This window comes from Mesorhizobium sangaii, from assembly GCF_014207355.1.
Classification (GTDB): domain Bacteria; phylum Pseudomonadota; class Alphaproteobacteria; order Rhizobiales; family Rhizobiaceae; genus Mesorhizobium; species Mesorhizobium sangaii.
In genome coordinates this window covers 1-57,180 of sequence record NZ_JACHEF010000011.1, presented here as the reverse complement: position 1 = coordinate 57,180, position 57,180 = coordinate 1, and the positions used below count along the sequence as shown (strand labels likewise).

Sequence of the window (57,180 nt, the reverse complement as noted above, 5' to 3'; positions counted from 1 at the left end):
GCTCCTGCGTCCGCGCCGACACCGTCGCTGCCTGCTCCTCCACCTTTTGCTCGGCCTGCCAGAGTTCTAGGTCGGAAACCGCACCGGCGGCCATCTTGGTGCGCACGAGCGCCCGGGTCTGCTTGACGTCGGCAAGGCTGGCTTGCGCGGACGTGAGCAACTGATTAGCGTACGCGATCTTGAAATACGCATCAATGGTTCCGGCGATGGCGAGGTGGCGCTCGGCTTCGTATTCTTCCGATTTCGCGTAGGCCTTGAAATCCGCATTGTCCCTCTTTGCCGCCAGCTTGCGCCACAGATCAATCTCATAAGACACATCGATAGAAGCCGACGATTTGGCCGCCTCCTCGCCAAGAAGTTCGGTTCTACTGTTGAAGCTGGGCAACAAGGCGTGCGCAGCGATATCTGCCTCGAGTAGGGCGCCATATGCGCCATTGGCCGCGAGGTGGACTTTATTGTTTCGGCCGAGGACGTCCCCCACAAGCTTGTCGAGATTTGGGTCCCCGAACGCCTGCCACCAACAATCCGCGCTGGCCTGCACAGCACCTGCAGTCGTAGCGGTCGACCAGCGGGGCCCGGCGGGGAGTTCGGGGCGATGATATGTGCTCGACAGGCTGCAACCCACGAGTAAGACAAGGTAACCGGGTACCGTCAGTCTGATGAGCTTCATTTCAACCTTTTTGAGAGCGCGGTATCAGGCGCGAGGCGTAAGGACGGGAAAGCAGCCGAAGCTCATGCGGATGCCGAGCGCTAAACAGGGGCGTGATCAGCGCAAACAGCTGCGAGGCGGACCTCATCATTTTTGTGAATGGCCTCGCCGAGAAGCTCGAGATTGGGACCCCAACACCAGCCAGCGGTAGACTGCGCTGACTTCGATGGTACCCGCTGCCGCACTGGTCAACGGGCCCACGCTCCGGGCCAGGATATATCCTCGAGAGGCTGGTGCAACCCGCGAGCAAGACAATAGACGACGTAAGATCAGTCTGACGAGCGTCATTTCTCAATCTCTTGACAGGGCATCCACGGGATTCAGGCGAGAAGCATTTCGGGCGGGAAGGAAGCCGAAGGTCAGGCCGATCCAGAACGCGACTACGCAGGCAGCGACAATAGCCTTCACGGAGATGATCATCGGGAACTCGCTGCCCGCCAATGTGCCTGCTATGCCGAGTGCCAGTGCCACGCCTAAAATTGAACCGGCGATGCAGATTGTGACAGCCTCGATCAGGAACTGAAGCATGATGTCGCTGCGGCGCGCTCCGACGGCCATGCGCAAGCCGATCTCGCGAGTCCGTTCCGTGACGGAGACCAGCATGATGTTCATGACACCAATGCCCCCGACAACCAGCGAGATCACGGCGACGGAGGAGATCAGCAGCGACATTGCCTGAGATGTGCGCTCCATCGTCTTGCGCATCTGGTCGATGTTGTCGACGACGAAGTCCTTCGTGCCGTGCCGACGAGTCATCAGGCCGACGACGGCGCGCTCGGCGACGCGCGTGTCGACAGAATCGGCGACCCGTACCATCAGCGCGTCAAGGCTTGAATCGGCATCCTGTAGTCTGCCGTTCACGGCCGTATAAGGAAGCAAGACCTGCAGGCTGTCATTCGAAAAAATCGAGGGCCGCGCAAAAACGCCGACAATAACGACGGGAACTTGGTCGATCACGAAGATCCTGCCGAGCGGTGATTCGCCCTGAGGGAAGAGAGTTGCGGCCGTCTTGTCACTGATCACCGCTTCTTGGCGGCGCTTAGAGATGGTCTCGGCCGAAAAAAATGAGCCCTTCAGCAGCTTGAGCGCGTAGACCCGGAAATAGTCTTGGCTGACGCCGATAACGGTCGCCGCGACGGAGATGCGCCCCAAATGAATTTTTGCGGATCTCGAGACTTCCGGGGTCACGCTATCGACGTAGGATTGGGCAGCGAGCGCATCGGCATCCGAGACGACCAGCGTCGTGATGCTTGAAGCGCGCTCGTCACCCCAACCGCGCCCGGGAGAGATCCGCAGGGAGCTGGCTCCGAATCCGCCTATCTGGCCCAGAATCGTCTGACGGGTGCCCTCGCCGATACCGACGACCCCCACAACCGCCGCTATGCCGATAAGGATGCCAAGCATTGTGAGGAAGGTGCGTGCGCGATCCGCGGCCCTCGATCGTTTCGCCGTCGGAAAGGCTTCCACCAAGCGACGCCCGAAGGCCGAGAGCGCAACGACCCTGCCGTCGTGGGACGCCCCCGGCGCCTGCCCATCGGTCTTGTGGTCACGAGTCCGGCGGTCGGAGAGGATGAACCCGTCGCGGATTTCGATAATGCGGTCAGCGTGACCTGCGACCCCCATGTCGTGAGTCACGATTATGATCGTATGACCGTCGGCATAAAGTTCCTTCAGGACATCGAGAACGGTTTCACCGCTCTTGTTGTCGAGCGCCCCCGTCGGCTCGTCGGCGAGGATGATGCGACCGCCGTTCATCAATGCACGGGCGATCGAGACCCTCTGTTGCTGGCCGCCCGATAGCTGGTTCGGACGGTGGTCGAGACGATCACCGAGACCCAGCCTGCGCAGAAGAGATGTCGACCTCTCCCGGCGCGAGCCGGCCCCGACGCCGGCATAGACAGCGGGCATCGCCACGTTGTCGGCCGCGTTAAGCGTTCCGAGAAGATGATAGCGTTGGAAGATGAAGCCGAAATGTTCCCGTCTCAACGCCGCCAGGTCGTTCGCCGTCAAGCCGGCAACACTGCGGCCGCCGACGCGATAGTCACCAGAACTCGGCTGGTCCAAGCACCCCAGGATATTCATCAGCGTCGTCTTGCCTGAGCCGCTTGCGCCGACGATCGCCACCAGTTCGCCACTCGCGATGGAGAGGCTGACGCCGGCCAGCGCCATAATCGTCTCGTCTCCGGCCTGGTAAACCCGCGAAACGTTCTTGATCTCGAGCAGTGTGCTCATTCGGTTGCCTCTCCGTCGGAGGGTATGATGACTTCGTCACCGACAGAGAGACCCTCGATCACCTGCGCCTTGATCCTGTCAGTCAAACCTATTGTCACCAGGCGCTCCGCGAGTGCGTGGCTTGGCGTGCGAACCTGCACATGGTAGCGACCTTGCCCATCGCGTTCAGTCAGAGCCGACCATGCCACGAGCGGTACGTTTTCGGCCTGGCCGCAAATAATCGTAACGACGGCGTTCATCATGGGTCGGAGTCGCCCATCCGGGTTCGGTGTGGCAAAGAGGCCGTTGTAGTAGACTGCCGATGCCGTGGTTTGCGCATCTGACCCCATGCTTGGCTCATCGGCAATCGATGCAGGCGCGGGCTCGATCTGTTCCAGTACGCTTGCAGTAGGGGTTCGAGTGCCCCCCAGGATCGTGAACCGAACATTCTGACCTGGCTTTACGCGGCCGATGTCGGCTTCCGATATCTGCACGTTGACCCGCATGACGTCGAGCTGTGCAAGAACCACAATCGTCGGGACGGCCTGATTTGAGTTCAGCGTCTGACCCTCTTTACTCACGACAGCAACAACGACGCCGTCCATCGGCGCGGTGACCTTCGTGTAGGCGAGGGTTGCGAGAGCATCCTCAACCCCGATCGTTTTCTCGGCGATCTGCGCTTCAAGCTGCTCCACTTGCGCCTCCAGCGCCAAGAACTCCGCTTGCGCTTTCTCCAGGTCGGCGGCCGATACTACTTTGCTGCCACTCAGGGTCCTTTGCCTCCGGAAGGCCAGTTCGGCTTCTTTCAGCCGTATTTCGCGTTCCTTGCGCAGCGCCTTGACATTGGCGAGGCTGGCTTCAGCGGTGCGCAGTTTGTTCTGCTGTTGCGTAGCGTCAATTTCGGCGATCAAGTCGCCAAACTTGACCGGCTGACCGAGCTCGACATGCAGCGTCTTCAGTTGGCCCGATACCTGGGCACCAACTCTAACCGTACGGGCAGGCTCCAAAACGCCGTTCGCAAGAACGGTCTCCTCGACAGAACCGAGCACCACCGGTTCGGTGAGGACGGGATCGGGCGTTTTGCTGTCGAATGCGCCGGTCGCGGATGCGATGGCGAACACCACCGGGGCAATCCCCAGGACCCAAAGGAGCGCCCTTGTATTAGCCTTCAGCAACACTCACCTCCGCTCTGATAACACATTTTTGTTGCTGTCTCGGCTCATCCCCCGAGCTGAAACGAGATTGGCTCCGCATGTGCTTTCCTCTACTGAAAGGGGCCAACAAACACGGAAAACATGATCGCGAACGCGTCCGCGCGCAGATGAAGATGACGGTGAAGTACCGGGCGAGCATCATTGTCCCTCTCCGAGAGAGGTAGTAGCAGCAGCAAGCTCACGGCTAATGCGATGGGGCCGAAGAGAAGGCCGGCGCGAACGACGCTCCCAGTGCATCTGTGATTTTTGGGCGTTTGTTTTGGCCGCATTCCGGGGGCGGTTCCTGTCAAGCGGCGCCCGCTCGGGGGGCGCGGTTAAGTCCGAGCATGGCGCGAACGAGGCTCTGGATGTGATTGAAGCTCCCCGCGATCGTCGATAGAAAGCGCGACCAGACACGGAACGGATTAGCAGGCGCCTCATGCGCCCCTCGATCGATGCCCGAAAGGCGTCGGTGGTAGCGAGCTGTTGACGTTCACGAGTGTCATCAGGTCAGCAAACAATCACCATCCATGCTCCCAACGGGTTGTGGCCAAGATAGCGTGCTTCACGATTGAAGATCATGCCGCTTGCCCTAGTGCTTCTTTCGGATCGCAGATGGATTGCTGCCCTGCACAGTCAGCCAGTGATCGCTCCGGGGTGCGGCGGTAAGTCGATGCGCAGGTTTCGACGCGGAAGTGAACTGCTCCTCAGTTTGAAGCCGCTGCGTGCCCGCTCGCGCCGTGGGAGACGGAGGGTCGGCGGGCAGCGCTGAGCCGGTTGAGCACCGTCTATGTTTGGAAGCCCTTATTCGAGCCTCATCTTTTGGATTTGGGAGACCCCAGGCGAATTTTTTTCTGGCGAGGATCATGGCTTCTGCTGTCCCGTGACGCGTTTGCGGATGACCACGCATTTAGCGTGCCAGATCCAAAAGCGTTTTGGACAATGGATAAATCGAATTCTGCTTTGTTGCGTATCCGACATTTGTCAGACATCGGACACCTGAAGGAGGAGATAGGATGCGCTTCGCTGGCCGCCGGTTACAATGGACGGTGACCGTCGCCTCACATTTGCATCTCCCGCTCTTGCCAGGACGCTATCTGCATCGAAGCACCGAGAAAAGCGTCTTGCCCCTTAGGAAGATGTGACTGCTTCTCGCGCGCTCGGCGACCTTGCTCCGGATTCGCCGAAGACGAGCTGGTCGCCTCAATGCCCCCAGACACTCGATTGACTTTCCGTGCCAACAGCGCCGTTTGTCCTGGGATCTGCGATCGAGGTCGAGGTGTTGTCGCCGTTTCGGTAAGATGGGATAGGGCACCTCCGCTACCTTTCCGGTCAGCGACTTAAGGAAAGCAACCAGCAGGTCGATGTCTCCTTCCGTCAATTCTTCGCCGAGTTGGGTGGTCGTCACGATCGTGACGGCCTGTCTCAGGTCCCAAACCTTGCCCGAATGGAATGCGCAGCCACCCCAGAGCATGACTGGGCGAAACGCACGCCGTTCTCGACCGTCGCGGCCGTGCCGGAAGAACACCGACGGCATAATGGGATGCCATCATGCCGTAGCTGACGATTGATCTCGGGATCGTAGAAGCTGGCGCGGCTGACGCCCGACTTCAGATTGTCGGGGACGATCAGGCGGGGAACGCCAATCAAAGAAACGAAACATCCTGACGTCTGAACCAATCCAATCATGCAGTGTCTGGGTCCAGGTAGCTTCGGCATATGTGAAGTTGGACGCTCCCAATACCGCCACAAAGATCTCCGCCTCACGGATCTCGCCGGTGTCTCGATCAACGATCAGGATCTTCTTGCCGGAATAGTCGACGAAGACCTTGTCGCCGGCGGCGTGTTCCTGGCGCATCGTCGGGGAAAGCCGCTGTTCGAAGCTGCGAAAGAGCTCGCAGAACGGGCTGTAGCCATATCCGTCGGGATGACCTCCTCGATACTCCTCCCACAAAATGAGGAGTGTGACGCCCGGCTTCTTGAGCTCGACGGCAAGATGGGCCCAGTTCGGCTCTGTGCGACGCCGCGTGCCCCTTTGACGCCATGGCGAGCGAAGAGTTTGTTCTCAAGCGCGTCATCGGTCAGCTCGCTTGGCAGGGGCCAGCTCAACCCGATTTGCCGCTGCGGGCCGCAGATTATCCTGCACCGAACTGCGTGCTATGTCCCCTGCATCGAACGTGCCAGAAGGAAATTATGTCAAACCAACGGGCAGCAGGTTTGTGATCGGGCCGGGAGTCCCACCCGCCACGAGCGCGGATGAGATCGGTCGCGAATTCAAGCTGCTTGGGCCCTCCGCGACGCACGGCCGACAGGCAGAATTATCGAAGCAAGTTGCGTGTCGGGCATGGCGCCGATGATGCTGCACCACTTCTCCGTGCGCGCGGCCCGGCCCAGGTCACGCTTTCGTCGGGCTTTCGACATTCTCGTCCAGTCTCAGACACAACATGGTTTGCTTGTAGATATCTCACGGCGAAGCATCACCTCAGTCGCGCAAACGGAGCGACCTGCCCCGACCAACGCTGCGGCCACATCGAGCCAGAGCGGAAGCTGTCATCGCCCAACAGTACGCGACCGTTGTGCAACCTTCAGGGTGTGATTGGAAGCCCATCGCAAACTGCCTAGCTTGCGAGCGCTCTCGCGTATTTCCGAGCTTACCACATAGCCGATCGATACCACTTCGATCCAGGGAACGCTGATACGGTGACCTGGTCGAGCTCAGTACCTTTTGCTGAGGGGCGAGTAAGCGACTAAAGGCGCGCCCCGCTCCTGCTCGCGCCGAACGGTTACCTGCGAAGCAGTGAACCCCTGCTTCAAGTCAAATGGCATGGCGCTTGCGATGTAGTCCCTAGAACGCATCAAGCACATATGAAAGCCACGAACGAACCATGGCCTACACGCGAAGCTGCATGCAAGCGCCTGAGGAAACTATGCCCATTCCGGCTATACATCGGGGTATCATCCCTTCCAGACCTCCTTGCTCGGTAGCTGTCTTGCGCATGGCTGTTCTGGGACCGACGCGCCAATTCGTGGCGCTCCCCCAATTGCTGGACGGTCCTGATCAATGTGTGAGTGTCAAAGAACTCCCAAAAAGGGATGCCCAAGCTGACGTCGGCGCGTCACTGCCAACCACCTTCGGTACTCCGAAATCGGGGGTCTCTCGCAACGCAACAGTTGGCGCGTCACAGCCCTGTTTCGAAACTGACCCTTCCAATCACCACGCCTGTTTCCTCGATGACGAGCAGCGGGTCGTCGATGTCCCCTTCAGGCGATCGCCGCAAAAGGCTATCGGCGCCGCCCGATGCCACCAAGATCACCTATGTCGACATCGTTCGGGTGATGAAGACCAGAAGCCAAGATGCTCCCATCCCACGAGAATCAAAGCAGGTCGGGAACCGCAAGGCCTTATCTCGTGCCTTGGGCGCCGAGGCCGACATTTGTCGGCACGCCTAGAAGCCGTGCACAAGTTTTCTTCTAAAGGAGCAAGTTGATGACCGTCCACAAAAGGGTTCCCTTCGTCACCTTTCTCACGCGTGTGCGCGATGAGTCAGTTCAGGGGCCTAATCCATATCGCTGGGAAGAAAAGACATCCGACGACTACTTTGCCGGCAAGCGCGTCATCCTGTTCTCGCTACCTGGCGCCTTCACGCCGACCTGCTCGACCTACCAACTGCCCAAATTCGAAGACCTCTATGACGAGTTTGAGAAGGAGGGAATTGACGCCATCTACTGCCTTTCCGTGAACGATGCCTTCGTCATGAATGCGTGGGGGAAATCCTTGGGCCTGCAGAAGGTACGGCTCATCTCGGATGGATCAGGCGAGTTTACGCGCAAAATGGGCATGCTGGTTGCCAAGGACAATCTCGGCTTCGGTATGCGCTCTTGGCGCTACGCCGCCCTTATCAACAATGGCGTGGTGGAGCAGTGGTTTGAGGAGGATGGTTTCTCCGACAACTGCGAGGCCGACCCTTATGGCGTATCATCCCCGCAGAACGTTCTTGAAACCCTCAGGGCTGGCGCATGACCTAGCGGCGTCAAAGCCTCGCAGATCCCATTGGCCACCGCCAGAGCCACGCTCGACAGGAGTCGCGCTCACCATGCAATCCTCAGCAAGCCTGCTTCAGCGTCAGAAGCAATCTATGATTGCGTCGCCTCAACTGATTGAGTCGATCCGATTGCTGCAACTGGCGCATACCGAGCTGCATCAGTACGTGGGGCAGGAAATCGCAAAGAACCCGCTTTTGGAGCTGGCGCCAAGCGAGGAAGGGCCGTCTGGAGATGATTGGTCGATTCCGGGAGAGGATCCCGACATCGGCGTACGTGAAAAGGACTTTGACAAGCCGACCAGTGGCGAGGCCCCGGAAAGGTTCATGCAATCGAAATCGACCGGCAACACAGCCAACGCCCCGCCGGGCGCGGGCAATGCAGTCGACAATTTTTCCGTCTCCGCCGAAACATTGCACGACCACGTCGCGCGTCAGATCGCCCTCACTGCATTCACATCGCCGGAGAGGCTGATTGCTGGCCAGCTTGCCGCTCACCTGGAAGACACTGGCTATCTTAACGTAAGCCTTGTGGAACTGGCCAGCAGCCTAAACGTCCGGGCAGACGATGTGGAACGGGTGCTCGGAATCTTGCAGCACTTTGATCCACCGGGACTTTTTGCGCAAACGCTCAGCGAATGCCTTGAGATCCAGTTGCGCCAGCGAGACCGGTTCGACCCGGCAATGGCAGCGTTGGTTGGCAACCTTGAGATGCTTGCGCGACGCGATTTTCAGGCGTTGAAGCAGCATTGCGGCGTCGATGAAGAAGACCTTCTCGACATGTTGCATGAAATCCGTGCTCTCGACCCCAAGCCTGGAAATCAGTTCCACACCGGACGGCCAGAATGCGTCATGCCCGATGTCTGGGTCATGCCCTCGCCCGGCGGTGGGTGGCAAATCGAGCTTGATCCGAACACGCTACCCAAGCTGCTGATCAACCATACCTACTTCGCCGAAGTCTCGCGCGCGGCCGTCCAAAATTCGAAAGATCAAGCATTTCTCAACGAATGCTTGCAAAACGCGAACTGGTTAATCCGCAGCCTCGATCAGCGCGCCAACACGATTCTTAAGGTTGCGACTGAAATCGTGCGCCAGCAGGAGGCCTTTTTGGAACATGGCGTCTCCCACCTGAAGCCTCTCAATCTCAGGACCGTCGCTGACGCGATCAACGTGCACGAGTCGACTGTAAGCCGGGTGACATCCAACAAGTACATGCTTACCCCACGCGGTGTGTTCGAGCTGAAGTACTTTTTCACTGTCGCGATCGCCTCCTGCGAAGGCGGCGACGCGCACTCCGCCGAAGCTGTGCGTCATCGGATCAAAGCGATAATCGCCGGAGAATCGCTTGCTGACGTGCTTTCCGACGATGACATCGCTGTCCGGCTCAAGGAAACCGGCATCGATGTTGCACGCCGCACCGTCACAAAATATCGCGAAGCGATGAACATCCCCTCCTCTGTGCAACGGCGACGGGAAAAGCGCTTATGGCTAGATGGCGATCAAGGCTCCGCGGCCTAGCACCGCCGACGAAAGCGGCGCTTAATCCAAAGCGATCCCGTTCTTGATGTGTGCGAGGCGGCTTTCGCCTTCCTCGGGGCCGAAGCAGCTTTCGACATCATTGCATTCCCGGCAACTGGGCGCGGTGCATAGCGAAAAACCTTCGGCCTCGCAGAGCTTGCGGTAGAAGTACTTCTTCCATTTCATGTTTTGGGTGTTGCCGGCTGCCAAGGTCGGAAAATGCGTGGCAAGCAAGCGGCTGAGCTCGGCCCGATTGAGAAGGCCAAGATCCTGCCAGAGATGGTTGTTGCGCGTGGCACGCCGAGCGACGATCTTAGCCAAGCAGGCGCTCACCGGGTCGCCCGGCCGGGCATGCGCCAGCAGCAGGCTGTGCAGAAGTTCTTCTTCCATTTCCGGCTTGGGGTCGCATAGCTCGTCCAAGGCGAAGGCGTTTATCGCGGTAGCGGGGAAACTGTGGGTCAGCACGTCGCGCAGCTCTGCGCGCGAAAGGCCGGTCGACTCCGTCGCCGTCGCCTCGCCGGCCTCGACCTCCTCGAGCGCACACGAAAGCACACAGGCAAGCACATGCTGATCGAACCCCCTCTCCAGCTCGATCCGCGGCCATTGGCGGGCGCAGAGCCAACCATAGTGATGAGCGAACATGGTGCCGTTCTCCTTGGTCGTCTGCCGCGACCTTGTCGGCCGCAAGATGCGTCTGGCAGTTCTTTGGGTAAACGCGGGCTCCGCAGCCAATACAGCGGCCGGCCTGGTCGACGAGCATGATCGTGCGGTTGAGCTCGGCGGCGAGGTGTTCGCCCTCGCCGGCGCCGAGGATTCACTCGCTGATCGACGCTATGGAGGTGCACCGCGCGCGCGAGCAGACCTTGAAGCAGCGGCCAAAGCCGATGCAGGTCGTGCCGTCGAGAGTGGTCAGATATATCGCGGCATCCATCTGGAGCCGTCGCGGGTGACGAAAGCGCTCATCGGGAGTTCCCCAATGCATGGAGCTTTCATGCAGCTGCTGAGCGCCCGGGGTACCGCGGGCATGCGGAAGCTGCATCCTCGCTATGCGAGCGGCATGGCGACGCCGCTTCCGGGCCGCAGACCGGAGCCACAGCGATGGATAGCCTGGCAAGGCACTGGTTTGACTGATCTTCGACATTGGTTACCCCAACCCCATCGCCACAAGCGACCTGGAGATTCCGTCCTACCTTGTCCGCGCGCTTCTGCCTTTCGAGACGACAAGCAGATGAGGTGGAAGCTCAAGCCGTTGCGGATTTCAAACCCTCGCCTGAGGGTGGGACTTGTTGACCGCCGGGATGATCTTGTCTCCCCAAAGCTCGATCTGGCGCAGCATTGTCTTTTGGTCGAAATCCCCCAATTGGGTCTGAATTGCGATCTGGTCCGGTTTCAGGATATCCATCTCTTCCAGTAGGCGATCAATCACGCGATTCACGCTGCCGATCGGCAGGTTCTCGCGCATAGTCTCCAATGACAGATCCTGCTGCGTCGGCGTTTCCTGCAGCAAATAGCCGTCCAGGCTCTGCTGGCGGCGCTGATGCAGTGCTTCAGACAGCCGGCGCTGGAAGCGGGCATTGTCGAGATAGCTGTTTATCTCTACCTGGTCGTCGCTGGCATAGCAGCAACGCAGCAGCGATATCTTGGCGTCCGTGACATTCTTACCTTCGGAAGCCGCCGCCTCCTCGATCGATTCGCGCAGCGTACTCAAAGTCTCTAAGCCGTTGTGGAGTGCTGTGACAAAGAAATTGTGTCCCTCGCGATAGGCCCGGATCATGCGCGGGGGCCCGCCGGCGATCCAGATCGGCGGGGTCGGCTTCTGGACGGTGGGAACCGAAATCGCCGTCGGGGGTATCTTCTCATACTGGCCATCGTGCTCGAAGATGTTTTGGTTTAGGCCCTTCAGAAGGATGTCCATATATTCCGAAAAGATGGCCGGCGCCTCATCGATGTTGACGCCGAAGCGTTCGAACTCGAATTGCTGGTATCCCACGCCAACTCCGAGCTCGAGACGGCCGTTCGCAACGACGTCGGCGAAGCCGATCTCGGAAAGCAGGCGCTGCGGGTGATAGAGCGGCAGCACGCAGACGGCAGTGCCGAGGCGAATGGTGCTTGTCAGGCCGGCGCAGTGCGCCACCATCATCAAGGGCGACGGAACAAGGCTGTAATTGTTGAAGTGGTGCTCTGCGAACCAGGCGGTGTTGAAGCCAGCCTGCTCCGAAAGAACGGCTTGTTCGATTGAGTTGCGGATGACGCTGTCGGAGGATTGATGATAGCCGCGCTGGGCGGCCAGGATGAAGGTTGCGAATTCCATGGTCTTTCATGTCTCCAGAGGGAATTGGTAGATCAGGGGATGCGATCGGCATGCGCACAGAAGGCTTTGGCCGCAGTGTGGATCCGATGCATGGCGGCGGCATCGTCTTGCGGCAGACCGCTCGCATTCTGCGGTTGCACGCGCGCCCGCGAGCGGTTGGAACTGCTTCGACCGCGATGCGGACGTGTTCGTCGCCGCCGAACATCTTCGATCGCAGACAGCGCTGCGGGCGCAGCGCGGGCGGAGCTTGAAGCCTTGGATGTCGTCGGCTTCGACGAGCCGCAGCCCGTTGCTTGGCGAATGGCGAATGGCCGATAATCAACCCGCGTCCTCCGCAAAATATTCGTCATAGAATTCGCTGGCGTTTCCCGCATCGCCGAACGAGGTCCAGCCGCCGTCCACATAGAGGATCCAGCCGTTGATGTATGAGGCGTCAGGCGAAGCGAGGAAAAACGCCGCGTCTGCGACGTCTTCCGGCCGTCCCATCATGCCCATCGGGTTTCGACGTGCAATCGCTGTTGGGTCGATGCGGTCGGCCTTCACCAACTGAGCAAGTGCAGGCGTGCGGATGTAACCGTGAGCGACGGTGGCTGTCCGAATGCCGACCGGCCCGAGTTCGGCCGCCATGCATCGGGTCAGCATGTCCATCCCCGCTTTCGAGGCGCCGTAGGCATGGCGCGGCGCGAACGGCAGAAAGCTGTTGATCGATCCGAGGTTGAGGATCACGCCGCCAGGGCGCATTGTCTTGATCGCCTCGCGCACGCAGGTGAAGGCGCCGGTAAGATTGACATCCATGACGCGTTCGATCTGTTCCGGTATTTGTTCGATCCCCGACAACAAAGTCTCGGCGACAGCAGCACCGTTGACGAGGACATCGATGCGCCCGAAGCGTCCCCGCAGCTCCTCGAACAGCGCCACAACCTCGCTCTCGACGGCCACGTCCACGGATTTGGCCGGGTTCTTGCCGTCGAGCAATCCAGCGAGCTCTGCTGCTGCAGCGCCATCTCTGTCAGCAATCACGACGGTATCGCCGCTCGCGGCAAAGCGGCGAACCACGGCCGCGCCTATGCCGTTCGCGCCACCCGTGACGAGCACGATTCGCGCGTCGGTGCGTTCGACCGGACAGGAAAGTTCGGCTCGGGGCGTCCCATCCACCGGCGGGTGCGCATTCCCCGGCTGGTTGAATGACATGCAGCCGCCGTCGACCGCCAGCACCGATCCGGTGATATAGCGCGCCTGCGTGCTGGCCAGAAAACGCACAGCGAGGGCGATCGCGTCGGGGCGCGCCAAGCGCCCCATCGGCACGCGGCGGCGCACCGCGGCGAGATCCATTTTGCCCGCGCGTTCCAGTTCAGCGACCATCGGCGTGCGCATGTAGCCCGGCGCTACCGCCGTCACGCGGATGCCGCGAGAAGCCCACTCGCATGCGAGCGACTTCGTCAATGAGATCAGGACCGCTTTCGATGCTGCGTAGGCATTGCGCTTGGGATTGCCGACCATGCCCGCCATGGAAGCGATGTTGACGATAGCATCGCCCGGCCTGAAGAGCCTCGCCGCTTCGCGAGCCATGACGAATGGCCCAATCAGGTTTACTGCCAAGCCAAGTCGGAAGGCGTCGACACAGGTGTCGACAGTTGCGGCCATGGTGGGTCCCATCGCCGCGTTGTTGATGAGGACGCCGATCTGCGCGAACTGTGCTTCGACCCGGCCATAAAGCGCGAGGATATCCTCCTCTCGGGAGACATCGCACTCGAGGCCGAGATGCGGGTAGCCGAGACCATGGGCCAGTTCAACGACGCCGCTGCCCGGAAGGTCCACCGCAATAACAGTGTCTCCATTCTTGGCAACAATATCGACTAGGGCACGGCCGATCCCGCCCGCGGCGCCGGTAATGAGGACGATGCGTCCGGCGGTCTCGTGACGACAGAGCTGATCACTGTCACGGCCACGTCGTCGCGGGGCAGAAAGGCGATTTATCTTCGCCGGGCAGGCTTTCGCCGGGTGGCTGTGGCATTGCAAAGTTGTCATAGTCTGTCGTTGCCACTGCCGATGCGGATCTCCCGTTCGAAATCACTGAAGGCATCATGGCGAGAAGGACGCTTGCCGAGCGCATAGACCGGATCATCCGGATGAGGTGCTCCAATCGGCTGCCGCGGGCCGAACCGTTCCGTCTCTACGACGGCAGGTGGGATCTGCTCCTCTAACCAATCGTAGACCACCGTCCGTTCGGCAACTCGCCACTCCCCTTCCCTCTTCTGAAACAGATCACAGTAGCGGCCGCAGAGGAGCGTCTGGCGTACTTCTCCGTCTTCGTTCGGTCCGCGTTGCAGCGCGGTGAAATAGCTCTCGACCGCGGCCTCTGCCGAGCTGATGAATTCGATTAGGATGTTCGTGATCTGATGGATGTTTCGCGGTCCGGTCTTAAAGACACCGAGCGCCAACCGGATGAAGCCCTCTGCCGGGCCCCCATAGGCTCCATGATTGTCATGCGCATCGGGCCAGTACGCGCTGCGCAGCGCCGCCTCGTCCGCACGGTCTACCCCGCGGCAATACCGATAGAGGCAGTCGCGGATCGCCTCACGGTCGAGTAATTCGGTAATTTTTGCCTGGTCCATCGTCTCTGTCGCAAATTGGGTGATTGGAAGAGATGCTTCGCGAACCCCGCCGGCGGATGCGCATCATGGCAGCAGCTCGATGCCGGGGATGCCTTTGCGCAGTTGGACGAGGACGGGTGGGCAAAGGCCACGTGCCGTTCTTCCAGTGTGCGGCTACATGGTCGATCCCCCATTCAAGCCCGCCAGATTCTCGGCTCAATGACGTCCGATTCAACCCCGCGCAGCGGGTGTACGGTCGAGTTCCAGCGCACGTTCGGGGCAGGATTGCGCGCCTCGTGACGCAAGCCGTTGCTCTCCCTCGGCAACCTCAATGTCGCCGGGCAGGATGTAGCCCTCGTCATCAAGCTTGAAGACGTCCGGCGCTTGCGCCGAGCATCGCGCGTGCCCCTGGCATTTGGCTTTCTGGACGATGATGCGCATAGTCTACCTCCATTGTCTGTGCCTTCGGTCGGCTCGGGGCTTACTCAGGACCAGTCCAGGATCAGATTTTCGATCCCGAACACATGGCCACCATAGTTGATAGGTGCTGTACCCTTCTTGATCCGGAACGCCGGTATGCGCGCCAGCCACTCCTCCAAGCCAATGACAATCTCCCGCCGGGCAAGGTGTGAGCCAAGGCAACGGTGGGGACCATAGCCAAAGGCGGCGTGGCGGTTGCCCTCTCGCGCCAGATCGACCGTGTTGGGGGATTCGAATTCCGCCGGGTCACGGTTTGCAATCATTGTGGCGCAGGAAACATAGTCCCCCTTACGGATCGGCGCGCCTTCGAAGTCGATATCTTTCGTCGCCACGCGGGTGATCTGCACGGTCGGATAGGCGCGCAGTAATTCTTCGGCTGCGAGCGCGATCCGGTCCGGCTCGCTCCGCAGCAGTTCCTGATCTTTGAGGTTGCGCGCAAGATAGGCCAAGTCAAAACCTATAGCTGCTGCGACCGTGTCGAGCCCCGCGACGAAGATAAGCACGCCGATGCCACGGACTTCCTCGTCCGTGAGCTGGCGGCCCTCGACCTGTGTCTGCACGATGAAGGTCATGAAATCGTCGACGGGCTCCTTGCAGCGCATGGCTGCAAGTTCGTCAATGAACGCCACAATCGTCCGCGCCGCCGCCGGCCGTCTCACATCATCGCCGTGGAGCAAATCTTTCGCCCAGCCGACAAATGTATCGAGTCGGTGGTCCGGCAGCCCTAGAAAACGAAGGAAGATGTTGACCGCGAAAGGAAAGGCGAAATCCTTCATCACGTCACAGCTTGTGCCCGAGGCGGCGATCCTCTTGATCAGCATGATCGCTCGCTCGCGGATCGCCGGTTCCAGTTCCGTTACCCGCTTTGGCGAAAGCAGCGGATTGAGTAGTGAGCGAAAGACGCCATGGGCCGGCGGATCGAGTTCAAGCGGGATCATCGGCCATTTTTCGCCCAGCGCGGATGCGAAGATGCTGCGATGGCTGGAAAAGCTTTCGGCGTCCTGCAGCACCCGGCGCTGGTCTGTGGCGCGAGTGATGACCCAGGTGCCCCGGCCATCGCGCGTGTTGCAGGGCGAATAAAAGATCGGCGGCCCGGCATGGACGCAAGCGACAGCTGCGTGCGGATCCCCGTTGGGCGTCGGCGCCATGCCAGGCGACGTGAACAGACTGAAGTCCCTCACCATTTCGGGCGGGACATGATCTGGAACCGGGTTGGCCGCCATTTGCTTTCTCCTGAACGTCAGGCGTTCTTTGCGCTCGCTCCATGAAGCACTGCGAACGCCACTCTGACAAAACTGTCGGAGCAAGTTGCGTGCCGAGCGCACCGTTTGCGTTGCACCCTTGCCCGGTACCCGTGGCCCGGCCTTGGCGGCCTTTTGGTCGGGCTTGCGGACATTCTTGTTCAGCTTCGGACACAGAAGGTTTGCGGATAGACGCCACGGAGGAGCAAATGAAAGGGACCAGAGGCATGCAAACGCCGTGACCCGAGCCGAACTCGATCCCACGGCGTCCGGAGCGGTGCGCGCTTGCTGAAGGGCTGGAAGATGTCAAAGACCTTCCTCGACAGGGAGGAGTAGCAACTGTGCGGCAATGCGTCGGCCGGCCTGTCCGGAATGGTTTCCCGAGCCTGTGCGAAAGTGCTGATTGCCCCGACCAGACAGCACACTTCTCGGTCCTGGTGCCCGAGGATTGTTCGGGGCGCTCGATCTCGGCGAAGACACGGTACTCCTGCTCAAGCCAAAAGGGTCTCTGCAAAAAAGTAGCCGATTGGGTGCCTTTAAGTGAAACGGCATGGCGCTTGCGCTCACCGTTAGAGCCCATCAAAGCGCCAAGAGCTCCAAACTATGGCTGAGACACGAAGCTCAATACAACCGGCCAAGGAGACCGTGCCCATTCCCGCGGAACGTCTGGACATCGTCTCCTCCTCCGACGATGACAGCATCGTCCGGCTCAAGCAAACGGCATCGATATTGCGCGCCGCATAGTCACAACATGTCGCGAAGCGATGAGCATCCCCTCTTCCGTGCAACGCCGCCGGGAAACGCGGCGCTTCTGGCTTTAATGCGGGTCGACGCAGCCAACCCCATGTTGCAGCGCATTCAAACTGAAGAGCTTATTCATGAACGAATCGGCGACAGGCCTCACGGACGTTGTTCTGCACGACCCAGAAAAGCCCGATCAACGGTCTAGTCCCGCTTGGGGCGCGGTTATTTCGCTTGCCTTGGGCACCTTCGGGCTGGTGACGGCAGAGTTTCTGCCTGCCAGCGTGCTGACGCCACTCGCGCATGATCTCGGCATCACCAAGGGGGCGGCCGGACAGGCGCTGACAGCGACCGCAATCGCCGGGGCGATCTCGGCGCCGACGATGGCCATCATTACAAGGCGTCTGGATCGCAATATCGTCCTGTGGGCGATGACGCTGCTGCAGATCCTGTCCAACGTTCTGGCGGAGGTAGCCTGGTCGCTGCCGGTTTTCCTGACGGCACGCGTCGTGCTCGGCATAGCGCTCGGAGGCTTCTGGTCGATTTCGGCAGCGCTGGCGATGCGGCTCGTTCCAAGTCACCTCCTGCCGCGCGCCATGTCGATCATCCTTACCGGCGTTTCCGTCGCTACCGTTTGCGCGGCTCCAATCGGCGTCTATGTCGGCGAGATCTGGGGATGGCGAGCCGCCTTCATGATCGCCACCGTTGTTAATGCCGTTACACTTCTGGTTCAACTCATAACCATTCCGACGCTGCCTCCGGTTGAAGTGGCTACATTCCGCAGTCTGCTGGATGTGGCCAAGAATCCGACGATCAGGGTCGCGTATTTGGTCGTCCTGCTGGTCGCTTCTGGGCACTTCGCCAGCTTCACCTACATCCGTGCGTTTCTCGAGAAGGTTCCCGCGCTCGATATCGAGACGATCTCGCTGGTGTTGCTCGCTTCTGGCATCGGCGGCTTCTTCGGCAATTTGGCCGGCGCATTCCTGGCCGAGCACAGCCTCAAGGCAGTCGCGGCCCTGCCGCCCCTGGTCATAGCGATAGCCGCTGTCTCGCTGCTGACGGTGGGAGCATCGGCCTTGGCCTCGGCGATTGCGGTTGCCGTATGGGGCTTTGCCTTCGGCGCGGCGCCGGTGGGGTTACAGACGTGGACGGTGCTGCGCGCCGCTTCCAAACAGGCCGAAAGCGCCGGTGTGCTGATGGCGGCAACGTTCCAAGTGGCCATCGCAGCCGGCGCGATTTTCGGCGGACTACTGGTGGATAATGCCGGCGTTGCCAGTGTCTTTGCCTACAGCGCGGTTGCCATGTTCCTCGCCGCCCTGACAGTGTTCCTGCTCGGCCCGAAGCAGCGCGAAACCTAGACTGCCTGACAGAAGAGGGCCCTCAGCGCAGCGCGGCGAGAGATGCAATCGCATCAGCCGCGCGGCGCGATCCTGCGCACGATTACTTTGGCGGTTGCAGGCTTCGGCTCGCCAAATCGTATAGCGCCTGGATCGCGGCTACTGCTCTTCCACGTAGTTCCGATCCGGCATGACCAGCGCCGGGGCCGACCTTCAGACCGAGGCCGGCACCATAGGGACCCGTCGAAGGAACCGCGGTATTCAACCAGCTTGCCGGGCCCCTCCTCGAACACGTTCCAGATCGTTCGTTCCGGTTGCTCGACGTTGACGATGCGCCTTGGCGTCGGCGAACCAATAGCGTTCGCGCTTGCCGATGGTGCCGCCGCAATTGTCGAAATGGACGGGGTGCTGTGCACGATCAAGGTGGGGTCTGAACCGCCCCTTGACCGGCTGGAAGACCGTGGGCGCAACGGCTGCTCGGAACCGATGCCTCGGCGCGCCGCCGTTAGTAAGCACCTGTCCAGCATTCCCAGGACAACGTCTGATAACCGACATTTACGGTTGCTTTGTCGAGTCCTCGACACGGGACCGTTCGGCCTCCTGCACCTTGTTAAGCCATTGAATAATATGGAGAATGCTCTTTTTTAGGCTCTTTCTGCGATGTGGGCATGATTTTTGAGGCTTCCTTGTCGCGAGGCGTCAGGAGTTGCCGAACCGATATTCTCGTCGTGGTGACAATTCGTCGCCTGGCCCACCGGATGAGTGACGCCCGTGCCGGACGCGGGGTGCCGGCGGGCTGATTGGAGCGGGTCTTGAGTCACGCTTGCCTGCCGGTTCCCTGGGCGGCTATAGCGGAGCATATGCGTGAAGCTTACGTGCGATATATTGGACACTCGCCTGAGTAAACCCGACGTCATCATCGATGCGACTCTAGATAGACTCCGAAATAAGTTCGTTGATAGGCGCAAAAAACACCTAGGATATCCGTATAATCTCGACTTTGACGCCGAACCAATCTCTCAGTTCGGCGAGTTTCTAATTAATAACTTGGGGGATCCATATGTCGGATCGCACTATGGGACTGAGGTCTCTTGCGTAGAGCGCGAGGTGGTCGACTGGATCATGCGGGCCTGGGAATGTGGCGATCCAGAAGAATACTGGGGAGCCGTAGGCGCAAGCGGTACTGAGGGCAATCTGTGGGCCATATATCTTGCGCGAGAGACTCTTGGTAATCCGGTTCTGGTACACTCCAAAGAGGCGCATTATTCGGTCCCAAAGGCGGCGAAAATCCTCCGGATCGAGGCTTTGACGTGCGAGGCCGACCATACCGGCGCCATCTGTCCAGATGCTCTGCGCGAAGTCATCCAGGCAAATCGCCATCGCTGCGTCATTCTCGCATTGACCTGTGGAACGACCATGAAAGGGGCGCACGATGATATCGCCTCCTGCATCAGCGTTCTGGACCAAGTCGGGATCGATCCGAGTCGGCGCTTCGTCCACGTCGATGGTGCCCTGAATGCAATGGTCCTTCCCTTCGTCGATGGCTTACCGAGTGGTATCCGTCCCTCCTTCCGGCACGGGATCGATAGTATATCAACCTCGGGCCACAAGATGATCGGCACGCCGATGCCCTGCGGCGTACTCGTAGTCCGACGCGAACATGTCCGTCGAGTGGCCTCCACCGTGAGCTACTTGCGCTCGCATGATACTACCTTGATGGGATCGCGAAACGGCCACGCCGTTCTCGCGATATGGAACCGGCTGACGCGCCTCGGTGTCGCCGGTTTCCGTCATTTTGCCCGAACCTGCATCGAGCGTGCGGATGGCTTTGCGGGAGCACTACGCTCAGCGAGTGTGCCGGTATTGCTCAATCCGTGCTCCTTGACGGTTGTGTTTCCGAAACCGTCCGAGAGACTCGTTAACGAATACCAGCTCGCATGTCATGGCAACTGCGCCCATGCGATTGTCATGCCAAACGTCAAAGCTGTCTCATTGACCGCTTCGTCGGCGACTTTATCGCCGAGTGGCCCTGCAATTCTCGGCAAAAGGTGTTTTCATGAACGCTCATGTACAGACCCAGTATCACGGCATCGAAGCACCAAAGCGCTACATTCACTACCGCTTCGATCGATCCATCACTCATGAGATCAAGGCACTTGAGACTGACAATTGGCATGGCCCTCTTTACATCATGAAGGACTATGCGGTGATCGCCGCCGTCGCGTGGCTGGTCATTGGAGTAAGCTGGTGGTTCTATCCCCTGACTGTGATAGTCATCGGAGCGCGTCAGCGAGGCATCTCGACCATTTTGCACGACTGTGCGCACGGCGTGCTGACAAAAAATCGTGTGCTGAACTTCTTGCTCGGCACGCTGCTGACGGCTTGGCCCCTGTTTCAACGCCACTTCGCCTACAAGGAGTCCCACGTCCACAGCCATCACCCCTACCTGGGGAGAGCCGATGCCGACCCTGACCTGGGGTTTTTCATCGCGGAAGGTGTCTTCACACCCCAAACGGATCGCTCCTTTGTTTGGAAGATCATCATCTTGCCCCTGCTTGGATCGAAAACCTACGCCTATCTGAAGTACCTGCTCCGCAACAGATACCAAATGATCCTAGACACCCTCTCTCGCAAGGAGAGTTCAACGCGGGTGAAGCGCGAAGAGACGTGGCGTTACCTGTTCGATTGCTGGGGCTTTTACGCGTTCTGGGCTTGTGTCGTAACGCTCGCTCTGGCCTACGGCTGCTTCCAGGAATTGGTCCTTCTCTGGGTTGTCCCCTACCTCACCGCGTTTCATATCATCGGCTGGGTCATCGAGATGTCTGAGCATTGCAGCTCCATTGACAGCCGAACCGTGGACCTGGAAATGACCCGGAATCGCCGCAGCCGTCATATCGAGAAGTGGCTGACCGCGATCAACGGCGACAACTATCATCTCGATCATCATCTCGATCCAGCGACCCCGCTCTGGCGCTTGCCCGAAGCACATTCCATCCGCATGAGGGACCCCGTCTATGCGGCGCACTGTTCCGAAACGGGCGGTATCTTCCAGTCTGGCCCAAATGGCGAGCCTTCGATCCTGAAGCTGATCCGCGACCAGAACCGGAAGCGCTTCGTCGCAAGCGCGGGATTGCGGGCCTGAACGCTACCCATCGAGAACAATGTATCTCCGGAGAACTCGAAGTTGACCAAACTCCAGAAAAATGGCCCTGCAACACGATTGGATCCGACGCCGGCCCTTCATGCCGAGACGACAGTCCTGCATGGGGGCTATCGCTGTGATCCGGCGACATTGGCGACGACCGTTCCGATCTATCTCTCGAACGCCTATGCGTTCGAATCCATTGATCACGCATCGGACGTCTTCGATCTACGCCGCGAGGGACGCACCTATTCGCGGTTGATGAACCCGACGACGGATATATTCGAGCAACGTGTCGCGGCTCTGGAGGGTGGCATAGCCGCCTTGGCAACGTCCTCAGGACAGGCCGCGATTATGCTTGCGATCCTGAACATCGCCGTTTGCGGGGACAATATCGTGAGCTCCGCGCACCTGTATGGCGGGACAATCAATCTGCTCTCCAGCACGTTTCAGCGGCTTGGGATCGAAACGCGCTTCGTCGATCCGAGCGATCCCGAGCGCTTCCGCGAAGCCTCGGACCATCGCACGCGCTGTTGGTTTGCGGAAGGGCTTCCCAATCCGAAGCTCAGCCCCTTCCCGATCGTCGAAGTGGGGGCGATCGCGCATGAAGTCGGAATTCCGCTGATCATCGACAACACGCTGACCCCCCTCATTTCACGCCCTCTTACGCTTGGCGCGCATGTAACCGTGCAGTCCACCTCCAAATATATTTGCGGCCACGGCACCACGATTGGCGGCATTATCGTCGACGGCGGCACCTTCGACTGGGCTGCTTATCCCGAGCGCTTTCCGTTGATGACGCGTCCTGATATCTCCCATGGCAACATACTCTGGCTGGATGCTGCGCGCGATTTGCCCGGCCCGTATGGGGCCAGCCCGTTTCTGCTCAAGATGCGCAACACGCTCATGCGTGACTTTGGACCCTGCCCGTCCCCGTTTGCATCTTTTCTCTGCATCCAAGGCTTGGAGACGCTCCCTTTGCGAATGCCACGACATTGCTCCAATGCCCGGCAGCTCGCCGACTATCTCAAGGCGCAGCCTGGTGTAGTCGACGTGACCTATCCGGTTTTTGGCGGAACCGTCGAACGGCAACGCGCCGTGCAGAACATGGGCGATCATGGCGGCCCCATGATCATGTTCGAGATCGCTGGAGGTATCGAGGCCGGTGGCCGCTTTATCGAGCGCTTGCGACTGGCCTACCACGTCTCAAATATTGGCGACGCTAGAACACTCGCCACGCATCCAGCCTCGACGACTCATGCTTCAGTTCACCGCGAGGCGCGCCTTGCTGCCGGGTTCGTGATGGCACAATCCGCATCTCCGTGGGACTGGAGCATATTGATGATATCATAGCCGATATCGGGCAAGCCCTTGGGGGGGCCTGATTTGAACGCGATCCCAGATAGAAGTCCGGCGATCGTCGGTGTCGTTTCTTACCGCCAGACAGTAGACAGCGTGGGCTATGAGACGGTGCGCATCCGTTATCTCGAAGCCCTGCGTTCGACCGCGCGTGTTTTACCGCTCGTAATCCCAGGCGGACTTGAGGAAGAGAGTTTGCAGGCCTGCTTTTCGGTCCTCAACGGGGTGCTGCTGACCGGGGCGGAGTCGAATATCTCGCCCTCACTTTATGGGGGGCCAGAAGCTTGTCCAGAGACGCTTGATCTCGACCGGGACCGGACAAGTATTGCTGCTATCAAGATTGCTCTGTCGTCCGGCATTCCGCTGCTCGGAATCTGCCGTGGGTTGCAGGAACTCAACGTCGCGCTTGGCGGTACCCTCTCAAGTGACCTTTCGGAAGGTGAAGGTCGGATCACCCATGTGGAAGACCTCACACTCCCGCGCGACCTCCAATACGCCCGCTCGCATGCAGTCCTAGCTGAAGGCCACGGTTACATCGCCCAGTGCATCCGTCGCTCGCAAAAGAAACCGGTCCTGGTCAACACCCTGCATCGGCAGGGGATCGCGCGTTTGGCGGATGGCCTTGAGGTCAATGCGCGATGCGTGGACGGCGTCATCGAAGCCGTATCCGTAAAGGACGCGGCAACGTTTGCCGCCGCCGTGCAATGGCATCCTGAATGGTTTCACGCAGAGGATCCACTCAGCGTCGAAATCTTCCGTGCATTCGGCGAAGCCTGCCGCTCACACATGATAGCAACGAAGTCACAGCCATGAAGAATGCTTATTTGTCGTCGATCCTTGGGGCCGGTTTCGCCCTTCTCGCAGCTCTATCCAATGGAACCGTGGGGGTGCTTTCCTGGTCCGCCTTTTATGAAGGGCTCGACCCCACAGCGGTTGCATTCTGGCGTTGCGGCATTGCGCTTTCGCTACTCTCGATCGTCATCCTTTTGAGGTCTGGGGGCTTGGCTCGACTCCTCGCCGCTTTCACGGGATCGTGGAAGATCGCCGTCTGCTCTACGCTTGGCATCTTCACGCTTTATCATTTCGAAACGGAAGCTTTCGCCCTCGCGCCGATCCCACTTGTTGCCATCCTTGTTTTTACCGGCGGCCTTGGTGCAATCACGCTCGACATCCTCATACTTAAGGAAAGGGTGACCACGCGAAAGGCGTTCGCCATGACCATGGTTTTCCTTGGAGGCTACTTCCTGATTGCCGGCGACGGCATGATGGCTGGAAGCATTGTCGGCATCAGCCTCGCCCTTATCGCAGGGCTAGGCTACGCCAGCTTTATTTTCGCTTGGAAGTTCTTCAAGCTTCGCTCGTCCCTAGAAACTTTCTGGTGGTTCCTGGCTTATGGCTTTGCCATGCTCGCCGTTCCCTATGTCTGGAGCGGCGCGCCAATCCCGTCAGTGAACACCTTTCCAGCTTTGTTAGCGCTCGGGATTATCCCCTCGTTTTGCGGTTTCTACTGCACAATCCTCGCTCTTCAGCATATCGAGGCTTACAAGACGCAGGTTATCGAATCGAGTGAGCCATTCTTTTCCGCCCTCTTCGCAGCCGTGTTCTTCGGCGAATGGCTGACGGGTCCAGGAATGCTCGCGGCATTGGCCATCATTGTCGGTGCGTTGATCACATCCGTGCCTGAGCGCGGTGTCATCTCCATTCAAGTACGCCCAATTGGCGAAGGGGAGTAGGGCACCGTTTCCATTATTTCCAAGGACCAATATGCCTATGGACCGCGGGCGTGCTATTACGTGGAAGGATGGTCAAGATCGAGGTCGAGGTCGACACGCTGGAACAACTGGACAGCGCCTTGGCAACCGGCGTTCGACGCGCTTCTCCTGGACAACCTGTCGATCGAAGAACCGGCCGGGGCGGCGATGGTCGGCGGCCGCGCGATAACCGAGGCGTCCGGCGTGTGACCCAAGACAGCGCCGGCGATTCACAAACTCTGGTCAGCTTCTTTCTGTTTTCGACCTGCGATACAAATCCTCGGACAATAGGTCCTTAGCTCTGAGCCGTCGTATCAATGCCCGACCCGCCGCCCAACGACAAATCGCTCACGCCCTCCCGACGGCGCGCGGGATCGCGCGTCTTGTAGAGCTGCGCGAGGCCGGCGTAACCGCCGCTACGATGAGCCGTATTCAGACCGTGGAATGCAGGGCCGACACAAGGCGAACAACGCCTTTGGGTACGCGCCTTGCGGCCTCAGCCCGGCTATGGTTGGCGTCGAGCGGCACGTCGGAGAGCTGGTAGAGAACCGTGCAAGCCGGAGCACCTCCCCATCCCGTTCCAATCAACTTCCGAAGCCGGTGTGGCTGGCGATAACTCGGAAAGACTGAGCTCCCAAAACCCGACGGCACGCCGATCCGTATCGTGCGTTTCACCGAAAGTCTGCTCAACGACAGCGTCGAAATCCATGTCATCGGGGTGTGCCCGTAAAGGTCTTTGGGGTCGTCAAGACAATCGCGGACTGTTTCCGATATCGCAACAAGATTGGCCTGTCGGTGGCGATTGAGGGTCTCCAGGAAGCACTCCGCCAGCGCAAGGCAATAGCCGGCGAAATTGCTAGGCAGGCCGAGCAAGGTGGGGTTGCCACGGTGATCCGACCCTATCTCGAGCTGCCAATGGCTAAGGAGATCAAGAACATCGGTGCCTCGGTGCGCGCACGCCTTCTGCAATTCGCGAAGGCAAGTGGCCAGAGCTTCGACATGGTTTTGACCCGCTTCGCCCTCGAGCGGCTGCTCTTCCGGATCAGCCAGTCACGGCATGTCGACCGCTCGGCCATTTACAGACCGGGACAGTTTGCCCGCCGCTGGTTGCCCTGTTTCGCGGATTTTCGACCTGATGCGGCACCGCTGATCGCATGAGCCTATACCGCTTCCGTTCCGCTGCCAGATTTAGAGGGTGAGATCCAAGGCATTACAGAAGCCGGGTCTTCCAGTATGCAGGCCCGCTTGGCGAAGCTGATGAACGCCTGACGGACCACGCTGACCGGCTTGTAGCCGTCGTGCGCGTCGTAGCATGCTTTGAGTGCAGTCTTGTGGATCAAATCTCGACGGCTTTCGGGCCATCGTTCGAGAAAATCAATGGCGCCATCGACGCTGACAACTTCTCGCACAATGCAATTCCCGTCCTTCACGAAAACGGGGCTGCTGAATGTGGTGGCGTTCATCAAATGCCTCGAATTCTTTGAAGGGCTTGATTTCGTGAAAAGGCCGCTTTCAGCAACCATCGCAGAACGTGATGTCATGCAGATGACGGTGGAGAGGACGCTCATGCTCTTCCTCTGCCTTCGCCGTCCACCTTCGCCTGGAACGAGCCAGGCTCATCACAAAGGGATGCCCGCTCCCACCATGACGCTTTTGCAGAACTTGACGCACACAACGAGACAAAGTTCCACGCGGTATGAGTGGCCGTACATCAGACGGCAGCGATGGGTTTCGGATACCCGGGAAGGCAGTGCGCAGCCTCGAATGTGAAAGCCTGTGTAATTTTCACAGAAATTCCGGCCGCTATCCGCGTGGATTATTGGCGCCATCTTCGTCTCGATGGAACTGAGCCGCTCGAAGTGGCTGATTACATCTCTGTCGCCCGGCGGCGGAGAAAAGATTTCCAAGCACACGTTGGCCGGGGGCGACCTTGGAGGTTTGTTCGAACGCTTCGACTTTCTGCGGGAAGGCCCAGGCGCGCATGAGGCGAAGCTATCCGGTCATCGTGATCCAAGAAGCAGGCCTGGACGGGTTCTGACCACCGGGTTTTGGAAGGCGGGGATCGAGAGCCACGTAGTGGATCCGGCCTCCATCGCTGTCTCCCGACGAGCGCGGCGAGCCAAGACCGACAATATCGATGGCGAAGCGCTGGTGCGGGCTCTTTTGGCCTACAAAGCGCGGCGCGCCGGGGGTCGGCTCGATGGTGCGGGCGCCGAGCCGGGAGGAGGAGGATTGACGGCGCGTCCTTCGCGAGCGGAAGGCGCTGACCGCCGAGAGGGTCAGGCAATCAACCGGATCAAGGGCCTTCTGTTCGCCCCGGGGTGTCTGGTTACGAGCCCATGCGCCGGGGCCGCCGCGCCCGTCTTAGACGCTTCGCACTGGCGATGGTCGCGAGTTGCCCGGTTGCTTCAAGGCACAGGTCCTGCTCGAGCTCGACCAGCTCGAGCTGCTACTCGATCAGATCAAGACCATCGAGGCTGAAAGGGACGTATTGCTAGTCCGAGATCGAGCGGCAGCACCGGCAGCGATGCTGATGAAGCTCAGCGACGTCGGTGCTGAGTTCGGAGCCAGCAGTGCCTGTTCCGGAGCTTCGACAACCGACGCCAGGTGGCCGCCTACGCGGGCCTTGCGCCCACGCCCTGGTAGAGCGGGCAGATCGACCGGGAACAGGGCGTCTCCAAGGCCGGCCATCCCCGCCTCAGGATCACCCTCATCCAGCTGAGCTGGCTCTGGCTGCGCCATCAACCCCAGTTGGCCTCCCCTCTGGTTCAAAGAGCGGGTCCGCGCAACGGCGGCAGACTGCGCAAGCCGACGATCGTCGCCATGGCACGCAAGCTGTGGTGCTTTGGAAGTATGTCACAGCCGGCGTGGTCATTGAGGGCGAGGTCTTCACCGCCGCCCGAGACAATCGCCCGACACTCCCTTCGCCAGGACCTGATCAGTCCCGGCGGATCCAGGCGACGGACCGCTAGCTAACCATGGCTTCACTCGCCGACAATTAGAAGGGTCCCGTCTCCTGAGCCGACCGCCGCAAGCGGGATTGTGGTGCAGCCGCCCCGAGCGGCGACCGTATGTGAGGTGGATAGGTCTGCACGCAGACCGCGTCACCCAAAGGGCTCCGACCATGGATCCGCTCCAAGCTGGAGATTACGATATGCGATGACTACCCTGTTGACTCACCTAACCCCCATGTGAGGTAGCAACTGCAATCAGGACTCGCGCGCCTGCTAAAACTACGCGACGAGCGGCAAGGCCCATGATGCATTTTTGCTTCTACCTAATGCCGGATCAGTCCCTATGTCAGCATGGCGTTGTCGACCCGACGGTTTCACAACAGGACGACGCCTGGCAAATCGGCAACAGCCGAAAAATCTTGACACCAAACTAATTGCCATTATAGATGCACTTAACTCCAATATATGGCGTTAAGTGCTACCATGTTCACATTCAATATGACATCGCCGATGGAAATCATTGAAGGTGTCGCGGCGCGGATGAAGCGGCGACGAATTGATGCCAATCTTACCCAACGAGAGCTGGCTTCCAAGGCTGGAGTTTCCTACGGCTCCCTTAGAGTTTTTGAGGAGACCGGCAAGGCATCCTTCGAAGCTGTCGTAAAGCTCGCATTCGCTTTGGAAGCAGAAGCTGAATTTGAACGCTTGTTTCCTCCACGGCCGCCGAAGACACTTGAAGAAGTCGTTGGGCATCCGGCTAGGAAGAGGGTCCGCAAGAAATGAAGTTCAGGCCAATCAGAAAAATGAAGGTGATCCTCGATCTCGAGTGCTTGCAACGAGATCTCGGAACGCTTGCTTGGAGTTCCGAAGAACGGCGGGCTTACTTTGAGTATGCAGCCGAATTCACAGCCGCACCACTGCTGATTTCGCCGTTTCATCTCGGCGTAAAGGCAGGTCTTCTTCCGGCTCAGAACGAACCGTTCAATGGCCTGCATGGGCTCTTCAACGACAGCCTTCCAGATGGATGGGGACGCCTATTGCTGGATCGCCGCCTTCAAAAAGCGGGGATAGACTACCGCACGCTTACGGCCATGGACCGCCTTTCTGCGGTAGGGACTTCAGGAATGGGAGCATTGGCCTTCGTTCCTGAACTCCCCGATGACAAGCGAGGTAGAGACGACTTGGACTGGTTCGTTGAGCAGGTTGAGCTTGTTCAGAAGGAGATGGATACCGCTGAGATCGACGCGTTGCAGGGAGCTCAAGGCGGCTCCGCAGGCGCGCGTCCTAAGATCATGATCGGCTTGAATCCGGATCAGAACATCTTCGTGATTGACTACGGCCATCAATTGAAGCCTGGGCTCGAACGCTGGATGGTCAAATCACGTAGCTCCGACGACCCGATAGACATCGGCGTCGAGGAGCAAGCTTATGCGCTCATGGCACGTGCCGCCGGATTGGACATGGCTGATACGCGGGTACTGCAGACAAAAAAAGGAAATCGTCTGTTCGCGACGAAGAGGTTTGACCGCACACCGCAGGGGCGGCTGCATATGCATACTGCGAGCGGTCTCCTCTATGCCGACCATCGACAAGCATCGCTTGACTACGGCTCACTTCACAAACTGACGCATATGATGACGAGAGACAGCGCGGAGGTCCTCCGCATGTTCGCTCACATGGTATTCAATGTGTACGCACGGAACCGAGACGACCATTCGAAGAACCATGCATTCCTGATGGGATCGAATGGGCAGTGGAGACTCTCTCCGGCGTATGATCTGACTTTCTCGGCAGGCCCTGGAGGACAGCACAGCGCATCGATTGCAGGGGAGGGATCGAATCCAGGACGACAGCATCTGCTCGCCGTCGCCAAAGGCGCTTCCATTTCCGACCAAGAAGCGTTGAACGTGATCGAACGCATCCGCTCTGCTGTTGATCGCTGGCCACGGTTCGCGGACGAAGCAGGCCTCTCCAGAGCACGAACAAATGAACTTGATCTTGTCCTGAATGGACGAAGGCCTCAGCCTGCACAGACGCTACGCCGTGATACATCCCTCGACAACCTTGCTGTTTCCGAGCCCCTGCCCACCCGAAAGAAAACGCGCACCAACGATGACGAGTACGATCCCGGTGGCCGTCGGCGCTGATGTCCTGAAGGCATAGTTAAAACGTCTTAAGTGTTTGGTGGCAGTTGCTATCAAATGCACATACATCTGCCCTCGACGGTATTCTTAGTCGTCGTAACTTTCACCAAAATGTCAGGAACTTAACCATTTTCTGGTGACGTTTGCTACCTAATGCCGGAAAGTGTGGGTTTGAAGAGCCAGCCGCCGGCGTGGGTGGGCAAGGCAATAGGCGACGGCGGCCGCGGTATTCGCCTCCGAGTTCAGGCCCGTCCATCGGCTATGGAGTAAAGATACTTAAATGCGAAGCCCTTCAAAAAGCTCGGACGCTCCATTTTTGTATTCCGGTTATCTGCTCGACAGTCGTGGAGGCAAATCGCAGCTTCGTGGCTCTAGGAAGGAAAGCAAGAACATCGCGAAGCAGCTCTGACGCGGTCCATGCACGAACCTGCAGTCGGAGGCACCTCAACGTCTGCGTCACGTATGTTTGGACAGGGTGGTATCGCGCATTTACATGGATCTGATCACGTCAATCAGTGGATCATGCGGAAGGGCGGTCGATTCTAATTGTGCGCGCGAGAGTCTTTCCGTGATGTGAGAGGCTCGCTCGCATTTCGCGATCTGTAATTGCCAGCTCTAAGACCGTATCGCTGGCGAAAGCCACTCTTGATCTAAGTCGATCCCGTTCTTGATCCGTGTGAGGCGCTTTTGCCTTCCTCCGGGCCGAAGCAGCTTTCGAAATCATTGCATTCCCGGCAACTGGGCGCGGTGCATAGCCAAAAAACCTTGAGCCCCGCAGAGCTTGCGGTACTTCTTCCATTCCACGTTTTGGGTGTTGCCGCCGCCAGCGTGGGAACATGCGTGGCAAGCAGGCGGCTGAGCCAAGATCTTGGCAGCTATGGCCAGCCGCCGTCCCATGCTGATCAGCTTGCTGGTTATGCCCGCAGGGGGTGGAGGCGATGGCGATGAAGGGGTTCGCGAACAGCTCGTCCTCCGAGATCGGCGACCCGGCATTCTTCATCGGCAGAATCACATCCGCCTTGGCAGTGACGATCGCTCGTCGGACATCTGCTTGTAGCCCGAGAAACCCTTGCCCGTATTGACCGCTTGATGATGCCGTCGCCTGCTGTGTCGCTACCTGCGGCAAGGATCTTGCTGCCCTGTGGCGACAGCACTAACAGGATGCGCTTGCGCTCCATGATCGTGGCCGTCTGCTTTTCGGCCGCCTTCACCTTTGCATCCATCTCGGCCGCGAACTTTTGGGCTTGGCATCGACGCCGAGCTCTTGCCGACGACGCGGATCTTTCGAGGATGCCTTTATGGCGGTGGTGCCCCGGCAGCTCGATGAAGGGCCCGTTCGATTTCTTCAACACATCGGCCGCTTCTTTCGCGCCGCTGCCATGCAAGGCCAGCATGTTGGACGGATTGACCGACAGAACACCCTCCGCCGGCAGCTGACGCATGTAGGCGACATCGGTCACCTTCAGCGCGGCTTTCGGATAGTAGCTCGTCGAATTGCCAGCGACGAGATGACTTTCTTCGCCAAGCGTAGACGATCGCGGTGATGGAGCCGCCGATCCAGCGATCTGTGCCGGATCGGAAAAAACCGCTACGCCCTCATTGGCCTCGGCTGGCGAAGGGGCGGCCAGCAGAACGCCGAGCATCGGCGCGAGCACCGAGCGGAAATGAAAAGCAATGCGCATTGGTCTTACCTCACGCGGGGGTCGGGCTGGGAATGCGCGGCAGGCTCTCGGCCATGAACCGCCAGTCGCCGCGCTCGCGTTCGCCTTCCTGGCGCGTGCCGAAGAACTGGATGATCATCTTGCCGTCGGCGCCATAGGCTTCGAGAGACGTGACATGGCCGTCCCTGGTCGGCTTGCGCACGGCCCAGACCTCGCGGATGTGATGGGTCCTGAGATGCAGGTGGAAGGTCTCGTCGAGGACATTGATCCTGGACCCGATCGGCTTGACCAACTTGATCGGGCCGGAATGGATCTGAATGCAACCACGATTGCCGACAAAGCACATGATCGGCATCTCGCCATCGGCCACGCGTTGGAACATGGCGCCAACGGCATCATTGTCGAGCAGCCAGGCGTAATCCTGGCCGACCATGCGCATCGCCTGGCAGCGGCTGAGTTTCAGCGTCTTCAACATGTCGAAGAACTGATGCACGTCGGTCAGCCCGCTCCAGTGCTCCCGCAGGTTCTCGACCGCGGCGGCTTGGTCCGGGATCTCAGCGTCATCGTCGGCTCCGCTCGCCTTAACCGACACGATCGGCTCCTGGCTTGAGGATTCGAGTTCCGCCACCAGCTTCTCGTAGGCATAGAGGTTGGAGGCGGGCCTGAGATGCACCTTGTGCACCGCCTTGCCGGTGGCATCGAAGTATTGCAGGCTGCGGCGGATGTCGCCGCCATCGCGCTTCTCGACGGCGAAGCCATGCGCCCACACTTTCGGGAAGATGCGCAGGTCGATGTTTTCGCCGAGCACCATGGCATTGTGGTTGCCGGTGACGACCTTGTCATAGACGCCGATCTTCTCGTGCACGGCACTTTCATTGCACGTCAGCGCCATCACCTCGCCGACCGCTTCGAGGCCGGTCAGCAGGTCATTGACGCGCGGCTCGATGCGCACCGCGCCGAAACCGCAATGCGCCGCAACCAGTTCCGCTTCGGAAATGCCCAATTGGGCGGCGAGATCGCGCTCGCGTATATTCGGAATGTCTTCCCGCGCCCGCCGGATTTCGGCCGGCGAGCGTTCCACACGCTGGTCCATGTCGTCCACCTGCTTGTCTTCTGTCTGTTCACTTCCCTTGCTGATCCGCCTGCTTGTTGAGGATCAGCTGCCCTGCGGTGATCTTCAGCCGATAGAGCGCGCCGTAATGCTCGATCCCGATCGCGTGCTGGCCCAGAGTGCTGCTGGAAAGCGTGCGCATCGCCGTCGGCACCCGCTCGAAACCGGGCGTGCAGCTTGAACCGCGAGACGCTATGAGACCGACCGGCACATGCTGGTCTAATCCCATCTCAAGTCGGTCAATGGCCACCAGGCGGTGGTGAGCAATTGTGGGTATCGACGCCAATCGGCCGATGGAGCATTCGGTTTTCGCGGGCGGTGCTGCTTTCCCATAGAAAGCGGATCTGACCCAGACCTGACATGTTGCTTTCCTTCCTTCGTTCCATCCATCGCGAGGGACACCCACGAGACGATTATCGGCCGGCGGTTCTTGCCGCCTCGCCAAAGGGAGCCTCAAAAGTCGTGCCAATTGCGCCGAAGCAAGCTCAAGAAAAAATCTTCTACGTGCCACGCAACGGTTTACGTCAGAGGCGCAGGAACTCAGGCGGAGCAGTCCCGTGTCGCGGACTCGACAAACCCGACAGTACGGGTCGGCTGCCCGACGTCTTCCCAGCAATGGCGCACAAGATTCATCGCAGTGTTAGAGAGATCGCGCTGTTGTGAAACGGTTTTTTCCATTGGCACGGTCCATGCAGGGTAATCCGCAAACCGTCACCGACTGAGGAGAAATCACCATGATTACGCTCACCGACAACGCCGTTACCGCCGTCAAGACCGCTCTTTCCCGCGCCGACGAACCGGCGGAAGGCTTTCGCATCATGGTCCAGGCCGGGGGCTGCGCTGGCTTCACATACTTAATGGGCCTGGAGAGCGTCTCGCGCGAGGGCGACGCGATCATCGAGGCAGATGGGGTCAAAATGTTCGTAGACGCAGGCTCGCAGCCCCATGTCGCCGGCACGACCGTCGATTTCGTCACCGGACTCGAATCCTCCGGCTTTGTCTTCGACAACCCAAACGCGCGCGGGAAGTGCGGCTGCGGCAAGTCCTTCAGTTGATCGCCCCGGATATCGAGAAAGGCCATGTTGGACTATAGCGACAAGGTCAAGGAATACTCCTTCAGGCCGAAGAATGCTGCCGTTCTGGAAACGGCCAATGCAGTCCGTGCGGTCGGCGCGATCGCCTGCGGCAATGCGCTTAAAATGATCGGCACCGATCCGGTGACGGGAACGTTCAAAGCCGTACAATTCCAGGCATTCGGCCGCAGCGACACTCCAGCAAATTTGACTGATCGAAGACGCTGGCGCGGACATTGTGAATCTCGGCGGCGACAGGGTCTACGTCAAACCGTCGGCGTCTGTCAGTCTGCCTGCGTCACCAGCGGCGGCATGCGCCAGAGGCTCAATGCGACCGGCCTCGCGCCTCGCATCGTTCTGGTCAACTCAGGATTTCACGCATGAGGACTGTCTATCTTGATAACAACGCGACGACACGGGTCGATCCTGAGGTCGTTCAAGCGATGTTGCCGTTCTTTACCGACCAATTTGGCAACCCTTCATCGACGCATGGTTTTGGCGCCTCGGTTGGTGCAGCGGTGAGAACGGCACGACAGCAATTGCAAGCGCTGATCGGCGCGCAATTCGATGATGAGATCACCTTCACCTCGGGCGGGACGGAAAGCGACAATGCAGCGCTTCTTTCGGCGCTCGAGGGGATGCCTAATCGAACGGAGATCGTGACTTCCGCCGTCGAGCATCCGGCCGTGCTGACGCTCTGCGCGCATCTTGAGAAGACGCGCGACGTCAAGGTGCACACAATCCCGGTGGATCGCCATGGCCGGCTCGACCTCGATGCCTACAAGGCCGCCCTCACCCCACGCGTGGCAATCGCCTCGATCATGTGGGCGAACAACGAGACCGGTACGATCTTCCCCGTGGCCCAGCTTGCTGAGATGGCCAAGGAAGCTGGCGCCCTCTTCCATACCGATGGCGTGCAGGCGGTCGGCAAGCTTCCGATGGACCTGAAATCGACCGCAATCGACATGCTGTCGCTCTCCGGCCACAAGCTGCATGGCCCGAAAGGGATCGGAGCACTCTATGTAAAGCGTGGCGTGCGCTTCTGCTCGCTGATCAAGGGGGGTCCCCAAGAGCACGAACGGCGTGCCGGCACCGAGAACACGCCCGGCATAGTCGGGCTCGGCATGGCGGCCGAACTCGCGTTGAAATTCATGGACGACGAGACCACACGGGTAAAGTCGCTCCGCGACCGCCTCGAGAACGGGGTTCTCCAGCGGATTCCGAACACCTTCGTCACTGGCGATGCGCTGGAGCGGTTGCCGAACACCGCAAACATCGCCTTCGAAAATATCCAAGGCGATGCAATCCCACTTCTCCTCAGCCGCGTGGGCATCGCCTGTTCGGCCGGCTCCGCCTGTAGCTCCGGCTGCCTGGAACCGAGCCATGTCTTGAGGGCGATGAACATGCCACACGGGGCAGTCCGCTTTTCCTTCGCCCGAGACAACGGCGAAGCGGATGTCGACCGGGCGCTCGAGGTCATGCCGGCAATCGTGGAGAGGCTGCGTGGCGTTCGCAATTCTGGGCCGGGTAAGCGAAGTGCCGAGGACCTTCAATCGGGTCTATGCCCCGGCGCCGGAAGAACCGGCAGTCGCTCATGAACCGTGAAGTCTTTCTCAACGATACGACCTTGCGCGATGGCGAGCAGGCACCCGGCGTCGCCTTTACGACGACGGAAAAGCTGGAGCTCGCCGAATCTCTTGCGGCAGCCGGCGTCCCAGAGATCGAGATCGGCACGCCGGCCATGGGCGCCGACGAGATCGAAACAATTCGCGCCGCGGTCGCGAAGCGTCTCCCGGTTCGGCTCACGGCCTGGTGCCGGATGATATCGCAGGATCTCGAGGCAGCAATCGAGAGCGGCGTCCCCGCCGTCAATCTGTCGCTGCCTGCATCGGACATCCAACTCGCCGCCAAGCTCGGCCTCGATCGGACGGGAGCGCTCCAGATCATCGAGCATATGGTCGGGCGTGCAGCCGCCCGCGGCTTTTTCGTTGCCGTGGGCTGCGAGGATGCCTCGCGGGCTGACCAGGATCATCTCGCCCGCGTCATTGAGACGGCCGCGCGCGCTGGCGCGAGCCGCGTCAGGCTGGCCGACACGGTCGGCGTTCTCGACCCCTTTTCGACCTTCGAAATTGTCGGCCGGGTCGCGGCGCAGTCTCCAATCGACCTCGAATTTCATGGCCACAACGATCTCGGCCTCGCCGTCGCCAACACGCTGGCCGCGATCCGAGCCGGCGCGCGCCATGCCTCGGTGACCGTCCTCGGCCTCGGCGAGCGCGCCGGCAATGCCGCGCTGGAAGAGGTAGCCACAGCGATGGCCGTCCTCGACAGCGCAGATACTGGCATCGATCTGACCGCGTTGCCCAATCTCGCCGCCCAGGTGGCGCGGGCCGCCCGCCGACCAACGGCAGCCATCAAGCCGGTCGTCGGCGCCGATGTTTTCACCCACGAGTCCGGCATTCATGTCGCAGGGCAGCTGAAGGACTCGCGTAGCTATCAGGGGCTCGATCCGGCGCTCCTGGGCCGCTGCCGGCGTATTGTCATCGGCAAGCATTCCGGCGCCACGGCGATCGCCCATGTGCTGAGCGAAGGCGGCCGCGATCTCGACCCGGATCTGGCAGCCGCTATGGTGGCCCGCGTCCGCCGCAAGGCGGCCGAGACCAAATCAACCGTCACTGCGACTCAACTGGTCGAGCTCTACGATAAAATGAGCAGCGAGGCATGCCTGGCTGGTTCATCCCATTTCATTCCTCCAACCGCGGATTGCGCGCAGGTCGGCCCTGCGACGGACGCACCGACACCACAGTTTTCCGACCAGGGAGAATGCAATGAATTGTTCCGCTGACAGCCGCCCCATCGATGTCACGAACATCCTCGCGCGACTGAAGGGCCTGTCGGCTGCCGAGGAGTTCTTCGCCGTCCTTGGCGTCTCCTATGACCCGAAGGTGTTGAATGTTTCACGGCTCCATATCATGAAGCGCGTGGGCCAATACCTTGCCGAAGAAGATTTCTCCGGTCTGCCCGACCAGGTGATCGCCGCGCGGGTGCGCGCCACGCTGGAGCGCGCCCACGAGGACTTCGCGATTTCCTCGCCGCTCACGCACCGGGTCTTCAAGGTGCTCAAAGACCACGATCCGAACACGCCTGCCGCGCCGGGCCACGCCTTCGTCCCGTTCGACTCTGTACTGAAGCGGTTCGGAAAGGAATGAGCGCGACAAGGTTGCGACGCGACAATGTCGAGAAGCCGACAGATCCGGTCATCACGACGGCGTCCTCGGAAGCAACCAACCGAATTTCTAGCAGTAGGGGTACTCAAAACAGTTGGCACGAATGATGCAACCAAGGAGATGAACTGCCAGCCCGCATCCGGATAGGAGCCGAGAGAAACCGCCAATGCACATCGTAATCTGCATCAAGCAGGTGCCGGACTCGGCACAGATACGGGTCCATCCGGTGACGAACACGATCATGCGCCAGGGTGTGCCGACCATCATCAACCCTTACGACCTGTTCGCACTCGAAGAAGCACTCAGACTGCGCGACGCTTATGGTGGTGAGGTCACCGTGCTCACTATGGGTCCGCCCATGGCAGAGGCCGCGCTGCGCAAGGCGCTCGGTTACGGCGCCGACCGCGCGGTGCTCTTGACCGACCGCTATTTTGCCGGCTCCGACACGCTGGCGACCTCCTTCGCTCTTTCCCAGGCAATCGCGAAGGTTGGCGAGACGTTCGGCACGCCAGACATCGTCTTCACCGGCAAGCAGACGATCGATGGCGACACCGCCCAGGTCGGGCCCGGCATAGCCAAGCGCCTCGATCTCCTGCAACTCACCTATGTGGCGAAGATCGCCTCTGTCGATCTCGATGCGCGCGAAATCAAGGTCGAGCGCCGCTCCGAAGGCGGCACGCAGATGCTGAAGAGTAGGCTCCCTTGCCTCATCACCATGCTGGAAGGCACAAACGAGATTCGCCGGGGCTCGCTCAAGGACGCCCTGTGCGCCGCGCGCACCCGGGTCTTGAAGTGGAGTGCGGCCGACGCTGGCATTGAGGACCTCACCAAATGCGGCCTGCGCGGCTCGCCGACGGTCGTCAAGCGCGTATTCGCCCCTACTGCGCGGGCGGAAAAGGCGGTGCAAATCGATACCGCGGAGAAGACCTTGCGCGATATCGCTGACGCACTGATCGCCGCAATCTTCACCCGCCAGCCGGCGCTGGAACATGAGCTCGCCTTCAACGGCGGCGCGTGACGGCAAGGAGCAAAACGATGTCGACCGCGAACCGAGAAACCCCTCGCCCTGCCGCCGGCCGTGCCGGCATAAAGAAGGAGCTGCCCGAGCGTTTCAAGGACTACCGGCACGTCTGGGTCTTCATCGAGCTCGAACGCGGTCAGGTCCATCCCGTATCATTCGAACTGCTAGGCGAAGGCCGCAAGCTGGCTGATAAGCTTCAGGTCCAGCTTGCGGGCGTCGTGCTCGGACCGCCGGGAGAGGCCATCGGGAACGCCGTTGCGGAGGCCTTCGCTTATGGCGCCGACCTTGTTTACATCGTCGAGGCGCCAGTGCTCGTGGACTATCGGAACGAGCCTTTCACCAAGGCGATGACGGATCTGGTCGATACCCACAAACCCGAGATCCTTCTTCTCGGTGCGACCACACTCGGCAGGGATCTAGCCGGCTCCGTGGCGACTACCTTGCAAACAGGGCTCACGGCCGACTGCACCGAACTCGATGTGGATACTGACGGTTCGCTCGCCGCGACCCGTCCGACTTTCGGTGGTTCCTTGTTGTGCACGATCTATACGCTCAATTACCGGCCGCAGATGGCGACGGTGCGGCCGAGGGTCATGCCCATGCCGCAGCGGGCGGATAAGCCGGTAGGGCGCGTCATCCGGCACAAGCTGTCGGCAGCCGAGGACGAGATCGTTACCAAAGTCCTCGGCTTCCTGCCGGATAACCAGTCGGCAAAGGCAAATCTTGCCTATGCCGACGTCGTGGTGGCGGGAGGCCTCGGTCTCGGCGCGGCGGAGAACCTGCAGCTTGTCAAGAATCTCGCGCGAGCAATTGGCGCGGAGCATGGCTGTTCGCGCCCATTGATCCAGAAGGGCTGGATGCCGGCTGATCGGCAGATCGGCCAAACTGGCAAGACCATCCGGCCGAAGCTTTACATAGCCGCCGGGATTTCCGGCGCCATCCAGCACCGGGTTGGCGTCGAGGGGGCGGATCTCATCGTGGCCATCAACACCGACCCGAACGCGCCGATTTTCGATTTCGCCCACCTCGGGATCGTCACCGACGCGATCCGCTTCCTGCCCGCACTGACGGAAGCCTTCACCCGGCGGCTGTCGCCTCACAGTCGCGATAAGCTTGCGAGCTAAGGGAGATGGACATGATCGAGGAAAAATTCGACGCCATTGTTATTGGGGCCGGCATGTCCGGAAACGCAGCTGCTTACACCATGGCAAGCCAGGGGCTGAAGGTGCTGCAGTTGGAGCGCGGTGAATATCCGGGCTCCAAGAATGTCCAGGGTGCCATCATGTATGCGAACATGCTGGAGAAAATAATCCCGGATTTCCGCGATGACGCACCTCTCGAGCGGCATTTGGTTGAACAGCGGCTTTGGGTGATGGACGATACGTCCCACACCGGGATTCACTATCGGTCGGACGATTTCAATGAGGCGAAGCCCAACCGTTATACGATCATCCGTGCCCAGTTCGACAAATGGTTTTCGCGCAAGGTGCGCGAAGCCGGCGCGACGGTTCTGTGCGAGACGACCGTGACGGAACTCGTCCGTGATGCCAAGGACCGGGTGGTCGGCGTTCGCACGGATCGGGCCGGCGGAGCGATCTTCGCGGACGTGGTCGTGCTCGCAGAAGGTGTCTCCGGACTGCTTGGCCCGCGGGCCGGCCTGCGCGAGATTCCGAAACCGCAAACCGTGGCGCTCGCCGTCAAGGAAATGCACTTCCTGCCCGAAGAGGTCATTGAGCAGCGGTTCGGCCTCAAGGGCGATGAAGGCTGCGTGATCGAGGCGGTGGGCACGACCTCCCGCGGCATGGCCGGGCTCGGCTTCCTTTACACCAACAAGGAGTCGATCTCACTGGGCATCGGCTGCCTCGTCTCCGATTTCGCCGCAATGATGGAGAGCCCTTACGTCCTGCTCGATGCCTTGAAAAACCATCCTTCGATCCGGCCGCTGATCGCTGGCTCGGAGGTGAAAGAATATGCCGCGCATCTCATTCCAGAAGGCGGCTACAAGGCGATTCCGCAGCTCTTTGGCGACGGTTGGGTCGTGGTCGGCGATGCCGCGCAATTGAACAATGCCGTTCACCGCGAGGGTTCGAACCTCGCCATGACCTCCGGCCGCATCGCGGCTGAGGCAATCGTCAAGGTCAAGAGCCGCAACGGTCCAATGACCAAACGGAACCTCGCCCTCTACAAAGCCATGCTGGATAAGTCCTTCGTGGTCAAGGATCTTAGGAAATACAAAGACATGCCGGCCTTGCTTCACACCAATTCCTGCAATTTCTTCGCGACCTATCCTCGGTTGATGTCGCAAGCCGCGCAGAACTTCATGCGTGTCGACGGCACGCCGAAGATCGAGAAGGAAAAGGCGACCACGGCCGCCTTCATCAAGGCGCGCTCGCGCTGGGGGCTGGTCAGCGACGCGGTCCGCCTGGCATTCGCGTGGCGCTGAGGGGAGACGAGATGACGATCGCAGTGACTAAGTCACGTGTCGAGGACAAGCTTTACCAGAACCGCTACCTGGTCGATCCTGGCCGTCCGCATATCACAGTGCGACCGCACGAGAGGCCAAGCGCGAACTTGCTCGCGCTGACCCATGTCTGCCCGGCGAAATGTTATGAGTTGAACGACAAGGGTCAAGTGGAGATCACCCCTGACGGCTGCATGGAGTGCGGCACCTGCCGGATATTGTGCGAGACCAATGGCGAGATCGAGTGGAACTATCCACGCGGCGGCTTCGGTGTCCTCTTCAAGTTCGGATGACCGGCGCGCGCTTCGTTTCAAGAGCGTGAATCTATCAGACCTGAAGTTTCGGCACGCTGCTAGAATGATCTTTCACATTAGAAAGAAGCTAGTGAACACTGTGGTTTTGGAATTCGAATACAAAAAACGGCGCTTGGGAGGCGCCCCATGGACGACAACCCTGAGGTGTTTGCATGGCTCATGCACTGCGAGATCGGATCGATGAAATAGGACCTCGGAACATCCTGCCTGAACCACGGATCAATTCCATTCACGAAGCGGAGATCTCGCTTAGGGGAATCTACGAGATATCGAAGGTCCTGACCGCCCCCGCCCGGCTTGAGATCACAATTGCCAATGTCGTGAATACCCTCTCCTCAGTTGTGCAAATGCGTCATGGAGCAATCGTCGTCCTGAACGCTAAAGCGGAGCCGGAGATTACCGCAACCGCCGGCAGCTCCCACCCGCCTCAATCAGGAATTGGCCGCGCCATACCGCAAGCCGCGATAGACCGGATCGTCGCTACGGGGGCACCGCTCGTCATACACGATGTTAGCAAGTCCGAACTATTTCAGGCTGACTTTCAACCGTCTTCGAGCGGCGACACAATCCCAATTGCCTTCATTGGTATCCCGGTAAAGGCTGAGCGCGAGATCCTTGGGACATTGTCCATCGACCGCGTCGATGACGAGACCAGCTCCCCCTGCGCCAAGGATGTACGCTTCCTAACCATGGTCGCAGACCTTATCGGCCGGACCATTCGTCTCCATCGCACCCTGAGTATGGATCAACAGCGGTTCATCGAGGAGCAGCGGAGACCGGAGAAATGGCTGGACGAGGAGAGGATCGACCCAGCCCAGCATGTTAAGGTCGAGGGGATCATCGGGGAAAGTCCTGCACTCAAGCAGGTGCTCGAAACCGTAAAGGTCGTGGCAAGGACTAACTCCACCGTGCTTCTGCGGGGCGAAAGCGGCACCGGCAAGGAATTCTTTGCCCAGGCCATCCATAAGCTTTCACCTCGGGGGAAGAAGGCTTTCGTCAAATTGAACTGCGCCGCACTGTCTGAAAGCGTTCTGGAATCAGAGCTGTTTGGACACGAAAAGGGCGCCTTCACCGGGGCTATCTCCCAGCGCGCCGGCCGATTTGAATTGGCAAATGGCGGAACGCTGCTGCTTGATGAAATCGGCGAGATTTCGCCTGCTTTTCAAGCCAAGCTGTTGCGCGTCCTGCAGGAAGGCGAACTGGAGCGAGTGGGCGGCACGAGAACGCTTCAGGTCGATGTCCGGCTCATATGCGCCACCAACAAGGATCTCGAGACGGCTGTCCTAAATGGGGAGTTCAGGGCCGACCTATATTACCGCATCAATGTTGTGCCAATCATCCTGCCCCCGCTCAGAGAGCGAGCCGGCGATATTCCACGCCTTGCGAACGCCTTCCTCGACCGGTTCAACAAGGAGAACCATCGCGAGCTCGCGTTCGCGCCATCGGCGCTTGATTTGATCTCGCAATGCTATTTCCCTGGCAATGTCCGCGAGCTGGAAAACTGCGTGCAAAGGACGGCTACACTTGCGCGTTCAAGGACGATCACTCCATCGGATTTCGCCTGCAAGAACAGCCAATGCCTTTCGTCGCTCCTCTGGAAAGCAGCCGACCGTTCGCATGGCCGCAATGCCGTCGACGAACTCTTCCAGTGTGACACGATGCCGGTTCGGCGCATCGGTGCCCCGGAAGGCGAGGTATCGCCCGCCAAGTTCGTCTACCCGAACGATCCCGCTTGCCCTGCAATAGGCGCGCATCGGACGGAACGCGACCGCCTGACCGACGCGATGGAGAAGGCCGGCTGGGTTCAGGCCAAGGCGGCTCGTATCCTCGGGCTCACGCCGCGGCAGGTCGGCTACGCTCTGCGCCGGCATGGTATCGAGGTGAAGAAATTCTAGGCGTCCTGATGACGTCAACCGTCAGGCCTGAGTAGTCTTCCTCACACTCCGGGTGCCCAAGACGCGGTGCCTTTCGCGACCCGGGTCGCTTGTGCGCTGTCGGTAGCCCGACAAAATTGTGTCGGAGCAAACCGACTGAATCCGACACGGAAGGCCAATTTGTGAACTAAAAGCGCTCTTTGAGCTGGCATAGCTCTTGCGCCTTGAACTGCGACGTTACCAGGAACGGAGCCTTTCGATGTCCGCACCGATAATTTCGCTTGAGGGCCTGACCAGCACGACATCCTTCGACCAGTTGCTGGCGACCGCGAAATCCGGTGGCTGCGCATCTTCAACCTGCGGCTTGTCCGGAAAGCCTGACGACATCGATCCGGCTGTCTGGGAGAAGATCAAGGATCACCCCTGCTTTTCGGAAGAGGCGCATCACTATTTCGCCCGCATGCACGTCGCGGTCGCCCCGGCTTGCAACGTCCAGTGCAACTACTGCAATCGCAAATATGACTGCGCCAACGAAAGTCGGCCTGGGGTGGTTTCGGAAAAGCTGACACCCGACCAGGCGCTACGCAAGGTGATCGCGGTCGCCAACGAGGTGCCGCAGCTTTCCGTACTCGGCATCGCCGGACCGGGCGATGCCTGTTACGACTGGAAAAGGACAAAGGCAACGTTCGAACGAGTTGCCAGGGAAATCCCCGACATCAAGCTGTGCATCTCCACCAATGGGCTGGCGCTACCGGACCATGCCGCCGAGCTTGCCGACATGAATGTCGATCACGTGACGATCACTATCAACATGGTCGCCCCTGAAGTCGGCGCAAAGATCTATCCTTGGATCTTTTACGACCATCGCCGCTACGTCGGCATCGAAGCCGCCCGGATCCTCCACAAGCGTCAGATGCTGGGCCTGGAGATGCTGACCGCGCGCGGCATCCTCACCAAAATCAATTCGGTGATGATCCCCGGCGTGAACGACGAGCATTTGATCGAGGTGAATAGATGGGTCAAGGAGCGTGGCGCGTTCCTGCATAACGTTATGCCGCTGATTTCCGACCCGACGCACGGTACCCACTTCGGCCTGACCGGGCAGCGCGGCCCAAATGCAATGGAGATGAAGGCTCTTCAGGATCGTCTGGAAGGCGGCGCCAACTTGATGCGCCACTGCCGGCAGTGCCGGGCCGATGCCGTCGGCCTGCTCGGCGAGGATCGTGGCCAAGAATTCACGCTCGACAGCATTCCCGGCGAGGTCACCTACGATCCCAGCAGACGCGAAGCCTATCAAGAGGTGGTCGCGCACGAGCGCCGTGATCACGTGGCGGCTAGAAGCGAGGCGATCGGAATGGTCAAGGCCGCGGGTTCCGGCAAGTCCCTTCTCGTCGCCGTGGCTACCAGGGGCGGCGGCCGCGTCAACGAACACTTCGGCCATGCGAAGGAATTCCAGGTTTATGAGGCTTCGCCGAGAGGGATCAGCTTCGTCGGGCATCGTAAGGTCGAGCAGTATTGCCGCGGCGGCCGGGGCGAAAACGCCACCCTCGACGCCGTCATCGCTGCGCTGGAAGGCATAGACATCGTGCTGTGCGCCAAGATCGGAGACTGCCCCAAGGATCAGCTCGCGGAAGCTGGAATCCGAGCAGCCGACACTTATGGCCATGACTACATCGAGACCGCAATCAGCGCGATTTACGCCGCCGAGTTTGGGGTCCAACCCCTGGCGGCGACGGCCTGAGCCGTCTCTTCCAATCAACCAGGAGCTAAAATGACTTTCAAGATCATCGCATCCCAATGCACCCAATGCGGCGCCTGCGAGTTCGAATGTCCCTCCGTCGCGATCAAGTTCAAGGGCGAGGGCTACGTGATCGATCCGGACAAGTGCACCGAATGCAAGGAGGCCTTTGACACGCAGCAATGCGCCTCGGTATGTCCGGTGCCGAAGACCTGCGTTCCTGCCTGAATTCGGTTACCGACACGGCCGGCTCGCCGGAGGGCCCCTGGAACTCCTTTGCCGACAACCTGCAGCCTCGAGAAAAAGAAGGAACGGCCATGTGGCTGGGACGCGAACAGGAGGTCGAAATCCGCAAGCCTCCACGATTTATGCCGGGTGAGCGGGTCCGTGCCACACGACACATAAAGAATGACGGCACCTATCCTGGCAGGGAGATCGGCGAAAACCTCGTGCGGAAGGGTGACGAGGGTTATGTGCGCGACATTGGCACCTTTCTCCAGCGGTTCTTCATCTATGCGGTCGAATGGGTCGATCGCGGCACGATCGTCGGCATGCGAGCGCGTGAACTTATGAGCCTTGATAAAGCCGAGGTTCCTTGCAGTGTCCAAAGCACTGCAAATCGAGGAGCAGCAAGATGAAAGTAATGATCCGCAGGACCGGTGCTGGCTTGTCGGCGTATGTGCCCAAGAAGGACCTCGAAGAGCCGATCGTCAAGCTCGAGAACGAAGACTTGTGGGGCGGGGCCGTAACGCTCAGGAACGGGTGGCGGTTCGTCCTGCCCGACCTTCCACGGGATACGCGTTTGCCGATCACCGTTGAGGCCAGGAAGATTTCCGACGAGGTCTGATGCTGCCGGTTGATAAGGGCGTCGTGAGGAAACCAGCATGAACACCATCCTGACCTCGGGCCACCTCGTCGTCGTCCAGGACAGTTTTGCCGAAAAGCTGCTTGACCTGCTGAAAGAAGCGCTCGCGGCCGATGCGGTGATCCCATATCTCGGTCCGGGTCTCCTCAGCCTCAGCTCCGCGGAAACGCCTGTACCGCAGAGCCCGGAAGCCGTGGCCGCGGCGCTCAACACGCGTACGCCAGCCCCTTCCAAGATTCGCACCAATATGTGGTCGGTCGCACAGTTCATCGAACAGGCCCGGCATCGCCGGACGCTTCAAGCGTGGATGGCCGAGATATTCGCAGCGCCGGCGGCGCCGATCGTCCTCCACGCCTGGCTCGCAAAGCTGCCGCTCTCCCTCATCATCGACAGCTGGTACGACGGCGCCATGCGCGCAGCCCTCGCAGACGCCGGCCGAACGGACGTCGTCGAGATACAAGGCGTAACGCGGGTGAACGAATTCGGTGACATTTGGACGAAAACCTATGACTTGGCCGAGAGCGAACTCGAACCCGGATCGGCGGCAAAGACGGTTCTCTATTCACCTCACGGCAGCATTAGGCCGGCCGCAAATTTCCTCGTAGCAGATTCGGACTATGTCGAAGTCCTGACCGAAATCGACATCCAGACGCCGATTCCTGAGGTGGTGAAGGAGCGGCGCACGAACCGTGGCTTTTTCTTCGTCGGCTGCCGCTTCAACGATCAGATGCTGCGCACCTTCGCCAGGCAGATCATGAAGCGCTCCGAAGGCCCACGTTGCACGATAATGGATGCGGCAACGCTCACCAAAAATGAACGTCGTTTCCTTGCAGAAAACGCAATCACAGTCATTGACATGCCGGCAGGTGTAGCCGCGGCTCGGCTCGTCGGAGCAGGCACTGCTGCAGAAGGGGCCAGGACTAAACATGGCGGGCGCGTTTGATGATGAGTCGTCCGGCTTGCTTCAGACGGCGCAAAATTCAGTCGGAACACACCCGTGAGCAGTGATGCTGTTGGCACGACCTCTCTCAATTCGTCCGCGCATGTGGAAGCGGCCCGCCTGAGGCGGGGATTGAGCACGCTACTGCGCATTACGCGCATGAATTTGCGGCACTCGCGGCTGGTCGCCTTCGCTTTCGGATCGACGATCGTAGCGGCAATCCTCCAGATGCTCATTCCCCAGCTTCTCGGCCGGGCTGTCGACCAGACACAGATGGCCATCCGGGGCGGTGTCACGGGGATCGCTGCAGAACACGCGCTTTGGACCCCGGCTCTCCTGCTGCTCGCCGTGGGCGCGCTACGCGGCCTCTTCACGATGGCGCAGAACTATTTTGCCGAAGCCGTCGGGCATCACGTCGCGTACGAACTGAGGCTCGCTTGTTACGACAAGATCCAGCGCCTCAGCTTTTCCTTTCACGACCAGGTGCATTCAGGCGATCTGATCACCCTCGGCATGCTCGATCTCGACGGCGTGAGGATGTATTTTTCCACGGCCCTGGTTCGCGTGCTACTGCTCACCATGCTGATCGGGATCGGCGCCTACACGATGATCTCAACCGACCTGGTGCTCGGCGTAGTCGCGCTGAGCTTCGTGCCTTTCGTCGCCTGGCGATCGTCGGTCACACAGCTTAGGCTGCGCACCACCTGGCTCGACCTGCAGGAGCGGCTTTCGGTCCTAAGCCGCGTGATGGAGGAAAATCTCGCAGGCATCCGTGTCGTCCGCGCCTTTTCGGCACAGGCTTATGAGATGCCGAAGTTCGACCGCGCCTCGAAGAACGCGCTCGACCTCGCCCACGGCCAGGTTGACGTCTACGTACCCAACACGTCGGCGATGACCCTGTCCTTCTTTTTCGCCCTGGGGTTGGTCCTCTGGATCGGTTGCAACAGGCTCATCGCCGGCGAGATTAGGGTCGGAACCCTCACGACGTTCCTGGCCTTCATGACGATCCTGCAAATGCCCGTCCGCCAGGTGGGCCTGATGGTCAATGCCTTTGCCCGCGCTTCCACTTGCGGTTCGCGTATTTTCGGTCTCCTCGACCAGGATATCACGATCCGGGATGCTCCCGGCGCCAGACCGCTCGAGATCAGTGGAGGCACTCTGCGCTTCGACAATGTCTCGTTTGCGTATTCCGGCACCGGAAACAGCGCCGTTCTGAAGAATATCACCTTTGAGGCCCGGAGGGGCGAGACGATCGCGATCGTCGGTCCGCCAGGTTCGGGCAAATCGACGATGGCTCACCTGATCCCCCGCTTTTACGACGTCACCGGGGGCACCATCACCTTTGACGGGCAGGACATCCGCGGGGTCACCCTCGCGACGCTTCGCAAGGCGATCGTCGTCGTACAGCAGGATGCATTCCTGTTCTCCACCACGATCGAGAACAACATCGCTTATGGCGATCCCTGGGCGAAGGAACAGCGGATCGAGCGCGCTAGCGAATCCGCCCAGTTGCACAATTACATCCTCGGCCTCCCAGCAGGCTACGAGACGGTCGTCGGCGAACGCGGCGCCTCTCTCTCTGGCGGCCAGCGCCAGCGTCTCACGATAGCTCGCACCATGATGCTGCGCCCCTCAATCGTCGTTTTCGACGACTCAACGGCCGCGATCGATGCCGCCACCGAGCAGCGTATCGGCGCGGCGATACGACGTCTTGCCAAGGATAGGGTGACGATCATCATCGCCCACCGGCTGAGTTCGCTCATGCACGCCGACAAGATCCTTTTTTTCGACAATGGCGAGATCGTCGAACGCGGCACCCATCAAGAGCTTTTGGCCAAGCGGGGACGCTATAAGGCCCTTTACGATCTCCAGTTGCGCCCGGGTGATGACATCGCGATCGCGTATAGAGGCGCACCCTGATGGCCAAGGGGCACGCCAGCGAACTCGAGACCGAACCCAATGACGAAGGTAGACGCCCCCCGCGCGCGGTGGTCGGCTCCCATCGCATCGAGGAGGAGATGTTCGGCCGGGCTTTCGACAAGAACATCATTCGGCGCATCTGGGCCTTCGCTCGTCCCTACCGCGCCATGGTAGTCATCTCGGTTGCCGCATTGCTGATCTTCATCGGCACGCAGCTTCTCATCCCGCTGATCATTCGCTACGCGATCGACCACGCCATGACTCCCGCAGGCGTTGATCGCTCCGCGCTGCTTACGGCCGCCGGCGCGTTCGCTCTCGCCATTCTGGGTAATTTCGGCGCCTCCTACACGCAGGAAACCGTGGTGGGGAAAATGGCCCTGAACGTCCTCTTCGATATCCGCCGCGCCATGTTTGGCCATCTGCAGAAGGTTTCGCTCTCCTTCATGGACAAGACCGAGGTCGGACGCCTGATGTCCCGCCTTCAAGGCGACGTCAACTCCATCCATGAATTCCTCGAAACCTCAGTCTATTCCGTAGGCGATATTGCGCTCCTGTTCGGCATCGTTTTCGTGATGCTGTGGCTCGACTTCCGCCTAGGTCTCATGACGCTCTCGGTCTTGCCGGCTCTGTTGATCATCCGCATCGTCTGGTTGCCGCGTGCCCGCGAAGCCTTCATGGCTGCACGCGAGACCAATTCGGTCGTCAACGGCGCGTTGGCCGAAGCCATTCACGGCGTGCGCACCGTCCAGTCCATGGACCGCCAGCAGGTGAATTTCATTCTCTATGACGACAAGGCACACGCCGACCTCAGGGCTCACCTGATCGCTGCCAGGTATGCACAGGTCATGGTGCCGATCGTCGATGGCCTCACCGGCCTCGCCATGGCCGTCGTCATCGTGGCCGGCGGCTCCATGGTCATGAATGCTCGCATCGATGTGGGCGTATTGGTCGCCTACCTATTCTACATCCAGCGCTTCTTTGACCCAATTCGCTCACTCACCCTGCAATATTCGGTCATGCAGCGCGCCATGGCCTCCGGCAGGCGCCTGACCGATGTGCTCGACGTTAAGATCGAGGTCCAGGACAAACCGGATGCCAGGGTGCTTTCGCCGGAAATGGACGGCTCGGTCGAGTTCAGGGACGTCACCTTCGGCTACAATCCCAACCAACCGGTGCTGAGAAATATCTCCTTCCGGGTCAATCCCGGCGAGACGGTCGCCTTGGTCGGGCCGACCGGCTCGGGTAAATCGAGCGCGATGGCCCTCGTCCACCGCTTCTATGATGTTCAGCGGGGGCAAGTGCTCATCGGGGGGCATGATGTGCGCGATCTCACTCAGGAATCGCTCGGCCGCCAGATCGCCATGGTGCTCCAGGAGCCGTTCCTCTTCACCGGGACGGTGTTCGAGAACATTCGCTACCATAAGACGGAAGCCACGCGCGACAAGGTCATCGAGGCCGCCAAGGCGGTCGGCGCCCATCACTTCATCATGAGCCTTCCCAACGGGTATGAAGCCCGACTCGGCGAACGCGGTGGCAACCTATCTCTGGGCCAACGCCAGCTTATCAGTTTCGCCCGCGCTCTCGTTGCCGACGCCAAGATCCTGGTTCTTGACGAGGCCACCGCCAACATCGACAGCTACAGCGAAATGCTGATTCAGAACGCTCTGAGAAAACTCCTTGAAGGCCGCACTGGCCTCGTCATCGCCCACCGCCTTGCAACGATCCGCGGCGCCGACCGTATCATCGTACTTCAGAATGGCCAGGTCATTGAGACCGGCAACCACGACAAACTGATGGCTATGGGTGGGCTCTATTCCAAACTCTACAATCTTAACTACGCGTCCTTCGACGACATTGCCGAAGAGAAACTCGATACCCCCGCACTAGCGGGGTTCCGGACCTGATGTCTGGTCGCCATTGTCTGGGTCACCCGTTCCATCTGGTTGAGGCCGACGAGATCGTTGTGGCTGGGGTGCTTGTCGGCGACATGTTCGGCGGGCGCTACAATCGCGCACGGCCGCCCAGCCAGCCTCGCCATCCTCGTAGCGGATGACGCGATGCGTCTCCGATCTGATCAGCCTCGACAAGAATTTGTCCATCCCGACACCGGGGCCATGCGCGATATGTCGGCAAAGGATGGGGACCGATGCGCACCACTTTGCTGGCGGCGCGCTTAAGAACCTGGCCTTCCTCGAGGCGGTGTAAGACGCGAGATTATGCCGAATGTAAGCGGAGCGGAACCTGCCACCGGCGCAATTGCGCGCAATTGACGGGTTGCTTTACACAGCCATTCGGCATAGCTCGGAGCGTGGCGTAAACCGCCAAGTTCAACGACTTTGAACCCGTTGCACCCGAGCCGGACTTCCCACGACTGTAACCCCTGCGGGAACATCTCGAGTGACCACGCTGCCAGCGCCCACGACCGCATCATCGCCAATCGTGACGCCCGGGAGAATGATTGCTCCACCGCCGATCCAGACACGGCTGCCAATGCGGACAGGACGCCCGAACTGCAGCCCACTCTGCCGCTGCTCGGGATCATGCGGATGATCTGCGGTGTAGATCTGCACGGCAGGCCCAATTGCCGTTCCTTGGCCAATCGTCACCTCTACCACGTCAAGGATGACGCAGTTGAAATTGAGGAAGACGTGGGCTCCGAGGCGGATGTTGAAGCCGTAGTCGCAATAGAAGGGCGGACGGATGATCGCTCCGGGCTCAACCTCTCCTAGCCGCTCGGACAGGAGCGCATGCCACTGCTCGGCGATTTGGCCCAACGTGTCATTGTACCGCTTCAGCCAAGCCCCGGTGGCCAGTAGGTCAGCTTGGATCTCCGGATCCGCCGCACTGTACGGCTCGCCTGCGAGCATCTTCTCTTTTTGACTGCGTATCATAGTTCCTCGTCACGTGTCCCCTGGTGTGGTGTAGGAGTGCATGGCGGATTGCCCTCGGCAACGTTTGTGTCTTGGTCTTGCCGCGCCCCGGCTCAAGAACCGGGACTTTAGTATCGTCGGCGACCAGCTTCGTTCGAGCATCGCTGCAGAAGTGCTTTCAACTCCGAACCGCGAACCTAGTCTCTCGCTTGGTCATCACACTTCCCGTTCCACAGGGTCGGTGAATCGCAACCTCATCACCGCGCCATGACCACATCTCCTTTAGAGCGGTCGCTCTTCTATCTTCAGAGTTTCTTGCTGAACCCTTCTAACACTATCGAGCGGGCCCGGGGCGGACTGGGCCACATAACTACCGACGGGAGTTCCCCACCGTGGCTCCGCGATCTCGGCCATGACCACCGGTGGCTTCTGGCCGGCAGCACTCAGGCGACTATAGCGGGCCAGAGCCTGCCCTGCGGCTTCCAGACACTGTCGCGTACGGCTGCCACTTCCCCGCATTCGCCGAGGCGGCCAATGACCCGCTCTTCACAATAGTTAGCCGGCGAGCATCTGGATGCGAGAGATAAGTTACAGGAGCTATCTCTCATGGCTTCTACACCTGCCTGAATGCCAGAACAGCGTTCGTGCCGCCGAAGGCGAAGGAGTTGCTCAGTGCCACGCGCACCTTGCGCTCGCGTGGCACATTGGGCGTGACGTCGAGGTCGCAACCGGGGTCGGCTTCACGATAATTGGCAGTCGGCGGCACGACACTCTCGCGGATAGCCATCACGCAGGCGATCATCTCCAGCGCGCCCGATGCGCCAAGGCAGTGGGCATGCATGGATTTGGTCGACGACACCGACAGTCTGTAGGCGTGGTCGCCGAAAACGCGCTTGATCGCCGCGGTCTCGGTCTGGTCGTTGGCCTTGGTGCCGGTGCCATGGGCATTGAGGTAGTCGACATCCTCGGGATTGAGCCCGGCGTCGGCAAGGCAAGCGCGCATTGCTGCCTCCGGCCCCTCGACAGTCGGCGCGACGATGTCGGAGGCATCGGCGGAAAGGCCGGCACCGGCAATTTCGGCAAGGATGGTGGCGCCGCGTGCCATGGCATGCTCGTAGCTTTCCAGCACCGCCATGCCGGCGCCTTCACCAAGCGACAGGCCCTGGCGATCGGCCGAGAATGGCCGGCAAGTATCGGGCGAAAGCACACGGATCGCTTCCCATGCCTTCAGCACACCCCATATGAGCGGCGCTTCGCTGCCGCCGGCAAGCATCACGTCGGCCCGGCCGAGTCTGATCTGGTCCACCGCGGAGGCAATCGCATGGTTTGCCGAGGAACAGGCGGAGGTGACGCCGAAGACCGGGCCGCGCAGGCCGAGATTCATGCTGACCTGGCCGGCGGCGGCGCCCGGCATCGCCTTGGGTACAGTCAAGAGGGCGGCACGCTTACCGCCCAGAAGCATAGCGCGGTAGGTTTGCTCGATCACATCCCAGCCGCAGCCGCCAACGCCCACCGTCGCACCGAAGCGATAGCTATTTCCTTCCTTGGAGGAAAGTCCAGCCTGACGCATGGCTTCGCGCGCTGCAAGCACAGCAAGCAGGCTGAAGCGGTCCATGGAGACGAGCTGCCTTCCGTCGATGTCATGCTCCGGCAGCGCCTTGATCTCGGCTCCGATCCTGACCCTCAATTCATGGAGCTCGGAGTTGACGATCGGGCCGATGGCGGAGCGGCCTTCGCGCATCTCTCTCCAAATGGAGGCGGCGTCGGTCCCAAGCCCGCACAGCCCTCCGACCCCAGTAATCACGACGCGCCTGTCCATTCACGCCACCTTAGCGAGCAAGCCACGCACGGCTTCCACCATGTCGCCGACATTCTGGAGATCCGACCAGGCCTCGGACGTGTTCATCTCGATCTTGATGCCGTAGGCCTGCTCCAGGTCCCAGAGTACGTCCGCCAAACCCAGTGAATCGATGCCGAGTGACGTCAGTCCCGTGGCAGCCGTTATCTCGCCGCCCGAGGAAGGCGCTATATTGCCGCCCTCCGACGCCGCTCGATTCTTGATCATTGCGATTATTTCGTTGGTCAGTTGATCTGCCATCTTGTTCCTTTCCAGCTTGCGGTTTCGACGTGGCTCAATGCCTGAGCCGCGCCGCGTTGGGAAATCTGCCTCTCTCCAGCTTGTGCGGCTCACCAAGACCAACTGCTTGTGGAAACCGGATGAGTTCCGGCTTGTCTACGGCGTAGGCACCGATGACGAGGAACGTCGCCGGCACCCGATGTTCCGCCAGCACATGGAGGATCTCCGGATGGAGTCCTGGTATTTCATAGCTCTGGACCGTTCCGATCAATCAGGGTGCCGGACGGCCACTCGCTCATCGAGCGTCCAATCGGCACAACGAAGACAAGCACGTCCTCCACGCGCGTGGGCGGCAGGTCGGGATACACTTCTGGGTGGGTCGACCGAACGCGAACGCCCGATACAATGGCCGCCAGGCCGTTTCGGCAGACCCTCTCAAAGTTCGACATGGTCGGTCAGTTGCAACTCATTTTCCCAGCACAACCTCCACCGCACGTCAGAGTGCATGGAAAGATTTCTCCTTTCGGGCTCTTTTTAACGCACTGGTCACGCGATAGAGGCAGTGGGTGATCGGTGCGCGTCAGATGCTGTTGTCAATGTAGGATTCAGGAAGTTTGATAAAATCGTTTGTTTCGATGAAACGCATTCACGCTATGGATAACTGAAGACATGCGCTTCAAAGGGCTTGATCTGAATCTTCTCGTCGTGCTCGACGCGCTGCTGAGTGAGCGCGGCCTCACGGCGGCGGCACGCCGCATCAACCTAAGCCAGCCGGCCATGAGTGCGGCCGTCGCCCGGCTGCGTGACTATTTCCACGATGAACTATTTAGCATGAGCGGCCGCGAACGTATTCTGACACCGCGTGCGGAAACACTCGCCCCCGCAGTTCGCGACGCTCTCCTGCACATCCAGTGCTCGATTATTTCTTGGGATCCGTTTAACCCGGCTCAATCCGATCGCCGCTTCAGGATCATTGTTTCCGATTTCGTCACACTCGTGTTTTTTGAAAAGGTCGTCGAGCGTGTTGCACGGGAAGCACCCGCCGTCAGCTTCGAATTGCTGCCTCTCGACGACGACCCAGATGAGCTTCTCCGGCGCGGTGACGTCGATTTTCTAATTCTTCCGGAATTGTTCATGTCGAGCGCTCATCCAAGAGTGGCGCTGTTCGACGAGACGCTCGTGTGCGTGGGCTGCGCCACGAACAAACAGCTGCCACGCCAGCTTACGTTCGAGAGATACATGTCGATGAGGCACGTTTCGGTCAAGTTCGGGCGTATGCAGAAGCCCTCCATCGAGGAATGGTTTTTGCTTGAGCATGGTCTTAAGAGACGTGTCGAGGTCGTCGTGCAGGCATTTAGCATGATCCCGCCTATGGTCTCAGGCACAGCTCGCATAGCGACCATGCCCTTGCGGCTGGTCAAGCATTTCGAAAAAACATTCCCCCTGCAGATCGTCGACCTTCCGCTGCCACTTCCCGCATTTACCGAGGCCGTCCAATGGCCGGCCCTTCACAACAGTGATCCGGCAAGCATCTGGATGCGGGAGATAATGTTGCAGGAGGCGTCCCGCATGGCTACTCCAAGCAAGACTCCGGGACGTCGCGGCCGCTCCTAAAATCTGCTCAGCGCCTCACACCGGCTCTCGCGTCAATAATCCCGTCGGATGAGATCGATGCTGGCCGCAAGTGCGCCTGCGAGGTCGTCCAGCGCGTGGACTTCCTCGACTAGCTCGAACGAGAAGGGACCGGCATAGCCGCCATCGAGCAGCGCCCGGATCTGGCTGCCATTGTCGGAACCTCCCAGGACGCGATTCGGGTAAATCCAGAAGGTCGGATCGTTCACGCCTGAAATGTGCACGAGACCGGTTAGCTCGCAGGAGAAGAACGTCTCCCCGGCGAGGGTGTGGTGGAACGTGTCGTGCACGAGGCGGAAGACGGACCGACCATCAACCGCGGCAATGGCCTTAGCCGCTTCCTTCTTCGATCGAAGCGAGCAGGTCTTGAAGCCCAGCGGCTCGATAAGACCGATCAAACCGCGTGACTGGAGGATCGGCTTGAGCGCGCTCAAGGCGACGGGCAGATTCCCGTGGCGCTCGGCGTTCGCGGGCCACGAGCCGTCATTGACCGGCACCAGCACGAGCGCCTCCGCCCCGCAGTCAGCCGCATAATCGGCGATCTTGCTCGCCTCGGCCTGGCGCGCGGGAGTCCACTCATTGAAGCGCTGCAAGGCGTTGACAGTGATAATCGTGACGCCCGCCTCAGCGGCGGCAGACCGAACGTCCGAGGCCGGCATGCCACGTGCAGAGGCCGCCATGCCAGGTGCAAAAGAATTGCTGAAAAGAATGTCGGTCAGACCCTGGTCGCGGGCAAGCGCGAAAAATGCCCGAACATCAAGTCGGGAGCCCGCCAAGTGGTCGAGTGCAAAGCGGGGCGATGCCTGGCGCATGGCTTGGCTCTTTCCTTTCGTGAGGCGCGGCCGCCGTTCTCGGCTGTTTGACTTCTGCCGCGTGGCAACCGCTCGTTGATTCAACAGACCGGGATGACAGTCAATTGAACGTTCTTTCATTTGCGAAAGGAAACTCGAACGTTCATGATAGAATCCCATCAAGCTTCATATATTTTCCGGCAGATGAATGTCGAACGGCAGAAATGTCTGCCCCGGCGTCTCCACCGTGCCAGTCTCGATGGCCCGCGCCATCAGCGTCATCAGCTCCTGGCAAAGCCGGCGCAGCGGTGTGGCGACAGCCATGGTGATGATATTATCTGCGAGCGCCGCCCGGGATTCCGGCGTGATTTCATTCACGATCGCGACGAGATCCTGACCTTTACCCTCTTCCCGGAGCGCAGAGATGGCGCCCTCCATGCCCCCGCCGGCCACATAGAAGCCGACGAGCTCGCGTTCCCGCTGCATGAGATCGAGTGTTGCCTCGTAAGTGATCTGCCGTTTCTCGAGGTTCACGAGCGGATCGAGCACCTCGAATGTCGGCGCGTTCTCACGGCAATAGGAGCGAAAGCCGATGTCCCGGAGCTTGTGCCCCTGGAAACGGTGGCTGCCGACAAACACCGCCACCTTTCCGGGCCGTTTTGCGATCTTGGATAACATCCAAGCGGCCGTGCGCCCCACCTTTCGGTTATTAAGGCCGATATAGCCCTGACGCACGCCGGCGGCAAAATCGGAAAGCAGCGAGAAAACCGGAATGCCTTTGGCCTTGAGCTCCTCAACCGCCGCTGTAATCTTCGGGTGGTCCGGTGCCACCATGGCAATCGCGTGGCAGCGCGCGCCCAAATCCTTGAGCAGCGCAATCTGGTCGCCCGGCACATTTGACGGCGCGAATTCGATGTGCGGAATGCCGTTGAAGGACTGGGCCAAACTGACCGACGCTTCGACCTCGCGCGCGAAATCTTGGTAGAAATGCTGCGCCGGTTTTCTCAAGATGAAGCCCAGCCGATAATGCGGCAGGTCACACTGCAAGCGCTGCTTGATGAGACCGGCAGCATGATAGCCGATGGCGTGGGCGGCCTCGTGGACCCGCCGCGCGGTCTCCTCCCGAACCGGATGACGGGCGTTAAGAACGCGATCGACCGTTGCCACGCTGACTCCAGCTTCGCGGGCGATATCGGCAATTGTGGTGCGCTTGGTCATGGGTCCAATTCTGATTAGTTTTAACGCCGGCTGACCTCTGTCATCCAGCGCCTCTCGGCGAAGGTTCCCGGCAAAGTGAAGGCGTCCGCATACTCCATGATCGAAGCGTGACGAACAGCTATCCAAGCGTAACCGGGCGCGTGTCGATGTACAGTTCTTTTGCCTAGGCAGCCCGTAATTTGCACTCACCGCATTTAGCGCTCCTGATTTCATCTCCCCGCGAGGCGCTGCTGTTTGAGCCTGCGAGTCGATCGTTTGGTGCTTATGACCAGCCCGGCCCCTTAACAGGTCGCGAAGCTGTGACTTACTACTGGGCATGGCCGGTTTAATGCTCGGCAAACCGATGATCGCAGAAGGCGGCTTCCATCTGCGCTTGGTCCAATTCGCCTTCCCAGCGGGCGACCACGAGCGATGCCACCGCGTTACCGACCACATTCGTCAACGCCCGGCATTCGGACATGAAGCGGTCGACGCCAAGGATCAGAGCCACGCCAGCAACGGGAACACTGGGTACCACGGCGAGCGTAGCGGCCAGCGTGATGAAACCCGCACCCGTTACACCTGCTGCACCCTTCGAGGAAAGCATTGCAACGAGCAGCAGGAGGACCTGATCGCTAATTGACAGATCGGTGTTCGTCGCCTGGGCGATGAAGAGGGCCGCCAGC

At 60.0% G+C, this 57,180-nt stretch carries 48 protein-coding genes and 13 pseudogenes (1 of these 61 only partly in view); 33 read left to right on the top strand and 28 right to left on the bottom strand.

The window, feature by feature from the left end:
- The 5 genes and pseudogenes from HNQ71_RS32305 to HNQ71_RS35190 form a co-directional block, all read right to left on the bottom strand.
- Positions 1–670, bottom strand: the start of a protein-coding gene (locus tag HNQ71_RS32305; RefSeq protein ID WP_184878140.1) for a TolC family protein. 710 nt of this gene lie to the left of the window's left edge; the window shows 670 of its 1,380 coding nt (coding positions 1–670); it begins with the start codon at positions 668–670; the stop codon falls past the left edge of the window.
- A 330-nt stretch (positions 671–1,000) separates the two neighbouring features.
- Entirely contained in the window at positions 1,001–2,941 is a 1,941-nt protein-coding gene (locus tag HNQ71_RS32300; RefSeq protein ID WP_184878139.1) for a MacB family efflux pump subunit, read from the bottom strand.
- Entirely contained in the window at positions 2,938–4,095 is a 1,158-nt protein-coding gene (locus HNQ71_RS32295; RefSeq protein ID WP_246462271.1) for an efflux RND transporter periplasmic adaptor subunit, read from the bottom strand. The genes HNQ71_RS32300 and HNQ71_RS32295 overlap by 4 nt, the downstream gene beginning before the upstream one ends.
- Positions 4,096–5,363: 1,268 nt before the next feature.
- Positions 5,364–5,566, bottom strand: a pseudogene (locus HNQ71_RS35195) (cytochrome C peroxidase); the annotation flags it as partial.
- A gap of 96 nt (positions 5,567–5,662) precedes the next feature.
- Entirely contained in the window at positions 5,663–5,971 is a 309-nt protein-coding gene (locus tag HNQ71_RS35190; RefSeq protein ID WP_246462269.1) for a hypothetical protein, read from the bottom strand.
- A gap of 1,629 nt (positions 5,972–7,600) precedes the next feature.
- Between HNQ71_RS35190 and HNQ71_RS32285 the strand changes: the two genes are divergently transcribed.
- Both HNQ71_RS32285 and rpoN read left to right on the top strand, forming a co-directional pair.
- A complete protein-coding gene (locus tag HNQ71_RS32285) occupies positions 7,601–8,134 on the top strand; it encodes a peroxiredoxin (protein ID WP_184878137.1) in 534 nt (177 codons plus the stop codon).
- Positions 8,135–8,207: 73 nt separating this feature from the next.
- Positions 8,208–9,671, top strand: a complete 1,464-nt coding sequence (gene rpoN, locus HNQ71_RS32280) for an RNA polymerase factor sigma-54 (RefSeq protein ID WP_184878135.1) — start codon at positions 8,208–8,210, stop codon at positions 9,669–9,671.
- 21 nt (positions 9,672–9,692) lie between these two features.
- Here the strand turns inward: rpoN and HNQ71_RS32275 are convergent, their stop codons facing one another.
- The 7 genes and pseudogenes from HNQ71_RS32275 to HNQ71_RS32250 form a co-directional block, all read right to left on the bottom strand.
- On the bottom strand, positions 9,693–10,313 hold the full coding sequence (locus HNQ71_RS32275; RefSeq protein ID WP_184878133.1) for a nitrogen fixation protein NifQ: 621 nt from the start codon (positions 10,311–10,313) through the stop codon (positions 9,693–9,695).
- A 22-nt stretch (positions 10,314–10,335) separates the two neighbouring features.
- Positions 10,336–10,634, bottom strand: a pseudogene (gene fdxB / locus HNQ71_RS34665) (ferredoxin III, nif-specific); the annotation flags it as partial.
- Between the two features lie 295 nt (positions 10,635–10,929).
- Positions 10,930–11,982 carry an LLM class flavin-dependent oxidoreductase gene (locus tag HNQ71_RS32270; protein WP_184878131.1) on the bottom strand — a complete coding sequence of 351 codons (1,053 nt, stop codon included), beginning with the start codon at positions 11,980–11,982 and terminating at the stop codon, positions 10,930–10,932.
- Positions 11,983–12,300: 318 nt separating this feature from the next.
- Positions 12,301–14,010 carry an SDR family oxidoreductase gene (locus HNQ71_RS32265; protein WP_184878129.1) on the bottom strand — a complete coding sequence of 570 codons (1,710 nt, stop codon included), beginning with the start codon at positions 14,008–14,010 and terminating at the stop codon, positions 12,301–12,303.
- Positions 14,007–14,597 (bottom strand): nuclear transport factor 2 family protein, encoded by a 591-nt coding sequence (locus tag HNQ71_RS32260; RefSeq protein WP_184878127.1) that lies wholly within the window; start codon positions 14,595–14,597, stop codon positions 14,007–14,009. The genes HNQ71_RS32265 and HNQ71_RS32260 overlap by 4 nt, the downstream gene beginning before the upstream one ends.
- A 210-nt stretch (positions 14,598–14,807) precedes the next feature.
- Complete coding sequence (locus tag HNQ71_RS32255; RefSeq protein WP_184878126.1) at positions 14,808–15,017, bottom strand: ferredoxin; 210 nt, start codon at positions 15,015–15,017, stop codon at positions 14,808–14,810.
- Between the two features lie 44 nt (positions 15,018–15,061).
- A complete protein-coding gene (locus HNQ71_RS32250) occupies positions 15,062–16,279 on the bottom strand; it encodes a cytochrome P450 (RefSeq protein WP_184878124.1) in 1,218 nt (405 codons plus the stop codon).
- Positions 16,280–16,981: 702 nt separating this feature from the next.
- Here HNQ71_RS32250 and HNQ71_RS35185 point away from each other — a divergent pair.
- From HNQ71_RS35185 to HNQ71_RS35180, 8 genes and pseudogenes are all read left to right on the top strand, one after another.
- Positions 16,982–17,118 (top strand): annotated as a pseudogene (locus tag HNQ71_RS35185) (RNA polymerase factor sigma-54); the annotation flags it as partial.
- 57 nt (positions 17,119–17,175) lie between these two features.
- Positions 17,176–18,396, top strand: coding sequence for an MFS transporter (locus HNQ71_RS32240; RefSeq protein ID WP_184878122.1), 1,221 nt, complete (start codon positions 17,176–17,178; stop codon positions 18,394–18,396).
- A gap of 843 nt (positions 18,397–19,239) precedes the next feature.
- Positions 19,240–20,520, top strand: a complete 1,281-nt coding sequence (locus tag HNQ71_RS35955) for a histidine decarboxylase (RefSeq protein ID WP_210334133.1) — start codon at positions 19,240–19,242, stop codon at positions 20,518–20,520.
- Positions 20,432–21,517 (top strand): fatty acid desaturase family protein, encoded by a 1,086-nt coding sequence (locus HNQ71_RS32230; protein WP_184878120.1) that lies wholly within the window; start codon positions 20,432–20,434, stop codon positions 21,515–21,517. Before HNQ71_RS35955 ends, HNQ71_RS32230 begins: the two co-directional genes overlap by 89 nt.
- 78 nt (positions 21,518–21,595) lie before the next feature.
- Positions 21,596–22,902: pseudogene (locus HNQ71_RS32225) on the top strand (O-acetylhomoserine aminocarboxypropyltransferase/cysteine synthase family protein).
- Position 22,903: 1 nt separating this feature from the next.
- On the top strand, positions 22,904–23,689 hold the full coding sequence (locus HNQ71_RS32220) for a gamma-glutamyl-gamma-aminobutyrate hydrolase family protein (protein ID WP_184878118.1): 786 nt from the start codon (positions 22,904–22,906) through the stop codon (positions 23,687–23,689).
- The gene (locus HNQ71_RS32215; RefSeq protein WP_184878116.1) at positions 23,686–24,609 is read left to right on the top strand and encodes a DMT family transporter; all 924 of its coding nucleotides are present in this window, start codon (positions 23,686–23,688) and stop codon (positions 24,607–24,609) included. Before HNQ71_RS32220 ends, HNQ71_RS32215 begins: the two co-directional genes overlap by 4 nt.
- A 62-nt stretch (positions 24,610–24,671) precedes the next feature.
- Positions 24,672–24,831 (top strand): annotated as a pseudogene (locus HNQ71_RS35180) (carboxylating nicotinate-nucleotide diphosphorylase); the annotation flags it as partial.
- A gap of 229 nt (positions 24,832–25,060) precedes the next feature.
- Here the strand turns inward: HNQ71_RS35180 and HNQ71_RS35950 are convergent.
- Positions 25,061–25,211, bottom strand: a pseudogene (locus tag HNQ71_RS35950) (transcriptional regulator); the annotation flags it as partial.
- Between HNQ71_RS35950 and HNQ71_RS35945 the strand changes: the two are divergent.
- Together HNQ71_RS35945 and HNQ71_RS32210 are read left to right on the top strand one after the other, a co-directional pair.
- Positions 25,210–25,536 (top strand): annotated as a pseudogene (locus HNQ71_RS35945) (type IV toxin-antitoxin system AbiEi family antitoxin domain-containing protein); the annotation flags it as partial. The pseudogenes HNQ71_RS35950 and HNQ71_RS35945 sit on opposite strands and share 2 nt — an antisense overlap.
- 6 nt (positions 25,537–25,542) lie before the next feature.
- Positions 25,543–25,695 (top strand): annotated as a pseudogene (locus HNQ71_RS32210) (nucleotidyl transferase AbiEii/AbiGii toxin family protein); the annotation flags it as partial.
- A 92-nt stretch (positions 25,696–25,787) separates the two neighbouring features.
- On the opposite strand, the gene HNQ71_RS32205 reads toward HNQ71_RS32210, so the two are convergent.
- Positions 25,788–26,195, bottom strand: a complete 408-nt coding sequence (locus HNQ71_RS32205) for a DUF982 domain-containing protein (RefSeq protein ID WP_343068304.1) — start codon at positions 26,193–26,195, stop codon at positions 25,788–25,790.
- A gap of 108 nt (positions 26,196–26,303) precedes the next feature.
- Positions 26,304–26,416 (bottom strand): annotated as a pseudogene (locus tag HNQ71_RS35170) (6-pyruvoyl trahydropterin synthase family protein); the annotation flags it as partial.
- Here HNQ71_RS35170 and HNQ71_RS32200 point away from each other — a divergent pair.
- The 3 genes and pseudogenes from HNQ71_RS32200 to HNQ71_RS32190 form a co-directional block, all read left to right on the top strand.
- Positions 26,409–27,527: pseudogene (locus HNQ71_RS32200) on the top strand (IS110 family RNA-guided transposase); the annotation flags it as partial. The pseudogenes HNQ71_RS35170 and HNQ71_RS32200 sit on opposite strands and share 8 nt — an antisense overlap.
- Positions 27,528–28,091: 564 nt before the next feature.
- The gene (locus HNQ71_RS32195) at positions 28,092–28,364 is read left to right on the top strand and encodes a helix-turn-helix domain-containing protein (RefSeq protein ID WP_246462267.1); all 273 of its coding nucleotides are present in this window, start codon (positions 28,092–28,094) and stop codon (positions 28,362–28,364) included.
- The gene (locus HNQ71_RS32190; protein ID WP_184878114.1) at positions 28,361–29,728 is read left to right on the top strand and encodes a type II toxin-antitoxin system HipA family toxin; all 1,368 of its coding nucleotides are present in this window, start codon (positions 28,361–28,363) and stop codon (positions 29,726–29,728) included. Before HNQ71_RS32195 ends, HNQ71_RS32190 begins: the two co-directional genes overlap by 4 nt.
- Before the next feature lie 612 nt (positions 29,729–30,340).
- On the opposite strand, the pseudogene HNQ71_RS32185 reads toward HNQ71_RS32190, so the two are convergent.
- The 4 genes and pseudogenes from HNQ71_RS32185 to hemP form a co-directional block, all read right to left on the bottom strand.
- A pseudogene (locus HNQ71_RS32185) lies at positions 30,341–30,594 on the bottom strand (nitrogen fixation protein NifQ); the annotation flags it as partial.
- 45 nt (positions 30,595–30,639) lie between these two features.
- Positions 30,640–31,407, bottom strand: a complete 768-nt coding sequence (locus tag HNQ71_RS32180) for a TroA family protein (protein ID WP_184878113.1) — start codon at positions 31,405–31,407, stop codon at positions 30,640–30,642.
- Between the two features lie 10 nt (positions 31,408–31,417).
- The gene (locus HNQ71_RS32175) at positions 31,418–32,479 is read right to left on the bottom strand and encodes a hemin-degrading factor (RefSeq protein WP_184878111.1); all 1,062 of its coding nucleotides are present in this window, start codon (positions 32,477–32,479) and stop codon (positions 31,418–31,420) included.
- A gap of 28 nt (positions 32,480–32,507) precedes the next feature.
- Positions 32,508–32,639 (bottom strand): hemin uptake protein HemP, encoded by a 132-nt coding sequence (hemP, locus tag HNQ71_RS32170; RefSeq protein WP_246462261.1) that lies wholly within the window; start codon positions 32,637–32,639, stop codon positions 32,508–32,510.
- A gap of 592 nt (positions 32,640–33,231) precedes the next feature.
- Between hemP and HNQ71_RS32165 the strand changes: the two genes are divergently transcribed.
- The 17 genes from HNQ71_RS32165 (at position 33,232) to HNQ71_RS32085 (ending at position 49,831) form a co-directional block, all read left to right on the top strand.
- A complete protein-coding gene (locus HNQ71_RS32165; RefSeq protein ID WP_184878109.1) occupies positions 33,232–33,552 on the top strand; it encodes a HesB/IscA family protein in 321 nt (106 codons plus the stop codon).
- A gap of 24 nt (positions 33,553–33,576) precedes the next feature.
- A complete protein-coding gene (locus HNQ71_RS32160; RefSeq protein WP_184878107.1) occupies positions 33,577–33,954 on the top strand; it encodes an iron-sulfur cluster assembly scaffold protein in 378 nt (125 codons plus the stop codon).
- Entirely contained in the window at positions 33,951–35,168 is a 1,218-nt protein-coding gene (gene nifS / locus HNQ71_RS32155) for a cysteine desulfurase NifS (protein WP_184878105.1), read from the top strand. Before HNQ71_RS32160 ends, nifS begins: the two co-directional genes overlap by 4 nt.
- Positions 35,165–36,412: a homocitrate synthase gene (gene nifV, locus HNQ71_RS32150; protein WP_184878103.1), complete on the top strand. Its 1,248-nt coding sequence runs from the start codon at positions 35,165–35,167 to the stop codon at positions 36,410–36,412. The genes nifS and nifV overlap by 4 nt, the downstream gene beginning before the upstream one ends.
- Positions 36,396–36,776, top strand: coding sequence for a nitrogenase stabilizing/protective protein NifW (gene nifW / locus HNQ71_RS32145; protein ID WP_184878101.1), 381 nt, complete (start codon positions 36,396–36,398; stop codon positions 36,774–36,776). The genes nifV and nifW overlap by 17 nt, the downstream gene beginning before the upstream one ends.
- Before the next feature lie 184 nt (positions 36,777–36,960).
- Positions 36,961–37,812 (top strand): electron transfer flavoprotein subunit beta/FixA family protein, encoded by an 852-nt coding sequence (locus HNQ71_RS32140; protein WP_184878099.1) that lies wholly within the window; start codon positions 36,961–36,963, stop codon positions 37,810–37,812.
- Positions 37,813–37,829: 17 nt separating this feature from the next.
- On the top strand, positions 37,830–38,939 hold the full coding sequence (locus HNQ71_RS32135; RefSeq protein ID WP_184878097.1) for an electron transfer flavoprotein subunit alpha/FixB family protein: 1,110 nt from the start codon (positions 37,830–37,832) through the stop codon (positions 38,937–38,939).
- An 11-nt stretch (positions 38,940–38,950) separates the two neighbouring features.
- Entirely contained in the window at positions 38,951–40,258 is a 1,308-nt protein-coding gene (locus tag HNQ71_RS32130) for an FAD-dependent oxidoreductase (RefSeq protein WP_184878095.1), read from the top strand.
- 11 nt (positions 40,259–40,269) lie between these two features.
- On the top strand, positions 40,270–40,569 hold the full coding sequence (locus HNQ71_RS32125) for a ferredoxin family protein (protein ID WP_184878093.1): 300 nt from the start codon (positions 40,270–40,272) through the stop codon (positions 40,567–40,569).
- A gap of 173 nt (positions 40,570–40,742) precedes the next feature.
- Positions 40,743–42,485 (top strand): nif-specific transcriptional activator NifA, encoded by a 1,743-nt coding sequence (nifA, locus tag HNQ71_RS32120; protein WP_184878091.1) that lies wholly within the window; start codon positions 40,743–40,745, stop codon positions 42,483–42,485.
- A gap of 295 nt (positions 42,486–42,780) precedes the next feature.
- Entirely contained in the window at positions 42,781–44,205 is a 1,425-nt protein-coding gene (gene nifB, locus HNQ71_RS32115; protein WP_246462259.1) for a nitrogenase cofactor biosynthesis protein NifB, read from the top strand.
- A 30-nt stretch (positions 44,206–44,235) separates the two neighbouring features.
- On the top strand, positions 44,236–44,430 hold the full coding sequence (locus HNQ71_RS32110; protein ID WP_184878087.1) for a 4Fe-4S binding protein: 195 nt from the start codon (positions 44,236–44,238) through the stop codon (positions 44,428–44,430).
- An 89-nt stretch (positions 44,431–44,519) separates the two neighbouring features.
- Complete coding sequence (locus tag HNQ71_RS32105; protein WP_184878210.1) at positions 44,520–44,840, top strand: nitrogen fixation protein NifZ; 321 nt, start codon at positions 44,520–44,522, stop codon at positions 44,838–44,840.
- Entirely contained in the window at positions 44,837–45,049 is a 213-nt protein-coding gene (gene nifT, locus HNQ71_RS32100; protein WP_184878085.1) for a putative nitrogen fixation protein NifT, read from the top strand. Before HNQ71_RS32105 ends, nifT begins: the two co-directional genes overlap by 4 nt.
- Before the next feature lie 37 nt (positions 45,050–45,086).
- On the top strand, positions 45,087–46,010 hold the full coding sequence (locus HNQ71_RS32095) for an SIR2 family NAD-dependent protein deacylase (RefSeq protein WP_184878083.1): 924 nt from the start codon (positions 45,087–45,089) through the stop codon (positions 46,008–46,010).
- A gap of 54 nt (positions 46,011–46,064) precedes the next feature.
- Positions 46,065–47,927: an ABC transporter ATP-binding protein gene (locus tag HNQ71_RS32090; protein ID WP_184878081.1), complete on the top strand. Its 1,863-nt coding sequence runs from the start codon at positions 46,065–46,067 to the stop codon at positions 47,925–47,927.
- The gene (locus HNQ71_RS32085; protein ID WP_184878079.1) at positions 47,927–49,831 is read left to right on the top strand and encodes an ABC transporter ATP-binding protein; all 1,905 of its coding nucleotides are present in this window, start codon (positions 47,927–47,929) and stop codon (positions 49,829–49,831) included. The genes HNQ71_RS32090 and HNQ71_RS32085 overlap by 1 nt, the downstream gene beginning before the upstream one ends.
- Positions 49,832–50,254: 423 nt before the next feature.
- Here HNQ71_RS32085 and HNQ71_RS32080 read toward each other — a convergent pair whose 3' ends face one another.
- The 6 genes and pseudogenes from HNQ71_RS32080 to HNQ71_RS32060 form a co-directional block, all read right to left on the bottom strand.
- Positions 50,255–50,818, bottom strand: coding sequence for a sugar O-acetyltransferase (locus tag HNQ71_RS32080; protein ID WP_184878077.1), 564 nt, complete (start codon positions 50,816–50,818; stop codon positions 50,255–50,257).
- Positions 50,819–51,410: 592 nt separating this feature from the next.
- Positions 51,411–52,616 (bottom strand): beta-ketoacyl-[acyl-carrier-protein] synthase family protein, encoded by a 1,206-nt coding sequence (locus HNQ71_RS32075; RefSeq protein ID WP_184878075.1) that lies wholly within the window; start codon positions 52,614–52,616, stop codon positions 51,411–51,413.
- Positions 52,617–52,895 (bottom strand): acyl carrier protein, encoded by a 279-nt coding sequence (locus HNQ71_RS32070; RefSeq protein WP_184878073.1) that lies wholly within the window; start codon positions 52,893–52,895, stop codon positions 52,617–52,619.
- Between the two features lie 115 nt (positions 52,896–53,010).
- Positions 53,011–53,115: pseudogene (locus HNQ71_RS35165) on the bottom strand (polysaccharide deacetylase family protein); the annotation flags it as partial.
- 4 nt (positions 53,116–53,119) lie between these two features.
- A pseudogene (locus tag HNQ71_RS32065) lies at positions 53,120–53,308 on the bottom strand (acyltransferase); the annotation flags it as partial.
- A 1-nt stretch (position 53,309) separates the two neighbouring features.
- A complete protein-coding gene (locus HNQ71_RS32060; RefSeq protein ID WP_184878207.1) occupies positions 53,310–53,381 on the bottom strand; it encodes a hypothetical protein in 72 nt (23 codons plus the stop codon).
- 162 nt (positions 53,382–53,543) lie between these two features.
- Between HNQ71_RS32060 and HNQ71_RS32055 the strand changes: the two genes are divergently transcribed.
- Positions 53,544–54,488 (top strand): LysR family transcriptional regulator, encoded by a 945-nt coding sequence (locus HNQ71_RS32055; protein WP_184878071.1) that lies wholly within the window; start codon positions 53,544–53,546, stop codon positions 54,486–54,488.
- Between the two features lie 32 nt (positions 54,489–54,520).
- On the opposite strand, the gene HNQ71_RS32050 is transcribed toward HNQ71_RS32055, so the two are convergent.
- From HNQ71_RS32050 to HNQ71_RS32040, 3 genes are all read right to left on the bottom strand, one after another.
- Positions 54,521–55,477 (bottom strand): TIM barrel protein, encoded by a 957-nt coding sequence (locus HNQ71_RS32050; RefSeq protein ID WP_246462312.1) that lies wholly within the window; start codon positions 55,475–55,477, stop codon positions 54,521–54,523.
- A gap of 6 nt (positions 55,478–55,483) precedes the next feature.
- Positions 55,484–56,515: a LacI family DNA-binding transcriptional regulator gene (locus HNQ71_RS32045; RefSeq protein WP_184878068.1), complete on the bottom strand. Its 1,032-nt coding sequence runs from the start codon at positions 56,513–56,515 to the stop codon at positions 55,484–55,486.
- Between the two features lie 325 nt (positions 56,516–56,840).
- Positions 56,841–57,180 (bottom strand): cation:dicarboxylate symporter family transporter (locus HNQ71_RS32040; protein WP_184878066.1); only part of this gene is annotated, 340 nt, incomplete at its 5' end.

Excerpts from the sequence above, each read along its gene's own strand:
- HNQ71_RS32275 (WP_184878133.1), bottom strand. The coding sequence starts at position 10,313 with ATGTTCGCTCATCACTATGGTTGGCTCTGCGCCCGCCAATGGCCGCGG.
- HNQ71_RS32105 (WP_184878210.1), top strand. The coding sequence starts at position 44,520 with ATGTGGCTGGGACGCGAACAGGAGGTCGAAATCCGCAAGCCTCCACGA.
- HNQ71_RS32140 (WP_184878099.1), top strand. The coding sequence starts at position 36,961 with ATGCACATCGTAATCTGCATCAAGCAGGTGCCGGACTCGGCACAGATA.
- HNQ71_RS32180 (WP_184878113.1), bottom strand. The coding sequence starts at position 31,407 with ATGCGCATTGCTTTTCATTTCCGCTCGGTGCTCGCGCCGATGCTCGGC.
- rpoN (WP_184878135.1), top strand. The coding sequence starts at position 8,208 with ATGCAATCCTCAGCAAGCCTGCTTCAGCGTCAGAAGCAATCTATGATT.
- HNQ71_RS32130 (WP_184878095.1), top strand. The coding sequence starts at position 38,951 with ATGATCGAGGAAAAATTCGACGCCATTGTTATTGGGGCCGGCATGTCC.
- hemP (WP_246462261.1), bottom strand. The coding sequence starts at position 32,639 with ATGCGCACGCTTTCCAGCAGCACTCTGGGCCAGCACGCGATCGGGATC.
- HNQ71_RS32215 (WP_184878116.1), top strand. The coding sequence starts at position 23,686 with ATGAAGAATGCTTATTTGTCGTCGATCCTTGGGGCCGGTTTCGCCCTT.
- HNQ71_RS32240 (WP_184878122.1), top strand. The coding sequence starts at position 17,176 with ATGAACGAATCGGCGACAGGCCTCACGGACGTTGTTCTGCACGACCCA.
- HNQ71_RS32250 (WP_184878124.1), bottom strand. The coding sequence starts at position 16,279 with ATGGCGGCCAACCCGGTTCCAGATCATGTCCCGCCCGAAATGGTGAGG.
- HNQ71_RS32075 (WP_184878075.1), bottom strand. The coding sequence starts at position 52,616 with ATGGACAGGCGCGTCGTGATTACTGGGGTCGGAGGGCTGTGCGGGCTT.
- HNQ71_RS32080 (WP_184878077.1), bottom strand. The coding sequence starts at position 50,818 with ATGATACGCAGTCAAAAAGAGAAGATGCTCGCAGGCGAGCCGTACAGT.
- HNQ71_RS32165 (WP_184878109.1), top strand. The coding sequence starts at position 33,232 with ATGATTACGCTCACCGACAACGCCGTTACCGCCGTCAAGACCGCTCTT.
- nifW (WP_184878101.1), top strand. The coding sequence starts at position 36,396 with ATGAATTGTTCCGCTGACAGCCGCCCCATCGATGTCACGAACATCCTC.
- nifA (WP_184878091.1), top strand. The coding sequence starts at position 40,743 with ATGGCTCATGCACTGCGAGATCGGATCGATGAAATAGGACCTCGGAAC.
- HNQ71_RS32110 (WP_184878087.1), top strand. The coding sequence starts at position 44,236 with ATGACTTTCAAGATCATCGCATCCCAATGCACCCAATGCGGCGCCTGC.
- HNQ71_RS32095 (WP_184878083.1), top strand. The coding sequence starts at position 45,087 with ATGAACACCATCCTGACCTCGGGCCACCTCGTCGTCGTCCAGGACAGT.
- nifS (WP_184878105.1), top strand. The coding sequence starts at position 33,951 with ATGAGGACTGTCTATCTTGATAACAACGCGACGACACGGGTCGATCCT.
- nifV (WP_184878103.1), top strand. The coding sequence starts at position 35,165 with ATGAACCGTGAAGTCTTTCTCAACGATACGACCTTGCGCGATGGCGAG.
- HNQ71_RS32045 (WP_184878068.1), bottom strand. The coding sequence starts at position 56,515 with ATGACCAAGCGCACCACAATTGCCGATATCGCCCGCGAAGCTGGAGTC.
- HNQ71_RS32055 (WP_184878071.1), top strand. The coding sequence starts at position 53,544 with ATGCGCTTCAAAGGGCTTGATCTGAATCTTCTCGTCGTGCTCGACGCG.
- HNQ71_RS32190 (WP_184878114.1), top strand. The coding sequence starts at position 28,361 with ATGAAGTTCAGGCCAATCAGAAAAATGAAGGTGATCCTCGATCTCGAG.
- HNQ71_RS32160 (WP_184878107.1), top strand. The coding sequence starts at position 33,577 with ATGTTGGACTATAGCGACAAGGTCAAGGAATACTCCTTCAGGCCGAAG.
- HNQ71_RS32175 (WP_184878111.1), bottom strand. The coding sequence starts at position 32,479 with ATGGACCAGCGTGTGGAACGCTCGCCGGCCGAAATCCGGCGGGCGCGG.
- HNQ71_RS32070 (WP_184878073.1), bottom strand. The coding sequence starts at position 52,895 with ATGGCAGATCAACTGACCAACGAAATAATCGCAATGATCAAGAATCGA.
- HNQ71_RS32255 (WP_184878126.1), bottom strand. The coding sequence starts at position 15,017 with ATGCGCATCATCGTCCAGAAAGCCAAATGCCAGGGGCACGCGCGATGC.
- HNQ71_RS32285 (WP_184878137.1), top strand. The coding sequence starts at position 7,601 with ATGACCGTCCACAAAAGGGTTCCCTTCGTCACCTTTCTCACGCGTGTG.
- HNQ71_RS32205 (WP_343068304.1), bottom strand. The coding sequence starts at position 26,195 with ATGAGCGTCCTCTCCACCGTCATCTGCATGACATCACGTTCTGCGATG.
- HNQ71_RS32195 (WP_246462267.1), top strand. The coding sequence starts at position 28,092 with ATGGAAATCATTGAAGGTGTCGCGGCGCGGATGAAGCGGCGACGAATT.
- HNQ71_RS32050 (WP_246462312.1), bottom strand. The coding sequence starts at position 55,477 with ATGGGATTCTATCATGAACGTTCGAGTTTCCTTTCGCAAATGAAAGAA.
- HNQ71_RS32260 (WP_184878127.1), bottom strand. The coding sequence starts at position 14,597 with ATGGACCAGGCAAAAATTACCGAATTACTCGACCGTGAGGCGATCCGC.
- HNQ71_RS32085 (WP_184878079.1), top strand. The coding sequence starts at position 47,927 with ATGGCCAAGGGGCACGCCAGCGAACTCGAGACCGAACCCAATGACGAA.
- HNQ71_RS32135 (WP_184878097.1), top strand. The coding sequence starts at position 37,830 with ATGTCGACCGCGAACCGAGAAACCCCTCGCCCTGCCGCCGGCCGTGCC.
- HNQ71_RS32265 (WP_184878129.1), bottom strand. The coding sequence starts at position 14,010 with ATGACAACTTTGCAATGCCACAGCCACCCGGCGAAAGCCTGCCCGGCG.
- HNQ71_RS32230 (WP_184878120.1), top strand. The coding sequence starts at position 20,432 with ATGAACGCTCATGTACAGACCCAGTATCACGGCATCGAAGCACCAAAG.
- HNQ71_RS32270 (WP_184878131.1), bottom strand. The coding sequence starts at position 11,982 with ATGGAATTCGCAACCTTCATCCTGGCCGCCCAGCGCGGCTATCATCAA.
- HNQ71_RS35190 (WP_246462269.1), bottom strand. The coding sequence starts at position 5,971 with ATGCGCCAGGAACACGCCGCCGGCGACAAGGTCTTCGTCGACTATTCC.
- nifT (WP_184878085.1), top strand. The coding sequence starts at position 44,837 with ATGAAAGTAATGATCCGCAGGACCGGTGCTGGCTTGTCGGCGTATGTG.
- HNQ71_RS32125 (WP_184878093.1), top strand. The coding sequence starts at position 40,270 with ATGACGATCGCAGTGACTAAGTCACGTGTCGAGGACAAGCTTTACCAG.
- HNQ71_RS32300 (WP_184878139.1), bottom strand. The coding sequence starts at position 2,941 with ATGAGCACACTGCTCGAGATCAAGAACGTTTCGCGGGTTTACCAGGCC.